General features: G+C 72.6%; 45 protein-coding genes and 1 pseudogene. 22 read left to right on the plus strand and 24 right to left on the minus strand.

The annotated features are described in order from the left end of the window. Positions 1 to 298: 298 nt before the first annotated feature. A complete protein-coding gene (locus ACIRPU_RS39935; protein WP_403876755.1) occupies positions 299 to 3,088 on the plus strand; it encodes a hypothetical protein in 2,790 nt (929 codons plus the stop codon). Positions 3,089 to 3,154: 66 nt separating this feature from the next. Here the strand turns inward: ACIRPU_RS39935 and ACIRPU_RS39940 are convergent, their stop codons facing one another. Beyond that, a complete protein-coding gene (locus ACIRPU_RS39940; protein ID WP_385569504.1) occupies positions 3,155 to 3,535 on the minus strand; it encodes a PPOX class F420-dependent oxidoreductase in 381 nt (126 codons plus the stop codon). A gap of 208 nt (positions 3,536 to 3,743) precedes the next feature. Beyond that, positions 3,744 to 4,922, minus strand: coding sequence for a MalY/PatB family protein (locus tag ACIRPU_RS39945; protein ID WP_403876759.1), 1,179 nt, complete (start codon positions 4,920 to 4,922; stop codon positions 3,744 to 3,746). Between ACIRPU_RS39945 and ACIRPU_RS39950 the strand changes: the two genes are divergently transcribed. The 3 genes from ACIRPU_RS39950 to ACIRPU_RS39960 all read left to right on the plus strand — a co-directional run bounded on the left by ACIRPU_RS39950 (position 4,921) and on the right by ACIRPU_RS39960 (position 8,377). After that, positions 4,921 to 5,982, plus strand: a complete 1,062-nt coding sequence (locus ACIRPU_RS39950; protein WP_403876762.1) for a hypothetical protein — start codon at positions 4,921 to 4,923, stop codon at positions 5,980 to 5,982. The genes ACIRPU_RS39945 and ACIRPU_RS39950 overlap by 2 nt on opposite strands. 50 nt (positions 5,983 to 6,032) lie before the next feature. Then, on the plus strand, positions 6,033 to 6,866 hold the full coding sequence (locus tag ACIRPU_RS39955; RefSeq protein WP_403876765.1) for an SAM-dependent methyltransferase: 834 nt from the start codon (positions 6,033 to 6,035) through the stop codon (positions 6,864 to 6,866). A gap of 119 nt (positions 6,867 to 6,985) precedes the next feature. Further along, on the plus strand, positions 6,986 to 8,377 hold the full coding sequence (locus tag ACIRPU_RS39960; protein WP_403876767.1) for a S1 family peptidase: 1,392 nt from the start codon (positions 6,986 to 6,988) through the stop codon (positions 8,375 to 8,377). A 61-nt stretch (positions 8,378 to 8,438) separates the two neighbouring features. Here ACIRPU_RS39960 and ACIRPU_RS39965 read toward each other — a convergent pair whose 3' ends face one another. Then, entirely contained in the window at positions 8,439 to 8,609 is a 171-nt protein-coding gene (locus ACIRPU_RS39965; protein ID WP_020129024.1) for a hypothetical protein, read from the minus strand. A gap of 111 nt (positions 8,610 to 8,720) precedes the next feature. Then, the gene (locus ACIRPU_RS39970; protein ID WP_403876770.1) at positions 8,721 to 9,881 is read right to left on the minus strand and encodes an ROK family protein; all 1,161 of its coding nucleotides are present in this window, start codon (positions 9,879 to 9,881) and stop codon (positions 8,721 to 8,723) included. 174 nt (positions 9,882 to 10,055) lie between these two features. Between ACIRPU_RS39970 and ACIRPU_RS39975 the strand changes: the two genes are divergently transcribed. From ACIRPU_RS39975 to ACIRPU_RS39990, 4 genes are read left to right on the plus strand one after another with little or no spacing between them, the layout of a single operon-like run. Continuing rightward, positions 10,056 to 11,036: a carbohydrate ABC transporter permease gene (locus tag ACIRPU_RS39975; protein ID WP_403876773.1), complete on the plus strand. Its 981-nt coding sequence runs from the start codon at positions 10,056 to 10,058 to the stop codon at positions 11,034 to 11,036. A 15-nt stretch (positions 11,037 to 11,051) separates the two neighbouring features. After that, a complete protein-coding gene (locus ACIRPU_RS39980) occupies positions 11,052 to 11,990 on the plus strand; it encodes a carbohydrate ABC transporter permease (RefSeq protein ID WP_403876776.1) in 939 nt (312 codons plus the stop codon). 28 nt (positions 11,991 to 12,018) lie between these two features. Further along, positions 12,019 to 13,365: an ABC transporter substrate-binding protein gene (locus tag ACIRPU_RS39985; RefSeq protein WP_403876780.1), complete on the plus strand. Its 1,347-nt coding sequence runs from the start codon at positions 12,019 to 12,021 to the stop codon at positions 13,363 to 13,365. A gap of 27 nt (positions 13,366 to 13,392) precedes the next feature. After that, positions 13,393 to 14,595 carry a Gfo/Idh/MocA family protein gene (locus ACIRPU_RS39990; RefSeq protein ID WP_403876782.1) on the plus strand — a complete coding sequence of 401 codons (1,203 nt, stop codon included), beginning with the start codon at positions 13,393 to 13,395 and terminating at the stop codon, positions 14,593 to 14,595. Between the two features lie 48 nt (positions 14,596 to 14,643). On the opposite strand, the gene ACIRPU_RS39995 is transcribed toward ACIRPU_RS39990, so the two are convergent. Then, positions 14,644 to 15,339 carry a L,D-transpeptidase family protein gene (locus ACIRPU_RS39995; RefSeq protein ID WP_403876785.1) on the minus strand — a complete coding sequence of 232 codons (696 nt, stop codon included), beginning with the start codon at positions 15,337 to 15,339 and terminating at the stop codon, positions 14,644 to 14,646. Positions 15,340 to 15,562: 223 nt separating this feature from the next. On the opposite strand from ACIRPU_RS39995, the gene ACIRPU_RS40000 reads away from it, so the two are divergent. Further along, positions 15,563 to 16,954 carry a pyridoxal phosphate-dependent decarboxylase family protein gene (locus ACIRPU_RS40000; RefSeq protein ID WP_403876788.1) on the plus strand — a complete coding sequence of 464 codons (1,392 nt, stop codon included), beginning with the start codon at positions 15,563 to 15,565 and terminating at the stop codon, positions 16,952 to 16,954. Here the strand turns inward: ACIRPU_RS40000 and ACIRPU_RS40005 are convergent. Beyond that, positions 16,932 to 18,212, minus strand: a complete 1,281-nt coding sequence (locus ACIRPU_RS40005; RefSeq protein ID WP_403876791.1) for an MFS transporter — start codon at positions 18,210 to 18,212, stop codon at positions 16,932 to 16,934. The two genes, ACIRPU_RS40000 and ACIRPU_RS40005, sit on opposite strands and share 23 nt — an antisense overlap. A 104-nt stretch (positions 18,213 to 18,316) precedes the next feature. On the opposite strand from ACIRPU_RS40005, the gene ACIRPU_RS40010 reads away from it, so the two are divergent. Next, positions 18,317 to 18,853 carry a hypothetical protein gene (locus ACIRPU_RS40010; protein ID WP_403876793.1) on the plus strand — a complete coding sequence of 179 codons (537 nt, stop codon included), beginning with the start codon at positions 18,317 to 18,319 and terminating at the stop codon, positions 18,851 to 18,853. Between the two features lie 4 nt (positions 18,854 to 18,857). Here the strand turns inward: ACIRPU_RS40010 and ACIRPU_RS40015 are convergent, their stop codons facing one another. The 3 genes from ACIRPU_RS40015 to ACIRPU_RS40025 all read right to left on the minus strand — a co-directional run bounded on the left by ACIRPU_RS40015 (position 18,858) and on the right by ACIRPU_RS40025 (position 21,665). Beyond that, complete coding sequence (locus ACIRPU_RS40015) at positions 18,858 to 19,772, minus strand: SDR family oxidoreductase (protein WP_403876795.1); 915 nt, start codon at positions 19,770 to 19,772, stop codon at positions 18,858 to 18,860. A gap of 178 nt (positions 19,773 to 19,950) precedes the next feature. Continuing rightward, positions 19,951 to 20,580, minus strand: coding sequence for an MBL fold metallo-hydrolase (locus ACIRPU_RS40020; protein WP_403876799.1), 630 nt, complete (start codon positions 20,578 to 20,580; stop codon positions 19,951 to 19,953). Continuing rightward, entirely contained in the window at positions 20,580 to 21,665 is a 1,086-nt protein-coding gene (locus ACIRPU_RS40025; RefSeq protein ID WP_355702819.1) for an S-(hydroxymethyl)mycothiol dehydrogenase, read from the minus strand. Before ACIRPU_RS40025 ends, ACIRPU_RS40020 begins: the two co-directional genes overlap by 1 nt. 173 nt (positions 21,666 to 21,838) lie before the next feature. On the opposite strand from ACIRPU_RS40025, the gene ACIRPU_RS40030 reads away from it, so the two are divergent. Then, positions 21,839 to 23,593, plus strand: a complete 1,755-nt coding sequence (locus ACIRPU_RS40030) for an ABC transporter ATP-binding protein (protein ID WP_403876803.1) — start codon at positions 21,839 to 21,841, stop codon at positions 23,591 to 23,593. A gap of 67 nt (positions 23,594 to 23,660) precedes the next feature. Here the strand turns inward: ACIRPU_RS40030 and ACIRPU_RS40035 are convergent, their stop codons facing one another. Beyond that, the gene (locus ACIRPU_RS40035) at positions 23,661 to 23,957 is read right to left on the minus strand and encodes a hypothetical protein (protein WP_385569466.1); all 297 of its coding nucleotides are present in this window, start codon (positions 23,955 to 23,957) and stop codon (positions 23,661 to 23,663) included. Between the two features lie 171 nt (positions 23,958 to 24,128). Here ACIRPU_RS40035 and ACIRPU_RS40040 point away from each other — a divergent pair, with 171 nt between their 5' ends. After that, on the plus strand, positions 24,129 to 24,494 hold the full coding sequence (locus ACIRPU_RS40040; protein WP_355702816.1) for a nuclear transport factor 2 family protein: 366 nt from the start codon (positions 24,129 to 24,131) through the stop codon (positions 24,492 to 24,494). A gap of 365 nt (positions 24,495 to 24,859) precedes the next feature. On the opposite strand, the gene ACIRPU_RS40045 is transcribed toward ACIRPU_RS40040, so the two are convergent. Then, entirely contained in the window at positions 24,860 to 25,633 is a 774-nt protein-coding gene (locus ACIRPU_RS40045; protein ID WP_403876807.1) for a hypothetical protein, read from the minus strand. 144 nt (positions 25,634 to 25,777) lie between these two features. Next, a complete protein-coding gene (locus ACIRPU_RS40050; RefSeq protein ID WP_403876810.1) occupies positions 25,778 to 27,736 on the minus strand; it encodes a ricin-type beta-trefoil lectin domain protein in 1,959 nt (652 codons plus the stop codon). A gap of 207 nt (positions 27,737 to 27,943) precedes the next feature. On the opposite strand from ACIRPU_RS40050, the gene ACIRPU_RS40055 reads away from it, so the two are divergent. Continuing rightward, positions 27,944 to 29,209, plus strand: a complete 1,266-nt coding sequence (locus ACIRPU_RS40055; RefSeq protein ID WP_403876877.1) for a glycosyltransferase — start codon at positions 27,944 to 27,946, stop codon at positions 29,207 to 29,209. On the opposite strand, the gene ACIRPU_RS40060 is transcribed toward ACIRPU_RS40055, so the two are convergent. Continuing rightward, positions 29,206 to 29,868 (minus strand): TetR/AcrR family transcriptional regulator, encoded by a 663-nt coding sequence (locus ACIRPU_RS40060; RefSeq protein WP_403876813.1) that lies wholly within the window; start codon positions 29,866 to 29,868, stop codon positions 29,206 to 29,208. The two genes, ACIRPU_RS40055 and ACIRPU_RS40060, sit on opposite strands and share 4 nt — an antisense overlap. Before the next feature lie 180 nt (positions 29,869 to 30,048). Between ACIRPU_RS40060 and ACIRPU_RS40065 the strand changes: the two genes are divergently transcribed. Further along, positions 30,049 to 31,305: a YncE family protein gene (locus ACIRPU_RS40065; protein WP_403876816.1), complete on the plus strand. Its 1,257-nt coding sequence runs from the start codon at positions 30,049 to 30,051 to the stop codon at positions 31,303 to 31,305. Positions 31,306 to 31,388: 83 nt separating this feature from the next. Here the strand turns inward: ACIRPU_RS40065 and ACIRPU_RS40070 are convergent, their stop codons facing one another. Then, positions 31,389 to 33,251, minus strand: a complete 1,863-nt coding sequence (locus tag ACIRPU_RS40070; RefSeq protein ID WP_403876819.1) for a cellulase family glycosylhydrolase — start codon at positions 33,249 to 33,251, stop codon at positions 31,389 to 31,391. A gap of 203 nt (positions 33,252 to 33,454) precedes the next feature. On the opposite strand from ACIRPU_RS40070, the gene ACIRPU_RS40075 reads away from it, so the two are divergent. After that, positions 33,455 to 34,555 (plus strand): XdhC family protein, encoded by a 1,101-nt coding sequence (locus ACIRPU_RS40075; protein ID WP_403876823.1) that lies wholly within the window; start codon positions 33,455 to 33,457, stop codon positions 34,553 to 34,555. A 276-nt stretch (positions 34,556 to 34,831) separates the two neighbouring features. On the opposite strand, the gene ACIRPU_RS40080 is transcribed toward ACIRPU_RS40075, so the two are convergent. Then, the gene (locus ACIRPU_RS40080) at positions 34,832 to 35,335 is read right to left on the minus strand and encodes a metallophosphoesterase family protein (protein ID WP_403876825.1); all 504 of its coding nucleotides are present in this window, start codon (positions 35,333 to 35,335) and stop codon (positions 34,832 to 34,834) included. A 134-nt stretch (positions 35,336 to 35,469) separates the two neighbouring features. Between ACIRPU_RS40080 and ACIRPU_RS40085 the strand changes: the two genes are divergently transcribed. Then, a complete protein-coding gene (locus ACIRPU_RS40085; RefSeq protein WP_403876827.1) occupies positions 35,470 to 37,401 on the plus strand; it encodes a glycosyltransferase family 2 protein in 1,932 nt (643 codons plus the stop codon). Positions 37,402 to 37,405: 4 nt separating this feature from the next. Next, on the plus strand, positions 37,406 to 38,005 hold the full coding sequence (gene rfbC / locus ACIRPU_RS40090; protein WP_403876830.1) for a dTDP-4-dehydrorhamnose 3,5-epimerase: 600 nt from the start codon (positions 37,406 to 37,408) through the stop codon (positions 38,003 to 38,005). Here the strand turns inward: rfbC and ACIRPU_RS40095 are convergent. The 7 genes from ACIRPU_RS40095 to ACIRPU_RS40125 form a co-directional block, all read right to left on the minus strand. After that, positions 37,995 to 38,798 carry a class I SAM-dependent methyltransferase gene (locus ACIRPU_RS40095; protein WP_403876832.1) on the minus strand — a complete coding sequence of 268 codons (804 nt, stop codon included), beginning with the start codon at positions 38,796 to 38,798 and terminating at the stop codon, positions 37,995 to 37,997. The genes rfbC and ACIRPU_RS40095 overlap by 11 nt on opposite strands. Beyond that, positions 38,785 to 39,693, minus strand: coding sequence for a dTDP-4-dehydrorhamnose reductase (gene rfbD, locus ACIRPU_RS40100; protein ID WP_403876835.1), 909 nt, complete (start codon positions 39,691 to 39,693; stop codon positions 38,785 to 38,787). The genes ACIRPU_RS40095 and rfbD overlap by 14 nt, the downstream gene beginning before the upstream one ends. Further along, positions 39,690 to 40,658 (minus strand): dTDP-glucose 4,6-dehydratase, encoded by a 969-nt coding sequence (gene rfbB, locus ACIRPU_RS40105; RefSeq protein ID WP_403876838.1) that lies wholly within the window; start codon positions 40,656 to 40,658, stop codon positions 39,690 to 39,692. The genes rfbD and rfbB overlap by 4 nt, the downstream gene beginning before the upstream one ends. Then, positions 40,655 to 41,722 (minus strand): glucose-1-phosphate thymidylyltransferase, encoded by a 1,068-nt coding sequence (locus ACIRPU_RS40110; protein ID WP_403876841.1) that lies wholly within the window; start codon positions 41,720 to 41,722, stop codon positions 40,655 to 40,657. The genes rfbB and ACIRPU_RS40110 overlap by 4 nt, the downstream gene beginning before the upstream one ends. 68 nt (positions 41,723 to 41,790) lie before the next feature. Continuing rightward, positions 41,791 to 41,973 carry a hypothetical protein gene (locus tag ACIRPU_RS40115; protein WP_403876844.1) on the minus strand — a complete coding sequence of 61 codons (183 nt, stop codon included), beginning with the start codon at positions 41,971 to 41,973 and terminating at the stop codon, positions 41,791 to 41,793. Positions 41,974 to 42,054: 81 nt separating this feature from the next. Then, on the minus strand, positions 42,055 to 42,429 hold the full coding sequence (locus ACIRPU_RS40120; RefSeq protein ID WP_384120917.1) for a DUF6479 family protein: 375 nt from the start codon (positions 42,427 to 42,429) through the stop codon (positions 42,055 to 42,057). 74 nt (positions 42,430 to 42,503) lie between these two features. Then, the gene (locus ACIRPU_RS40125; protein ID WP_403876848.1) at positions 42,504 to 44,957 is read right to left on the minus strand and encodes a SpoIIE family protein phosphatase; all 2,454 of its coding nucleotides are present in this window, start codon (positions 44,955 to 44,957) and stop codon (positions 42,504 to 42,506) included. A 211-nt stretch (positions 44,958 to 45,168) separates the two neighbouring features. On the opposite strand from ACIRPU_RS40125, the gene lanKC reads away from it, so the two are divergent. From lanKC to ACIRPU_RS40145, 4 genes are all read left to right on the plus strand, one after another. Then, positions 45,169 to 47,835 (plus strand): class III lanthionine synthetase LanKC, encoded by a 2,667-nt coding sequence (gene lanKC, locus ACIRPU_RS40130; protein WP_403876851.1) that lies wholly within the window; start codon positions 45,169 to 45,171, stop codon positions 47,833 to 47,835. Positions 47,836 to 47,924: 89 nt separating this feature from the next. Beyond that, on the plus strand, positions 47,925 to 48,041 hold the full coding sequence (locus tag ACIRPU_RS40135; protein WP_020128989.1) for a SapB/AmfS family lanthipeptide: 117 nt from the start codon (positions 47,925 to 47,927) through the stop codon (positions 48,039 to 48,041). Positions 48,042 to 48,152: 111 nt separating this feature from the next. Then, positions 48,153 to 49,931 (plus strand): ABC transporter ATP-binding protein, encoded by a 1,779-nt coding sequence (locus ACIRPU_RS40140; RefSeq protein WP_403876854.1) that lies wholly within the window; start codon positions 48,153 to 48,155, stop codon positions 49,929 to 49,931. Then, positions 49,928 to 52,078 carry an ATP-binding cassette domain-containing protein gene (locus ACIRPU_RS40145; RefSeq protein WP_403876858.1) on the plus strand — a complete coding sequence of 717 codons (2,151 nt, stop codon included), beginning with the start codon at positions 49,928 to 49,930 and terminating at the stop codon, positions 52,076 to 52,078. The genes ACIRPU_RS40140 and ACIRPU_RS40145 overlap by 4 nt, the downstream gene beginning before the upstream one ends. Here ACIRPU_RS40145 and ACIRPU_RS40150 read toward each other — a convergent pair. Next, positions 52,001 to 52,594 (minus strand): annotated as a pseudogene (locus ACIRPU_RS40150) (LuxR C-terminal-related transcriptional regulator); the annotation flags it as partial. The gene ACIRPU_RS40145 and the pseudogene ACIRPU_RS40150 sit on opposite strands and share 78 nt — an antisense overlap. Positions 52,595 to 52,814: 220 nt before the next feature. Between ACIRPU_RS40150 and ACIRPU_RS40155 the strand changes: the two are divergent. Beyond that, on the plus strand, positions 52,815 to 54,971 hold the full coding sequence (locus ACIRPU_RS40155; protein WP_403876861.1) for a SpoIIE family protein phosphatase: 2,157 nt from the start codon (positions 52,815 to 52,817) through the stop codon (positions 54,969 to 54,971). A gap of 72 nt (positions 54,972 to 55,043) precedes the next feature. On the opposite strand, the gene ACIRPU_RS40160 is transcribed toward ACIRPU_RS40155, so the two are convergent. After that, positions 55,044 to 56,558, minus strand: coding sequence for an alpha-lytic protease prodomain-containing protein (locus tag ACIRPU_RS40160; protein WP_403876864.1), 1,515 nt, complete (start codon positions 56,556 to 56,558; stop codon positions 55,044 to 55,046). Positions 56,559 to 56,882 lie beyond the last annotated feature (324 nt).

Below are 56,882 nucleotides of genomic sequence, written 5' to 3' on the forward strand. Positions count from 1 at the left end.
TCCTGCACACCTACAACCACCACCGCTGCCACACCGCTCTCGGCGGCCAGCCACCCATCAGCCGCGTCAACAACGCTGCGGGTCAATACAACTAGAGCCTTCGCACCACCGGGGCAGCAGAGCCTTCGCACCATCGACACCGAGCCGGACAGCGGGGATCCGCTGTCCGGTTCTTTGCGTTCCGCCATCCCGATTCCCGGACTCAGGCAACCCACAGAGGTGCTTTCGCTTCCTTCGGGGCGCGAGGGGCTCCCGATACGGACGGGGCCCCCGCGCTCCGAGTGTTGAGGAGTGGACCTTGATCCGTGCCCGGCGAATAGGTGTCACCGCCGTGGCCGCTCTCGCGGCCCTGGCGGGAACACCGGGACTGGCACAAGCCCGACAACCTTCCGAGACAAGACCGTTGACCACGACCGCCGACAGCGGGCTGCCCCAGGGCTGGCAGGTCGGCGGCGAGGGCACCGCACGTGAGCTGGTGTGGCGGTCGCCCACGCCCGTGCCCTTCGGCGACGCCCGCGTGGAGTTCCACTCGGGCGACCGACTGCTCGGCGTACCGAAGGCGGCGAAGGACGGCCGCACCTTCCGGCTCTCCCTCGACGACGTCGGCGCCGCCCCCTTGAAGGACCTGCGCGTACTGGCCGGCGGACGCCGTCTGGACGCGGCCGCCGACAACTCCGCCCCGGGCGGGCGACGTTCCCTGACCGCCGAGCAGCCCCCGGCCCAGGCCCCTGCCCCTGCCCCGGCCAACGCCGTCGACCCCGGCAAGCCGGGCGCGTACCGCACGGTCAGCGGCGAGTACGACCTCGCCCCGGTGACGTTGCCGGGGTTCGCCCGGCCGGTGGAGATGAAAGCCGTCGTGGTGGCGCCGAAGGGGGCCACCGGCAAACGGCCGCTCGCGCTGTTCCTGCACGGCCGGCACACCACCTGCTACCAGCCGGGCAGCGACGACTTCGACATCTCCTGGCCCTGCCCGGCCGGTCTGAAGTCGATCCCGAGCTACCGGGGTTACCTCCAGGACCAGAAGCTCCTCGCCTCGCAGGGCTACGTCACCGTGTCGATCTCCGCGAACGGCATCAACGGCCAGGACGGGGAGGCCGAGGACGGCGGTGCGCAGGCGCGCTCCTCGCTGGTGCGCCTGCACCTGGCCAGGTGGGCCGACTGGGCCGCCCACCCGGGCCACGCCCCGGCGGCGGTCCCCGACGCGACGAAGGCCGACCTCTCCCGTGTCCTGCTCGTCGGGCACTCGCGCGGCGGCGAGGGCGTCAACCGCGCCGCCCTGGACAGCCTGTACCCGCCGCCCGCCGCGCAGGACGGCTACCGGGGCCCGGTCCGCTGGAAGATCCGCGGAACCGTTCTCGTCGGACCGACGATCTTCGGCCAGAATCCGGTCGCCGACGTCCCGTCCGCGACCATCCTGCCCGGCTGTGACGGCGACGTCTCCGACCTCGAGGGCGAGACGTACCTCGACGGGACGCGCGGCATCAGCAACGGCACGGCCCTGCACAGCGCGGTCTACATGGTCGGCGCCAACCACAACTTCTTCAACACCGAGTGGACGCCGGGCAAGGCCGTGGCGCCCTCCTTCGACGACTTCTGGGAGGACCCGGACGAACAGCGGCCCGACCCGGTCTGCTCCACCGGCGCCCCCACCCGGCTGACCGCCGACCAGCAGCACCGGGCCGGCGCGACCTACATCGCCGCCGCGGCCCGGCTGTTCGTCGCCGGCGACGACCGGGCGCGCCCGCTGCTCGACGGCACCGGAAAGCGCGCGCCCTCCGCCGACCCGGCCCGCGTCCTGACCCACGCGGTCGGCGCGCGCCGCACCGGCGGCTTCGTGCCCGACGGCGGCGTCGAGGTGACCGGCGGCCGGGTGTGCTGGGCGGACCCCGACCCGGTCAGGGCCTGTCTGGACGCCGACGCCACGGGAAGGTCCCCGCACTTCGGCTGGTGGGATCTGGAGAAGGACTCCGGCAGGAGCGCGGTCGCGCTGAAGTGGTCCGCGCCGGGCACGCCGACGACGATCAGCTCCCTCGCTCCCGTCTCCCTCTCGGGCGCCAAGAGCCTGGCGCTGCGCGTCTTCGTGCCGCCGAACACCACCGGCACCGAGCTGGACGTGTCCGTCACCGACACGGCCGGCCGCCGCGCCGCGCTCGGCCGGGTCACGGTCGACGGCCTGCCGGGCTCCGACCGCACCGCCTCGTACTGGGCCCGCGAGCTGCGTGTCCCGCTGACCGCCGCCACTCGCGCCGGTCTCGACCTCAGGCACGTCAAGTCCCTTGCGTTGACTCCGCGTTCGGGGTCGGGGCAGGCCTGGTTCATGGACGCCTGGGGCTGGGCCCCCGGCACGCCGGCGGTGCGGGCGGCGGCACTGCCGCGCGTCGACATCGGCCGGATCACGGTCAAGGAGGGCGACTCCGGCACCCGCACCTATCACGTCCCGGTCCAGGTGTCCGGGCACGGCAGCGGCCGGGTCCGCTTCTACGTCGTCGACCCGGAGACCCTGGAGTCCACGGAGAAGGTGGTCGCGGTCCGGCCCGGCAGCACCCCGATCGACGTGCCGATCGAGGTGAAGGGCGACACCCGCTTCGCCTACGACGTGACACAGGACCTCCTCGTGAAGGCCGTGCGCGGCGCGGTCGTCGGCTCCTACCGGGGTGGGGTCACGGTGCAGAACGACGACCCGGCGCCGGAGGTGACCCTGACTCCGGTCGCCGACCGGGTGACCGAGGGCGGGTCGCTGAGCTGGCGGATCACCCTCTCCGAGACCGCCGACGTGGACTTCTGGCAGCCGGTCCGGGTGCTGCCGGTCACCGAGGGCGCCGAGCTGTCCACGAAGGACGTGGACCCGCAGTGGCTGCTGGACTACGCCGGTGACGTGCCCGACCCGGAGCGCCCGCTGTCGGACGCCAACCTGTGGGTCTGGCTGAACATCCCGTCCGGGACCACGGTCGTCGACTTCACCGTGCCCACGGTGAGGGACCAGGTGGCCGAGCCGGCCGAGTCGATGCGCCTCGCGCTGACCGACGACAGCGCCGAGCCGCTGCCGGACCGGCCGGTGCTGACCGGGACGGTCGTGGACGCGCCGTAGTAGGCGCGCGCCGGCCGGAGGGGGCCCGGACCATGCGGTCCGGGCCCCCCTTCTCCGTTCGCGGGCTCACAGCGTGACGCGGATCCCGACGGTGCCGTCCGGACCGCGGCGCAGTCGGCTGCCGAGCAGGACGAGGCGGCCGACGACGCCGTACTTGCGCGCGAGCAGGGTGCGGTAGCGGGCGGTGGTCTGCGCGTCACAGATCTCGGCGGTGGCCGGGATCTGCTCACCGGTGGGGTTGCCGCGGGCGTCGCAGGGACCCACCAGGACGTCGCCGCGGGCCCGGATCCGCTTCACCTTCCAGGCGTCCGCGGCGGACCAGGCCCCGAGCGCGTCCCCGTCCCGCACCACCCACACCGGAGTGGCGACCCCGGTTCCGTTCTTGCGATAGCTGGTGATCAGCAGGTACTTGCCGGCTGCCAGCCGGTCGAGCGCGTTGTCGGCCATGCCCGCAGTCTAGGCATCCGTACACCTCACCACCTCGGCAGCCTCAGCTCGTAGTCCGGCTGGATCCGCCGCATGTACCCGGTGTCGTCGCACCGCCGCACACCCGAGTAATTGACCGCTCAAGCGCGGCTCCCCCGGCACGCCGCCGCCCCGCCGGGCAAGCTCCGGTGGGGCGGCGGTCCGGCGGTCCGGCGGGAGGACCTGCGGCTCAGCGAAGGGCGGCCGCCATCCGCCGTACACCCTCGGTGAGGATCTCCGGCGAGGTGGCGATGTTCAGCCGGACGTGCCCGGCCCCGCCCGTGCCGAAGTCGAGCCCGCGACTCAGGGCGACCCGCCCCCGCTCCAGGAAGACCGCGGCCGGATCGTCGCCGAGGCCCAGCGCCCGGCAGTCGAGCCAGGCGAGATAGGTGGCGTCCCCCGGCCGGTACCCGACACCGGGCAGCCTCTCGGCCAGCAGGGCGGTGAGCAGGCGCCGGTTGTCGTCGAGGCCCGCCAGCAGGGCGTCCAGCCACCCCGTGCCCTCGAGCAGGGCGGCGGTGTGCGCCAGCACGCCCACATGACTCGGTCCGTGGGACACCTCCTCGGGCAGCAGGGCCAGGTCGGCCGCCGCCTCGGGGCCCGCGACGGCCAGCGCCGCCTTGAGCCCGGCCAGGTTCCACCCCTTGGAGGCCGACATCAGCGACAGACCGTTCTCCGCGCCGGGGACGGCGAGCCAGGGCACGAAGTCGGCCCCCGGGGCGGTGAGCGGCGCGTGGATCTCGTCGACGACCACCCGGACGCCGTACCGCCGGGCGAGCGCGGCCACGGCGGTCAGTTCCCGCGCGGTGTGCACGGTGCCGGTCGGGTTGTGCGGGCTGCACAGCAGGTGCGCGGCGCGGCCACCGCCGGCGACGGCCCGCCGGTACGCGTCCTCCAGCACGGCGAGGTCGAGCCGGCCGTCCGCGCCGAGGGGCGCCTCGGCGATCCGCCGGTCCAGGTGCGCGACGAACGGGAAGAACGGCGGGTACACGGGCGGATTGACGACCACCGGATCGCCGGGCCCTGTCACCAGCTTCAACATTTCGACTACGCCCAGCATCACATCGGGCACGATCGCCGTGCGCTCGACCGCGAGCCCGTCCCAGGCCCACCGCTTCGCGGCGAAAAGGGCCAGCGCCTCGGCGTAGGCCGTGCCCGCCGGATAGCCGGTGTCACCGAGCTCCAGGGCCCGCGTCACCGCGCCGACGACCGGTTCGGCGAGGGGCACGTCCATCTCCGCGACCCACAGCGGAAGGACGTCGGCCGGATAGGTGCGCCACTTCATGCTCGTACGACATCGGAGCCGGTCGAGCGTGAGGGCCTGTAAAGGGTTCGGTTCACGGGGCGTCTCGTGCGGGATGCTGGTCATGGGGCACAAGATAGGGGGCTGTGGTGTGACCTGGGATCACGTGAACGGGACAGCTGTGGCGGACGCCGGCGGCATTCCGGAGATCGCCTGCGACGAGTCGGGTTCGGACGGCGAGAACCTCACCGGCGGGAACACGGACGTGTTCGCCCACGCGAGTGTGCTGCTGTCGGCCGATTCCGCCGCCGGACATGTACAGGAGATCCGGAACCGGATCCGTTCACCCGCCGAGGAGTACAAGGCGAACCATCTGCTCCGGGAGAAACACCGGGCGGTTCTGGAATGGCTGCTCTCGGCATCGGGCCCGCTGTACGGGCACGCCCATGTGCACCTCGTCGAGAAGTCCTTCTTCGTCGTGGACCGGGCCGCCGACCTGCTGCTCGGCGACCCCGGGGCGGCCGTCCCGCTGTTCCGGCACGGGCGGCGGACTTTCACCGAAGCGGAATGGAGGCGATTCCTGGAGGCGGCCAACCAATTGCTGTGGGTGCGCCACGAAGGTGAACCGGACGCTCCCGTCGAGCATTTCTTCCGCACGCTCGAAGAACTGCGGCAGAGACATCCGGGGACGGCGGTGGCGCAGACGCTCTCGCGGCTCGCGCGGGAAAGGCCCCGCGCGCTCTCCTACCGGGCCGGAATCCAGGACGGGCCGTTCGTGCTGACCCCGGTCCTCAATCCTCTTCTGCCCTCGATCCTGCACACGGCCGCCCATTGGAGCGCCGGCGGGCGTCCGGTCCGGCTCGCGCACGACCGGCAGAACATGCTCACCCCGGAGCGGATCGCCTGGATCGAGGGGGCGGCCCGGGCGCGGGGCATCCGGCTGGCCGGGTTCCGGCTCGTCGTCTCGCGGCTCGACGCGCGGGTGCAGCTGGCCGACTTCCTGGCCGGCATCGCCCGCAGGATCGCCTCCGACGAACTCAACGGCCGCGGCGACCCGGTGCTGACCGCACTGCTGCGCCCCTACACCGGCGCGGCCGCCGTGTGGGGCGACGAGCGGAGCTGGGCCCGGCTCGGACCCGCGACGGAATCCGGGGGACGGTCCACACCGCTCAACTCCCCCGTCTAGATTGCTGGTTGGTGATTCCCGTCACCCTTCCTCCGGACAGGAGCCGACCCGTGACCCAGAACGCGCCGACCACCGACGCGGCCACCCAGTCGCCGCACCTGCGCATCGACACCACCCGGCCGCACACCGCCCGCATCTGGAACTACTGGCTCGGCGGCAGGGACAACTACGAGGTCGACCGGGCCACCGGCGACCGCATCCGGGAGTTACATCCGGGCATCGGCGCATACGCCCGCGCCGACCGGCTCTTCCTGGGCCGGGCCGTGAAGCACCTGGTGACCGAGGCCGGCATCCGGCAGTTCCTCGACATCGGGACCGGGCTGCCCACCGCGGACAACACGCACGAGGTCGCGCAGCGGCTCGCCCCGGACTGCCGGACCGTCTACGTCGACAACGACCCGCTGGTCCTGGCGCACGCCCGCGCCCTGCTCGCCGGCGCGCCGGAGGGCCGCACCGACTATCTCGACGAGGACCTGCGCAACGTCGACGCGCTCCTCGAACACGCTGCGAGGACGCTGGACTTCGGCGCTCCCGTCGCGCTGATGCTGCTCGGCGTGGTCATCTTCATCGGCGACGACGAGGACCCGTACGGCCTGGTGCGGCGCCTGGTCGACCGGCTGCCCGCGGGCAGTCATCTGGTGCTGTCGCACACCGTCACCAGCCCGGCGATGCCCGACGTGGACGAGGCCGTCATGTTCTGGAACGAGCACGGCACGCCGAAGCTGACCCAGCGCACGCCGAAGGACGTGGCCCGCTTCTTCGACGGCCTGGAGCTGCTGGAACCGGGCGTGGTGTCCTGCTCGCGCTGGCGCCCGGAGGGCTTCGGGGACGGGGCCGAACCGGAGGAGGTGGCGATGTTCGGCGGGGTGGCACGCAAACCCTGAGTCGGTCGGCTGCGCGCTGAACGCTGTGGGCCGCTCGCACGTATGGAGGTGAGGGCACTCAACGACCGGAGCGCCCCGCGGTGTTGAGGCCGTGCGTTCGGGGTTTCGGGAGCCATGACATGAGGCATGTACGACGACGGACCGTCCGGCGAGTGACACGGCTGGCGGCCGTCGGCGGACTCCTCCTGGGAGGGGCCATGGTCACGCAGGCGGCCATGGCGAGCGAGCCGGGCGGCACCGCCGCGGGTCCGCGCAGCGCGGCGGAGGCCGTCGTGACGAATCCGGGAACGGCTCTCGTCAAGAAGCTCGGCACCTCGCGCACGGCGGGCACCTGGCTGGGTTCCGACGGGCGCCCGGTCGTCGCCGTCACCGACGAGGAGACGGCCGACACGGTCCGGGCGGCGGGCGCCGAGGCCAAGGTCGTCCCGCACAGCATGAACGAACTCGAGTCGGCCACCGCCACGCTGCGTTCGGCGCCCAAGGTGCCCGGCACCGCCTGGATGATGGACTACCGGACGAACCAGGTCGTCGTGCAGGCCGACAGCACCGTGTCGGCCACCGACTGGTCACAGCTGACGGAGACGGCCACCGGCATCGGCAGCTTCGTCCGCATGGAGCGCACCACCGGCGAGTTCACCACCCGGATCAACGGCGCCCTGCCGATCCTGTCGACCGGCGGACGCTGTTCGGCCGGCTTCAACGTGACCAACGGAACGAACGACTTCATCCTCACCGCCGGGCACTGCGGGCCCACCGGGTCCACCTGGTTCGCGGACAACCAGGCCAAGCAGCAGGTGGGCCAGACCGTCAACTCCAACTTCCCCGGCAGCGACTTCTCCCTCGTGCAGTACGCGAGCGGCAAGGCCGGCGCGGGCGCCGACGTGGTGGCCATCGGCAACGGGGACGGGGTACGGATCACGGGCACCGGTGACGCGGCCGTCGGCCAGCGGGTGTTCCGCAGCGGCAGTACCAGCGGGCTGCGCGATGGCGAGGTCACCGGCCTCGACGCGACGGTGAACTATCCGGAGGGCTCGGTCAGCGGGCTCATCGAGACGAGCGTGTGCGCCGAACCGGGCGACAGCGGCGGCCCGATGTTCTCCGACGGCATCGCCCTCGGGATCACCTCGGGCGGCAGCGGCGACTGCACCACCGGGGGGACGACGTTCTTCCAGCCGGTGACCAGGGCGCTGGCGCAGCTCGGCGTCCAGCTGATCGTGGCCGCCCCCTCCGACAACGCCGGCGCGTCCACGTCGTCCGCCGATCCCGCGCCGTCCGCCTCCTCCACCCAGGCGGGGCTCTCCCCGGGCTCGGCCTCGCCGGGCACGACCACTCCCGTGACGAATACCGGAGTCAGCGAGACCCTCGCCTCCAAGCTCACCGATCCCAGGAACATCGGCCCCGGTCTGCTGGTCATCGCGGGCAGTATGGTCGCCCTCGTGGCGACCCGGTACATCCGCGCCGAGCAGGACCGCAAGGCCTACCAGCGGTACTACTCGGCGACATGGGGGTGATGGCCGGGGGGGTTCCCGGTGCGGGGCGCCGCTGTAGGGCGGCCCCGCGGCCGGGTGGTCGTCAGGCCGCTTCGACGGAGGACGGAGCGGCGGCCCACTCCAGGACGAGCCGCTGGTATTCCGCACGCTGCTCGACGCTCAGTGTCCCGCCCGACCGGAGCCACAGGGCCCGGATCTCCTCGTTGACCTCTGCGGCCGATCGCTCGGAGAGGGATTCAACAGTGGTGGACATGGCGTGAAGCTTACGGCTTCGGAAGTGAAGACCGCGTGAGTCATCACGAACGAACCGGACATACCGGACGTGTCACTGATCACGTCCATCTGTCAACCCCCAGAGCACCGTTCATCCCTGCGCCGCCCCCAGGACCAGCACCTGAATGGCCAGCACGGCGGCGCCGCGCGCCCAGTCGTGGAAGTCCGAGACCTTGGTCTCCAGGGCCACCGGGACGGCCAGCGGATGCCGGTGGGCCCGGATGGTCGCCTCCACCGTCGCCCCGCCGACGTCCATCAGACCGACCCCCTCGCCGGCGAGCAGGATCTTCTGCGGCATGACGAAGTTGGCGATCTGCGCGATCAGGGTGCCCAGCGCGCGGGCCGCTTCGTCGATGACGCGGGCGGGCATCGACTCCCCGGCCGCGGCGAGCGCGAGGATCTCCTCGTACGTCCACTCCCGGCCGGTGGCGGCCTGCACCTGGTAGCGGATGCTGGGGATGGTCAGCAGCGAGACGGCGCTGCCGCGTTCCCCGTCCGGGGTGAGCGGACCGTTCGGGTCGATGATCCAGTGCCGGCCGAAGCCGCCGTCCTCCTCGACACAGGGCACCCGGCGGCCGGAGAGGACCAGGCCGTAGCCGATGCCCGCACCGATGGTGAGGACGACGAACCGGTCGAGGCCGCGTCCCGCGCCGAACCAGGTCTCGGCCTCCACCAGGGCGGCGACGTCGTTCTCGAGGACGACGGGCAGCCCGGTGCGCTCCTCGACCAGCGCGGCCAGCGGGATGTCCCGCCACCCCAGGAAGGGCGACTCGCCGACCCTCGCGCGGTCCTCGACCCGCCCGCCCACCCCGATGCCGATCCCGGCGAGGCCGGGATGGGCGCGGGCCAGCTCGTCGGTCATCTCGCCCAACAGGGCGACGACCTCTTCGGGGTCGTGGGTGCCGAGCAGGCGGTCGTGACGGGCGACGATGTCGCTGCGCAGGGTGGTGACGACGCCGTACACCATGTCGCCGGTGATCTTGAAGCCGATGAAGGACCGGGACTGGGCGACCACGTCGAGCGGCTGCGAGGGGCGCCCCTGCCGCGTCTCCACCGCGATGCCCCCGTCGGGCACCTCGACCAGCAGTCCCGACTCGATCAGCGGTTTGGTCAGCCGGGTGAGACTGCCGGCGGAGAGATTGAGCCGCCGTGCGAGCTCGGTGCGCGAGAGCGGGCCGTGGACGAGCACCTCGATCGCGACCGAGCGCTCCCCCGGGCTCAGCGGCAGCCAGCTGGCGGTACCTGTGGTCATGAAGGTCAGACTCCCACACGAGGACCGGTTTCTTTTCGCATTGGAAGTATCCAGGTCACGATACGGGCCATACGGCCTACACAAAAGATGCTTCCCGACCACTTGACGGCTGGATTCTTTCGCCACAAAAGTAAGTGTGCGAGGACGAGCCGCCGCGGACAAGGGAGTCTCACGATGACCATCGCCTCCAGCAGCCCACCGTCGCGTCTGCCTCCGGGCGGCGCGGAGGGGTCCGCGACCAAGCCGGGAACGGAACGTGCGCGGGCGGACCGACCGGGGGCGGGCGAGAGCCGGGGCGACGGGCGGCTCGCCGCGGTGTTCATCGCGCCTGCCCTGCTGGGATTCGTGGTCTTCCTGCTCTGGCCGACGCTGCGCGGGATCTATCTGAGCTTCACCCGCTTCAACCTGCTCACTCCGGCGGAATGGGCGGGCTTCGACAACTACGTACGGATGGTGCACGACCCGATCTTCTGGAGCTCCCTCAGGGTCACGGTCGCGTACGTGGTCATCAACATCGGGGTGCAGACCGTCTCGGCGCTGGCGATCGCCGTCCTGCTCCAGCGGCTGACGCAGTCGGCGGTGCTGCGCGGACTCGTGCTCACGCCCTACCTGATGTCGAACGTCGTCGCCGGCATCGTCTGGCTCTGGATCCTGGACACCCAGCTCGGCATCGGCAACGAGATCCTCTCGGGGCTCGGTCTCGACCGGGTCCCGTTCCTGGCGGACGAGACCTGGGCGATCCCCACGATCGCCCTGATCAACGTGTGGCGGCACGTCGGCTACACCGCACTGCTGCTGTTCGCCGGTCTGCAGGCCATCCCGAACGACATGCACGAGGCGGCGAAGGTGGACGGCGCGAGCGAGTGGCGGATGTTCTGGCGGATCACGATGCCGCTGTTGCGCCCGGTCCTGGCGGTCGTGCTGATCATGACGGTGATCGGTTCGTTCCAGGTGTTCGACACCGTCGCCGTGACCACCAGGGGCGGCCCGGCGGACGCCACCAACGTGCTCCAGTACTACATCTACGGCGCGGCCTTCGGCCGCTTCCAGTTCGGCTACGCCTCCGCGATGTCGGTGGCCCTGCTCGTCGTGCTCAGCGCGATCACCTTCGTCCAGTACCGGCTCACCCGAGCCGGTCAAACCGACCTCGGCTGAGCGGAAGGAGTCGACATGTCCGCTGTGACCGTTACGACGGCGCCCGCACCGCAGGCGGCACCCGCCCGGCCCCTGAGGCGCCGGCCGGCCTTCGGGCGGATCGTGGCCTGGGCGGTGCTGGTCGTGATCGTGCTCGTCACCCTGGTGCCGTTCTACTGGATCCTGCGCACCGCGCTGTCCACCAACTCCGGACTCGCCGCGAGCCCCGGCGATCCGCTGCCGGTCGATCCGACCGCGGGCGGCTTCGAACGGGCGCTCGGCCTCCAGTCCACCGAGGAGGCGATCGCCCAGGGCGGCGCGGGCGGCGGGCTGAGGTTCTGGCGCTATCTGCTCAACTCGGTGGTCGTCTCGACCCTCGTCACCGGCTGCCAGATCTTCTTCTCCGCCATGGCCGCATACGCCTTCGCCCGCCTGCGCTGGCGCGGCCGGGACAAGGTGTTCGCCCTGTTCCTCGCCGGACTGATGGTGCCGGCCATCTTCACCCTGCTGCCGAACTTCGTGCTCATCAAGGAACTCGGCCTGGTGGACTCCCTGTTGGGGATCGCCCTGCCGACGATGTTCATGACGCCGTTCGCGGTGTTCTTCCTGCGCCAGTTCTTCATGAACGTGCCGCGGGAGGTCGAGGAAGCGGCGCTGCTCGACGGCGCGGGCAAGGTGCGGATCTTCTTCCGGGTGCTGCTGCCGATGGCGTCCACGCCGGTACTGACCCTGGCCGTGCTCACGTACATCACCTCCTGGAACGACTACTTCTGGCCGTTGATGGTGTCCTACAGCGACGGCTCACGGGTGCTCACCGTGGCGCTGGCCGTCTTCCGGGCGCAGACCCCGCAGACCGGCACCGACTGGTCGGGGCTGATGGCGGCGACGCTCATCGCGGCCCTGCCCATGCTCGTGCTCTTCGGGTGCTTCGCCCGCCGCATCGTCAGCACGATCAGCTTCACCGGGATCAAGTGATGGGCGGGATCGAGTGAGGGGGACGGACATGCGGACACGGATGCGTACGGTCACCGCGCTGGCCGGGGTACTCGGGCTGTCCCTGGTGAGCGGCTGCGCCCAGGGGGGCGCCGGGTCGTCGGCGCACACGGTGACGTACTGGCTGTGGGACGCCAACCAGCAGCCCGCCTACGAGGCGTGCGCGAAGGACTTCGAGCAGCGCAACCCCGGACTCACCGTGAAGATCACCCAGTTGGGCTGGGACGACTACTGGACCAAGCTCACCGCGAGCTTCATCGCGGGCACCGAGCCGGACGTGTTCACCGACCACATCCAGAAGTTCGGCCAGTTCGCCGACCTGAAGGTGCTGGAGCCGCTCGACGACCTGGGCATCGACGACGCCGACTACCAGCCGGGTCTCGGCGCCAACTGGAGGGGCCAGGACGGCCGGCGCTACGGCGCCCCGAAGGACTGGGACACCGTCGCCCTGTTCTACGACCGCGGGCTGGCGAAGGACGCGGGCCTGACCGCCGAGCAGCTGAACGGCCTGTCCTGGAACCCGAAGGACGGCGGCACGTTCGAGAAGGCCGTCGCACATCTCACCGTCGACAACAAGGGGAGGCGGGGCGACGAGCCCGGCTTCGACAAGAACGACGTCAAGGTGTACGGCCTCGCCACCAACGGCGGCGGGGACGGCGACGGCCAGACCCAGTGGAGCACCTTCACCGCCTCCGCCGGCTGGAGCTACACGGACCAGCAGCGGTGGGGCACGAAGTACCAGTACGACAGCAAGACCTTCCAGTCGGTCGTCGAGTGGTACTTCGGCCTGGCGAAGAAGGGGTACATGGTGCCCTTCTCCGACTACAACTCCCAGTCCAACCAGGCCAACACCCAGGTGGCCGCAGGCAAGGCGGCCGCCGCCTTCGACGGCGCGTGGATGATCTCGTCGTACGCCGGTTTCAAGGGCCTGGACATCGGCACCGCCGTCACGCCCGCCGGGCCGTCGGGCAAACGCGCCACGATGATGAACGGCCTCGCCGACTCGATCACCAGGAACGCCCGCAACAAGGCGGGCGCGAAGAAGTGGGTCGCGTACCTGGCGTCGGACGAGTGCCAGCGGACGGTGGGGAGTTACGGGATCGTCTTCCCGGCGACGCCCGACGGCACGAAGGCCGCGGTGGCGGCGTACGAGAAGAAGGGCGTCGACGTCAGCGCGTTCACCGAACCGGTCGCCGACAAGAAGGACTTCGCCACCTTCTCCTATCCGATCACCGACTACGCGGCCGACGTGTACGCGCTCATGCACCCCGCCATGCAGGACATCTTCGGCAACGGCAGGCCCGTGAGCGGTCTCGACCGGACCAACAGCCAGATCAACCTCATTCTCGACCAGTGATCTCGACCAGTGAAGGGCACGCCCCACATGACGTTCTCCCTCGGCATCGTCGGTGCCGGACAGTTCTCGGGCCAGTTCGCCAAGCTGTTCCTGGCCCACCCCGGCGTCGGCGACGTGTACGTCACCGATCTGCTGCCCGAACGCGCCGAGCGGCTCGCCGCCGACGTGGGCCTGACCGGGACCTTCCCCTCGTACGAGGCGATGCTGGCGTCCGAGGCGGTCGACGCGGTCGCCGTCTTCACCCAGCGCTGGACTCACGGACCGCTGGTCCTGCAAGGCCTCGAGGCCGGCAAGCACGTCTACTCCGCCGTCCCCATGGCGATCACCATGGAGGAGATCGCGGCGATCATCGACGCCGTGCGGGCGACCGGGCTGACGTACATGATGGGCGAGACCAGCCAGTACAACCCGGCGACCGTGCACGCCCGCAACCAGATCGCGGAGGGCGCCTTCGGACGGATCTTCTACGCCGAGGGCGACTACGTCCACGACATGGACCTCGGCTTCTACGACGCCTACCAGTACAGCGGCGGCGAGAACTGGAAGGCGACCGCCAGCTATCCCCCGCTGCTGTACCCCACGCACTCGGTGGGCGGCGTCCTCGGCGCCTGGGGGACGCACGCGGTGAGCGTGTCGGCGATCGGTGTCGTCGACGAGCGGGGGGACGGCGTCTTCGACAAGGAGGTCAGCCAGTTCGGCAACGACTTCTCCAACGCCACCGCGCTGTTCGAGGTGGCGGGCGGCGGTTCGTTCCGCACGAACGAGTTCCGGCGGGTGGGATACCCGTCCCACATCCGCGAGTCCCGTTTCCGCTTCTTCGGCACCGAGGCGAGCATGGAGCAGCTCGCGACGGTGGCGCTGTGGCAGGACAAGAACGGGGTGAAGGACATCAGTGAGCTGCTCGAACCCAAGCCCACGCTGTCCCCCGACGACCCGTCGCTCCAGCACATCGCGCCCGAGCTGCGGGCCGCCTTCACCTCGGGTTCGGCACCCGTCCACGACCGTGCGCGGCTGCCGCGGGAGTTCGACGAGCTGCACAACGGGCACGAGGGCAGCCACCACTTCCTGGTGGACGACTTCGTGACCGCGGTCGGCACCCGTACGCTGCCGTCCGTGAACGCCTGGGTCGCGGCCCGCTACACCCTGCCGGGCATCGTCGCGCACGAGTCCGCGCGGCAGGGCGGGGCCAGGCTGGAGATCCCGGACTTCGGGGACGCGCCCGGGGCGTGACGCCCGGGACGGCCGGGCGCCCGCGCCACCTCGGTGACCTGGGTGGACTCAGGTGCCCGGCTTGCGGCCGTACACGAAGACGTCGTCGCCGTTCTTCAGCAGCGACCAGTACTTCTTGGCCGTCGTCGTGGTCATGTTGACGCAGCCGTGCGAGCCCGGCGGGTTCCACATGCTGAGGCCGACCGAGTGGAAGGCCTGGCCGCCGTCGAAGAACTGGCTGTAGGGCATCGGCACGTTGTAGATGCTCGACACATGGTCGATGTGCCGCCAGTAGATCTTCTTCAGACCGGTGCGGGTCTCGTACCCGTCGCGGCCGGTGCGGACCGGGACGGGCCCGTAGACGAGCTTGCTGCCGTCCTGGATCCAGCTGATCTGGAGGGTGAGGTTGACACAGGCGATGCGGCCCTTGTTGGTCGGGCACTTGCCGGCCTTGTTGGGCTTGTTGCCGACCGCCTTCTGCTTGTTCATGAGGTCCATCACGCCCCAGGTGACGGGCCCGGCGTAGCCGATGTTCGGGGTGATGCCGTGCTTGTTCTGGAAGGCCCGGATGGCCTTGCAGTCGGTGGTCGACTGCTTGCCGTCGACGGGCCGGCCGAGGAATTTCTCGACCTGCTTCTGGTACGGCCCGGCCTGCGTCGTACAGCTCGCGGCCTGCGCCGGCGCGGCGCCCAGCACCAGCGTCAGCGGCGCGACCAGGCCGGTGAGCCCGAGCACGACGGCCCCTCGTCTGCGTATGTCCCCCATGGCTGCCCTCTCCCTGGCACATCAGTGGCGATCTCTCCTTCGTAGACCACTGGGTACGGGTGTCGGTTGTAGGGCGGCCCGACCTGTGACAGAACAGTGAACTTCCTGTCCGCCCGATTGACCCGAACTGCCTTGTTTCTCCTGGTTCATCCGGTGGGACAGCGGTCCACTTTCCCCGAAGTGGACCCGGCGCCGCCCGCCGAACCCGTCCTAGGCTCGCCCTATGCACCGCACTCTCGCCGACGATCTCTCCCGGCTGCCCGAACTCCTCCAGTCCGCCCGAGACTTCGCCGCCCGTGAGGTGTCCGGCCTCGACGAGCGGCCGGTGGTCCGCCTCGCCGGGGCGCCCGACCGGGCGGTGCTGCCCGCCGAGGGGGCCGGGGCCGAGGGCGCTCTCGCGCGGTTCGCCGAGCACTGGGCGCCCGGGTTCTCCGGCTCGGCCGGGCCGCGCTACCTCGGCTTCGTCACGGGCGGGGCGACGCCCGCGTCGGTCGCCGGCGACTGGCTGACCAGTGCCTACGACCAGAACGTCTCCGGGGCGGGCGGCTCGTGGGCGGCGGCGCTGGAGCGGGAGACGGTGGCCTGGCTGCGTGAGCTGTTCGGGCTGGGCGAGGCGCACAGCGGGGCGTTCGTGACCGGCGCGACCGTCTCCACCACCGTCGGTCTCGCCGTCGCCCGGGAGTGGCTGGGCGAGCGGCTGGGGGTCGACGTGTCGCGGGCGGGCGCGGCCGCGCTGGGGCCGGTGGAGGTGCTCTCCGGCAGCCCGCACTCCAGTGTCGCCAAGGCCCTGTCGGTGCTGGGCATCGGCCGGGACCGGCTGCGGCAGGTGCCTGTGCTGCCGGGCGACCGGGAGGCCGTCGACGTCGCCGCGCTCGAGGCGGCGCTGGCCGCGCTGGACGGGCGGCCGGCGGTCGTCGTGGCCAACGCGGGCACCGTCAACACCGTCGACTTCGACGATCTGCGGGCGATCGCGGCCCTGAAGGAGCGGTACGACTTCTGGCTGCACGTGGACGCGGCGTTCGGCGGTTTCGCGGCCCTCTCCCCCGCGTACGCGCATCTCGTCGACGGGCTCGACGCGGCCGACTCGGTCTGCGTGGACCTGCACAAGTGGCTCAACGTGCCCTATGACGCGGCCGTGCAGTTCACCCGCCGCCGCGACCTCCAGGTACAGGTCTTCCACAACGCCTCGCCGTATCTGGGGCTGCCCACCGGCGAGCCCGACTTCGTCCATCTCACGCCGGAGAACTCCCGGCGGCTGCGCGCGCTCCCGGCCTGGTTCTCGCTGGTGGCCTACGGGCGCGACGGGCACCGCGAGATCGTCGAGCGGAACGTGGACCTCGCGGTCCGGCTCGGCGAGGGGGTCGCCGCGCTGGATGGTCTGCGGCTGCTGGCCCCGGTGCGGCTGAACGTCGTCTGCTTCACCCTCGCGGACGACCCGACGCCGGCGCGGGTCGGCGCGCTGGCGGAGGCCGTGGCCGCGTCCGGGGAGGCGTTCCTGACGCCGACGGTGTTCGGCGGGGTGCCGGCGCTGCGGGCGGCGTTCAGCAACTGGCGCACCTCGCGGGCGGACGGGGAGCGGGTGCTGGAGGCGCTCACCGCGGCACTTTCGGGCTGAGCGGCGCCGTGACCCGCTGCCGCGGGAGTTCCCGGCGGGTGCGGACCGGGGAGAGGAAGACGGGCAGGAAGTTCACCGCCAGCAGCGCGCCGCCCACCCAGAGGGCGACCCGCACTCCGGCCAGTTCGCCGATGAGGCCGGAGACGGCGGCGCCCACGGCCAGCGCCCCGGTCAGGATGAAACGGAAGGTGGCGTTCATCCGGCCCAGGAGGGCGTCCGGGGTCATCCGCTGGCGCAGGCTCACCCCCAGGACGTTGTCCACGCCGGTCTTGAGCAGGGTCAGCACCCAGGCCGCCCCCGCGATCCACAGCCAGGGCCCCCGGCCGATCAGGGGCACGAGCAGGGCCGCGGGCGCCAGGACCAGTCCGGTGAGGCCGAGCGCCCGGCCGTGTCCCAGACGTGCGGCCAGCGGCCGGGCGCACCACGCGCCGAGCAGCAGCCCGAGCCCGCCCGCCCCCCAGAACAGGCCCAACGCGCCTGCCGAGAGGCCGAGTTCACGGACGAACAGGATCGGCAGCATGGTGGTGACGATCTGCGAGCCGAAGTTGCTGAGGGCGGCGGTGAGCGCGAGCGCGCGCAGCTCACGGTCGCCGAGGACGTGCCGTACGCCCTCCGCGATCTGGGCGCCCAGTCGGCTCGCGGGCGCCGGACGGGGCGGGTCGTCGCCCGGCCGCAGCGCGCAGAGCTGGAGCGCGGAGACGAGGTAGGCGCCGGCCGCGCAGAGCACGGCCACGGGTGCGGTGAGCAGTTGGACGAGTCCGCCGCCCGCGCCACGTCCCGCGATGTTGCCCACGGCCTGGAGGCTCACGACGGCCGTATTGGCCCGCACCAGGGCGGCGCGGCCGACCAGTCGGGGCAGCACGCTCTGCGAGCCGACGTCGAAGAACACGGTCGCGCACCCGTTGAGCAGGACCACCGCGTACAGATGGGCGAGGGTGAGCGCGTCGGACCACCACGCGACGGGCACGGAGGAGAACAGCACGGCCCGGCCCAGATCCGCGCCGATCAGGATGCGGCCGTGCCGCATCCGGTCCACCCAGACCCCGGCCGGCAGCCCGATGAGGAGGAAGGCGACCGTGCTCAGCGCGGCGAGGGCGCCGACCTGTCCGGGACTCGCGTCGAGCGCGGTCACCGCGACGAGGGGTACGGCGACATAGCTCACGTTCGTGCCGAGTTGGCTCAGCGCGGAGGCCGAGAACAGGACGCGGAAGTCGCGGACGCGCCAGGGTGAGGCGGCCGGTTCGGTGGAGGTCTGCACGGTTGCACGCTGCCCGACGCCCGGCGGGCAGGACAAGTGAAATGATCTGCACGGGCCGTTAAGCGCCTCTACCACGTCACCGACAGGACGGAGCTCGTGCGGAGATGACCGCGTTCCTCCAGCAACTCCCGGCTCTCATAGGCGTCGTGGTCGGCGCCCTCGGCTCGTATCTGGCGATCGTGCGCAGTGACGGGGCCAGGTTCCGGCGCGAGTCGGCGGCCCGGTGGGAGGAGCGGCGGCTGAGCGTGTACGGCGACTACGCGCGGGCCCTGAAGAGGTCGGTGAACCTGACCTACCGCGTCGCCTCCCACCTCGGCAACGACCCGCACCCGCACCCCTTGTCCCCCGCGCAGGCCGAGCCGCTGCTCGCGGAGGCGACCGACGGACGCGACCCGGCGGGAGAGGCGCTGATCATGCTGGGCAGCCGGGAGGTGGTGGACCGGGCGCGGGAGTGGGTGACCACGGTGATGGACATGGAGCGGTTCATGCGCGAGGGGACGCACGATCCGAAGGCCTGGCAGGCACTGCTCGAGCGGCAGCGGGCCGGCCGCGAGGGGTACTACGCCGCCGTACGCGAGGATCTCGCTCTGCCGCCGGGGCACCCGGCGCGCTGGCCGACCGTTCCGCTCTCTGGCTCCTGAGCGCTCAGCGGTAGCCCGTGGTGTCCGCCGCCTTCCCGGGGTCCTGCACCTCGACCATGTAGCGCCAGGCGTCCGGACGGCTGCCGTCGAGGTCGGTGAAGCCGTACACCGGGGCGAGGCCCCCGCTGGACAGGGATCCGCCGTTGAAGCGGGCCACGTCGGGGTCGGCGGCCAGGGCGGCGACCGCCCGGCCGACGTAGCGGGGCGTCTCCGAGATGGCGAAGTGGGGGACGCGTTCGAGGGCGTCGCGCCAGTTGTCCTCGCGGACGCCGAACTGTTCGAGCATCAGCTCCGACCGCAGCCAGCCGGGGGTGAGCGCGACGGCGGTGGCGCCGCGCGGCCCGAGTTCGTGGCCGAGGGCGAAGGCCATGCGCAGGACGGACGTCTTGGCGAGGTCGTAGAAGAAGTTCACGCGATAGGTGTCACGGTTGTACTCGGTGGTTCCGTCGGTCATCTCGACGACCAGTCCGCCGGGCCGGCGCAGCAGCAGCGGCAGCGCGTGGTGGCTGGTGATCGCGTGGGTCTCGACGGCGAGCCGGAGCAGCCGGAGCCCGTGGTCGAGGTCGTGCTCCCAGACCGGGGTGTCCCAGGCGAAGAGGTGCTCGGCGCCCCAGATGTCGTTGACGAGGACGTCGAGGCGGCCCCGCTCGTCGGCGACGCGGTCGACGAGGGCGCGGACCTGGGCCGGGTCGAGGTGGTCGGTGGGCACGGCGATGCCGTGGCCGCCCGCCTCGGTGACCAGGTCGGCGGTGTCCTCGATCGTCTCGGGGCGGTCGGACTCGGAGCGCCGGGCGCGGGTGGTGCGTCCCGTCACGTAGACGGTGGCGCCGGCCGCCCCCAGTTCCACGGCGATGCCGCGTCCCGCACCCCGTGTCGCCCCGGCGACCAGGGCGACCTTGCCTTCCAGCGGACCGGACATGTCCGACCTCCTGCGCGTGTTTTCCGTCGGTGTCGTCATCGAGGATCGATGGCGTGCACGAGGATCGCGCGGAAGCCGGACATCTCCTGTCGCCTTTCCCCGGCCGGGTCACCCGGTCGGGTCACGCGGTCGGGTCACGCGGTCGGGTCACGCGGTCGGGCGCGGGCCGCGGGCGTCGTCAGTGCCCCCGGGCGATCCACTCCTCCAGGTGCGGCGCCTCCGCGCCGATGGTCGTCGCGTCGCCGTGTCCGGTCAGCACCTTCGTCTCGGGCGGCAGGGCGAGCAGCCGGTCCCTGATGGAGGTGATGATCGTCGGGAAGTGGGAGTAGGAGCGACCGGTGGCGCCCGGTCCGCCCTGGAACAGGGTGTCGCCGGTGAAGAGCACCCCGAGGCCGGGGTCGTGGAGACAGACCGCGCCGGGCGCGTGCCCGGGAGTGTGCAGGACGGTGAGGTCGGCGCCGGCGGCCTCGATGACCTGGCCGTCGGCCAGGTGGGCGTCGGGATCGCGGTCCGGGTGGGTGAGCTTCCACAGCGGCAGGTCGTCGGGGTGCAGCCAGATCGTGGCGCCGGTGGCGTCGGCGAGGGCGGGCGCGGCGGAGACGTGGTCGTTGTGGGCGTGGGTGCACACGATGGCCGTCAGCCGGCGGTCGCCCACGGCGGCCAGGATGGCGTCGGCGTCGTGCGCGGCGTCGATGACGATCGCCTCGTGGTCGTCGCCGACGATCCACACGTTGTTGTCGACGTCCCAGGTGCCGCCGTCGAGGCTGAACTGGCCTGAGGTGACGAGGCGGTCGATGCGCGCGGCCATCACAGCACCACCACCGAGCGCAGGACGTCTCCGTGGTGCATGCGCTCGAACGCCTGCTCCACCTCGTCGAGTCGGATGGTCTCGGTCACGAACGCCCCCAGATCCAGGCGGCCCTGCAGATGCAGATCGATCAGCATCGGGAAGTCACGCGAGGGCAGGCAGTCGCCGTACCAGGACGACTTCAGCGTGCCACCGCGCCCGAAGACGTCGAGCAGAGGCAGTTCGAGCTTCATCTCCGGCGTCGGTACGCCGACCAGGACGACCGTGCCGGCGAGATCACGGGCGTAGAAGGCCTGCTTGTAGGTCTCCGGACGGCCGACGGCCTCGATCACCACGTCCGCGCCGAAGCCGCCGGTCAGCTCGCGGATCGCCTCGACGGGGTCGGCCTCCTTGGAGTTGACCGTGTGCGTGGCGCCCATCTTCCGGGCGGTCTCGAGCTTGCGGTCGTCGATGTCGACGGCGATGATCTTCGCGGCGCCGGCCAGGTTCGACCCGGCGATCGCCGCGTCGCCGACACCGCCGCAGCCGATCACCGCGACCGTGTCGCCGCGGCCGACGTTGCCGGTGTTGATGGCCGCGCCGATGCCCGCCATCACCCCGCAGCCCAGCAGCCCCGCCACCGCGGCCGACACCGACGCGTCGACCTTCGTGCACTGCCCGGCCGCCACCAGGGTCTTCTCGGCGAACGCCCCGATGCCCAGCGCCGGAGACAGTTCGGTGCCGTCGGTCAGCGTCATCCGCTGCTTCGCGTTGTGGGTGTCGAAGCAGTACCAGGGGCGGCCGCGCAGACACGCCCGACAGTGCCCGCACACCGCACGCCAGTTCAGGATCACGAAATCGCCGGGCGCGACGTCGGTGACGCCCTCGCCGACCGACTCCACCACACCCGCCGCCTCATGGCCGAGCAGGAAGGGGAACTCGTCGTTGATCCCGCCCTGCTTGTAGTGCAGGTCGGTATGGCAGACCCCACAGGCCTGCACCTGCACCACGGCCTCGCCGGGACCGGGGTCGGGGATCACGATCGTCTCCACCCGTACCGGCTCGTTCTTCCCCGGCGCGATCACTGCGCGCACTTCCTGCGGCATGGTGCTGCCCCTTTCGTCGGCGGTCGTCCGTCCCGCTGCCGACCCTACGCGTGACTGATCGGTAAGGGCACGGGCGGCAGGGCCGACGCCCGCTCCGAACACGCCCTTCCCGGCCACGGCACCCGGCGGCCGACGTAGCCTGAGGCCTGCCACCCGACCCCCCGAGGAGCCCCGTGACCATCGCAGAGACCGCCGGCGGCCGACCCCCGTGGCGGCTGTTGCTCGACTACGTACGGCCACACCGCTGGTCCCTGCTGGCCGGCGCGGCGCTGTCGCTCGTCACCGGCGCCACCGGACTGCTCCTGCCCCTGGTGGCGCGGAAGTTGATCGACGACCTGGGCCATGACCGCGCGATAACCGGGGCGTTGCTCGCACTGACGGCACTGGTCGTCGCCAACTCGGCCGTGGGTGCGCTGGGTTCGTTCGTACTGCGGCGCACCGCGGAGTCGGTGGTGCTCGGCGCGCGGCGGGCGCTGTCCTCGTATCTGCTGCGGCTGCGGATCACGGCCGTCGACCGGAGCGAGCCCGGCGACCTCATGGCCCGCATCACCTCCGACACGACACTGCTGCGCGAGGTGACCACCGACTCGTTGGTGGGCCTCGGCACGGGCGGGCTCACGCTGGCCGCCACGGTCGTGATGATGGGCCTGGTGGACCCGGTGCTGCTGGGGGTCACCCTGGCCGTGATCCTCTGTGCGGGGACGGTCCTGGGCGTGATCGTGCCGCGCATCAACCGGGCCAGCCGCCGGGCGCAGGACGCGGTCGGAGTGATGGGCGCCTCGCTGGAGCGGGTGCTCGGCTCGCTGCGCACGGTGAAGGCGTCGGGCGCGGAGCACCGTGAGGAGGCGACGCTGCACGCGGCGGCCGAGGAGTCCTGGCGGCAGAGCGTCCGCGCCGCCAAGTGGCAGGCGGCGGCGGGCAACACGGCCGGCCTGGCGATGCAGACGGCCTTCATCACCGTCCTCGCGGTGGGCGGGGCGCGGGTCGCGACGGGTGCGATCGAGATCGGCACACTGGTGGCGTTCCTGCTGTACGTCTTCTATCTGATGTCGCCGATCCAGCAGCTCGTCGGCGCGATCACCCAGTACCAGACGGGTTCGGCGGCCCTCAGCCGCATCGAGGAGGCCCTGCGACTGCCCGCCGAGCCGGCGTCCCGGCCCGAGCCGCTGCCCTCCTCCACCGCCGAACCGGCCTCGCTGGACTTCGCCGACGTCCGGTTCCGGTACGCCGACGACCTGCCGTACGTCCACCACGGGGTGACGTTCACCGTGCCGGCCCGGGGCATGACGGCGTTCGTCGGCCCTTCGGGCGCGGGCAAGACCACGGTGTTCTCGCTCATCGAGCGGTTCTACGACCCGGAGTCCGGCACGATCGCCCTCGACGGGCGCGACCTCGCCGAGTGGGAGCTGTCCCGGCTGCGCTCCGCCATCGGCTACGTCGAGCAGGACGCCCCCGTGCTGTCCGGCTCGCTGCGCGACAACCTGCTGCTGGGGAACGCGTCGGCGGACGACGACACCGTGCGGGGCGTGCTGAAGACGACCCGCCTGGAGGACCTGGTCGAACGGCTGCCGCACGGGCTGGACACGCTGGTCGGGCATCGCGGGACGAAGCTGTCCGGCGGCGAGCGGCAGCGGGTGGCCATCGCCCGCGCGCTGCTGCGCCGCCCGCGGCTCCTCCTCCTGGACGAGGCGACGTCCCAGTTGGACGCGGTGAACGAGGCGGCGCTGCGCGACACCGTGGCCGACGTCGCCCGGACGACCACCGTCCTCGTCGTCGCGCACCGGTTGTCGACGGTCACGACGGCCGACCGGATCGTCGTCATGGACGCGGGCCGGGTCCGCGCGGTGGGAACGCACCGTGAACTCGTCGCCGGCGACCCGCTCTACGCGGAGCTGGCGGCCACACAGTTCCTGGCGACGGTCGAGTGACCGGCTCCGCACACGCGTGGGGGCCGCCCGGTCGTCCGGACGGCCCCCACGGGGTGCGGTGAGACGCTCAGCCGATCGCGGGCAGCAGCCCGGTCACGGGCGCGACGAGGTCGGTGATCTGGTGCAGCTCGTTCAGCTTCTCGAGCTCGCTGACCTTGTTGAGCTCGCCCAGCTGCCGGGAGACGGGCGGCAGGTCGGCACGGTGTTCCGCGGGAATCTGGCTCGTGGCGAGCGAGTCCAGCACGGTCATCGGGTTCAGTTGGCCGGTGGCCGGAGCGTCGGCCGCGCTCGCCATGGGCGCCGCGAGGCCCGTGACCCCGGCGGCGAGTGCGGCGAGAGCGGCGATGCGTCGAGTGGAGATCATGTCTACAGCAACGCCCCCGGCGCCCTCACGGACACGGGTGGGCGGCGTCGCTCACCCGACAGGCGGACGGGACCGGCTGCGCTTGCCGAGCCGGGCCTGCCGGAGGAGCCTCGAAGGTGAGGGTCGGGCGGTCCGACCTCCCCTCGGCCGCGGCCCTCGCAGGAGGTCACCATGGGCACCGCGGCAGGATCCGCCTTCGACACCGAGACACTGCGCAGAGGCATAGAAGGACAGACCCCGACGACACTGCTGTCGCTCTACGCCGACGACGCGGAACTGCACGTCATCGACCACAACTCCCAGCCGAGCCGGCCCACGGTGCTGCACGGCCGGGACGAGATCGGCCGGATGCTCGACGACGTCTACAGCCGGGACATGACCCACAAGCTGGAGGAGTGCATCGTCCAGGGCGACCGCGCCGCCTTCAGCGAGTCCTGCCGGTACACGGACGGCGTGCGCGTCCTCGCCGAGTCGATGATCACGTTGCGGGACGGCAAGATCGTCGAGCAGACCATGATCCAGGCATGGGACGAGTAGGGAGGAAGACCGCCGGGGTCCAGGTCACTTCACGGCTGACCTGGACCTTCTCGGTGCGGGCGGCACGGGGGCGGTCGCGGCCGGCCCGTTCTTCGCTGCCGGCACCGGTTGCCGCGGCGGGTGGGATGGTGTCCGTCGCTCTGCTGCGGAACATGCTGCGAGCAGTGCGCCCGCGTCCGCTTCCTCCGTCGCCGCGTGCCTCCCGAACCCGGCACGGCCGGCGTCGGTGAGCCGTACCGGCACGCGCCGAACCACCCTCGCCCTTCCCCCGTGAGCCGGTCGGCACCGTCCCCTGCGGCCCCGGCGCCGACGTCGCCCACGGCTCGCGCGGACCGGATCCGACGCCCCGCACCGGGCAGTTGACGTCAGGCCCGCGCCGGCGCGCCCCCCGCGTCGGCTGGGGTGTTCTCGGCGGCGATACGCACCAGGCGCCGGATCACCGCGCTCAGCCTCGCCAGCGCCACCGCCGTACCGGCGCAGACGGGAATCGCGGGCCAGTACGCGAGGACGTGCCCGAAGGCCGCGTGGACGAGGAGGGCGAGCAGCGCCGCCAGGCCGACGGCCGCCCCGAGTGCGCAAGGTCCGAAGCGGTCGTCGCGGCTCACCCGGGGCCGGCCCGTCAGGGCCGCCAGGAGGGCTGCGACGGACACCGCGAGGGAGATCAGCCAGGTCGTCGTCAACGGCGTCAGCACGATCAGCGTCACGTCCAGCGTCCCGAAGTGCCAGCCCCGCCACACGTCCTGGCCGTCGATCTCCACGACCCGGCCGTGCCACAGGCCGACCACGACCCGCTTGCCCTTCCAGAGGTGCTGCCCGACCTGGTCCGCGACCTTGTCGACCCTCTTCCGCCCTTCGTCCAGGGCGAGTCGGACGGTGTACTCGGTGTGGGTGAAGTACGCGCCGTTGCCGCCCGCCTGTCCGCCGCCCGCGTGTCCGGACACCGTGTGCGAGGTCAGCTCCGTCACGCTCGCGCCCGCCGTGCGCAGGGATCCGTCCGACCGGGCGAGCGCCACGGCCGTCTCCTCGTAGGTGCGTCCGGCGAGCAGCAGGATCAGGACGGCCATGACGAGGCGGAACAGCACCCGCCGCACGCGTCCTCCCCCGCTCCTGACCGGCTCGGCCTCGCTGGTGTCCGACATGGTCCCCCTGGTCCCGTGCGTCGACTGGTCCGGCACGTCGACAGACACGGGAAATGCCCGGCCGGTTCCCGCCACCGGTCCTCGGGCGTCGCTGCGCGAGGGCGGCGGGTGCCCGGCCCGTGGGTCGGGCGCCCGCCGGGAGGGTCAGGTCAGCGTCCACTTCTGGTTGTCGGCGGTGCCGCAGGTCCAGAGCACCATCGGGGTGCGGTTGGCCGTGCCCGCCCCGTTGGCGTCGAGGCACAGCCCCGCGTTGACGTTGGTGATCGTGCCGTCGCTGTTGACGTTCCACTTCTGGTTGTTCTGGCCGTTGCAGTCCCAGATGACGACCTTGGTGCCGTTGGTGGTGCCGAGGTTGTAGGCGTCCAGGCACTTGTTCCCGTACACCACGAGTTCCTTGCGGGAGGTGTACGTCCAGGCCTGGTTGGAGCCGCCGTTGCAGTCCCACAGTTCGGCCTGGGTGCCGTTGGTGATGGTGCTGTCGTACAGGTCCAGGCAGCGGCCGGACTGCTTGCCGACGACCAGGGCGCCGTTCGCGCCGGCCAGGGGCTTGACCGTGATGTCGGCGAGGGTCGGGGCGCCCGTGAAGGCGAGCGTGTTGGACGAGCCCTTCGACAGGGCCACCTGGAGGGTGATCGTGCCCTGCGCGGAGCCCGTCGGCGGGAAGGAGACCGTCGTCGCCGTCTGGCCGTTGACCTTCAGCGTCGCGGTACGGGCGGTGGCGGCGGTGTTGGTGTAGGCGACGTCGACGACCTTCAGGCCGGTGTTCCCGGCGACGACGCCGGAGAAGCTCGACGTGCCGGTGTACGTGCTGCCCGACGCCTCGGTGCCGCCGGTGACGGTGAGCATGACCGAACCGCCCGCCGGGACGCTCGCCGTGTAGCTCGTGGCGTACGAGCCGACGTCGGCGCGGGCCCACAGGTCACGGACGGTGGCGGAGGCGTTGGTCAGACCCAGGTCGGACCAGCGGACGGTGATGTTCTGGGCGGAGGAGGTGCGGTTGAGCAGGACGACGGCACGCCTGCCGCTGCCCGACAGGACCTTGCCGAACACCTGCGCGCCACTGGCGTCCTCGGCGACCTTGACGCCCTGGAGGCCGCGCGCGTCCTGGTCCACGGCGACGACCTCGGGGTTCTTGAGGATGTTCGCCGTCTCCGTCGTCATCGTGGTCAGGTCGTTGCCGGCGAGGAGCGGGGCGCCGGAGACCGCCCACAGGTTCATGTGGGTGCGGTTCTGGGCGGCGGTGAAGCCGTCCATGCCGACCATCAGCATGTCCGGGTCGTTGTAGTAGCCGGTGTGCTGGGCGGTGGGGTGCAGGCCCTGGTCGAAGTTGGACAGCAGGTTCGTCATCGACGGCTTGTTGCCGTAGTAGACGATGTCGGTGCTGGTGCGGAACATCGGGGCGAGGCCGGGGGCCCAGTTCCAGGTGTTCTGGTAGCCCCAGTTGCACAGGGAGAGGGTGAGCGGGCGGCCGGTGGCGGCCGTCGCCTTCGTGACGGCGCCGCTGATCGCGGTGTACGTCGTCGCCGCGTTCAGGCCCTCGGCGTCACCGCCGCACCAGTCGACCTTCACGAAGTCGAAGCCCCACTGCGAGAACTGGAGCATGTCCTGGTCGTAGTGGCCCTCGCTGCCGCTGCCCGGGGCGGCGGGCCGGCCGGTCGGGTAGTAGTAGCCGCAGCCGTCCTTGCCCGCGTCCGTGTAGATCCCGGCCTTGAGGCCCTTGCCGTGGATGTAGTCGGCGATGGCGCTCATGCCGCCGGGCCACTCGGACTCGTCGACGGTGATGTTGCCCCCGCTGTCGCGGGTGCCCTGCCACCAGCCCTCGTCGATGTCGATGTACTTGTACCCGGCCGCCGGCAGACCCGCGGCGACGAACGCGTCGACCTGCTGCTTGATGACGCTGTAGTCGATCTTCGCGGCGAAGCTGTTCCAGGAGGCCCAGCCCATCGGGGCGGTGGGCACGGCGATCTGCCGCGAGGTCGCGGCCTGGGCCGCGCCGGGCTGGGCGAACAGCAGGGCGGCGGTCACCGTCAGCAGCAGGGCGAGCATCCGTGCGGCGGCGGATCTCCAGCGCCGGGCCGGGTGCGCGGGGGGTGGGGGAAACATACGGCGGCTCCAGGCTTCGAAATATCGAACAAGGGTCGGCGAACCGAACGCGTTGCGCGCCGAAAGTAGAGCCGCCGGAGAGTGAAGTCAACGGCTGCGACAGAAGTGATGTGACCGTTCTCAAAAGCGGAAGTGGCCGCATTCGTACGGTCGTTCACCCTCGGCCGACGGTCCGCCCCCATACTGTCCGTCGTGCGAGTGGCGATCATGACAGCGGGATCCAGGGGGGACGTGGCCCCCTTCACGGGGCTGGGCCATGGGCTCGTGCGGGCGGGGCACGAGGTCACCCTGGTCACCCACGCGCGGTTCGCGCCGCTGGTGGCGGGCTCGGGGGTGGGCTTCCACGCGCTGCCGGTGGATCCACGGGCGGAGCTGGAGTCCGAGCGGGGCCGGGGGCTGCACCGCAGCACCACCGGCCCGGGCAAGCTGCTGCGGATGGCCCGGATGGCGCGGTCGCTGGTGGGGCGGATGACCGACGACCTCCTGGCCGCCGCCCACGCGAGCGACGTCCTGCTGCTGTCCGCCCCGGTGGCGCCGCTGGGGCACGTCATCGCCGATGGTCTGTCCCTGCCGAGCCTCGGTCTCTACCTCCAACCCGTCGCCCCCACCCGGGAGTTCGCGCCGCCGGTGCTGGGCGGCGGCTCCTGGGGCGCGGTCGGCAACCGGCTCGCCGGGCACGGCGTCGGGGTGGCCGTCGAGCAGGTCTACGCGCCGGTCGTGCCGGCCGTACGGGCCCGGCTGGGACTGCCCGCCGTACGCCGTCCCGGCACCGGCCTGCGGGGCCGGGACCGGCGCGGCCGGCCGGTCCTGCACGGGTTCAGCCCACTGGTGGTGCCCCGGCCCCGCGACTGGCGGGCGGAACTGGACGTCACCGGGTACTGGTGGCCGTACGAACGGGAGACCCGACTTCCGGCCGCTCTACGGGAGTTCCTCGACGCGGGGCCGCCGCCGGTCTTCGTCGGGCTGGGCAGCGCGACCGTGCCCGACCCGCGGCGGCTGACCGCCGAGATCGTCCGGGCGCTGCGCGGGGCGGGGCTGCGCGGGGTGATCCAGCGCGGCTGGGCGGGCCTCGCGGCCGACGGCGACGACATGCTGACCGTCGACGAGGTCCCGCACTCGCTGCTGTTCCCGGAGACGGCCGCGGTGGTCCACCACTGCGGGGCGGGGACGACGGCGGCGGGCATACGGGCCGGGGTCCCCGCCGTGCCGGTACCGATCCAGTTCGACGAGACCTTCTGGGCCGACCGCCTGGTCGACCTCGGCGTGGCGCCGGTGTCGGTGCCGCTGCGCCGGCTGACCGCGAAGACCCTGACCGCCGCGCTCCTTCGGGCCACCAGGGAGCCCGGCCTCCGCGAGCGGGCCCGGGAGCTGGGCGCCCGGGTGCGCGGGGAGGACGGGGTGGCGCGGGCGGTGGAGGCCGTGGGGCGACTGTCGCCCGACCGGCCCGGCGGGAGCGGCCGGGACGCGCCCTAACCGGCCTCGGGCGCCCACCCCGGCGGCCGCAGGATGCCCAGCAGTTGCCGCACGAGTTCGTCGACCACCTCGTCCAGGGTCGCGTCCACCCACCCGGCGCTCCAGTCGTGGAGGAGGCCGTTGACGCTGCCGATGAAGGCCGTCGCCGCGAGGCGGTAGTCGCGGGGGGCCGCCTCGCCGCGGGCGGCGGCCGCCGTCGCCTCCGCGCAGATGAGATCGACCCAGCGGGCCCGGCGGGCCAGGCGCTGTTCCTCCAGCCGGGGGCTGACCCCGACGATCTCCACGAAGGTGATCCGGATGCGGCGCGGGTCGGAGGTCACGTCGGCCGCGTAGGCCCGGAAGATCGCGGTGACCCGCTCGACGAGCGGCCTGTCCTGGGCGGCGGCGAAGGCGGCCAGGACCGCCTCCTCGGCCCAGTCGTTGACCTGGAGGTGCAGTGCCGCCAGGACGTCTTCGAGGGTGCGGAACTCCTCGTAGAACTGGCGGGTCGACAGGCCGGCCGCCTCGCTCAGCGACGCGACCGTGGTGCCGCGGTAGCCGGGCACGTCCCCGAACAACCGCAGCGCCGCCTTCAGAAATCTGCCGCGTCGCTCCACCTGCCGCTGCTCGGCGGACTTGCCGCCGTATCGGCCGGTGGGCGCCCTGAGCCTGCCCGCCACTGACCCTCCCTCGTCGTTCTGTGCTCCCCCACCGCCAATTTTGTCGTGTACGAAGTCTTGTGGCGAAGGGCCCCCCTTCCTTACTTTCCAGTAAGTAAAGTTTGAATGCACCCGTGTTCAGATGTGGGCGGACCTCTTCCGCCCTGCCCCCACACCTTTCACCCAGAGGAGAGAGCAGCCATGCCTGCCTTCAGATCCAGGCACCTTTGCTCCGTAGCCGCCGCCCTCGTCCTGACCGTCACCGCTCCCGCCACCGCCGCCACCGCCGTCTCCGAGGCCTCGAACGCCGCCGCACTGCGCGAGGTGCTCTTCGTCGGCAACAACTGGGAGGGCACTGCGGACGTCATCAAGTCCAGCGGTGACTTCGCCAAGGTCGGCCGGATCAACGTGATCCCCGACAAGAGCGCCCGGATGGCGGAGATCAACGCCGACCCGATCAAGTGGATCTACTTCCAGGCCATCCGCAACGGTGTCGGCGAGGGCCACGACCAGTTCGTCGACGACATGTACACCACGCCGGACGGCGGCTCGGTGGTCGTCTCCCGGCCCAGCTTCGCCGATGTCGTCTCCATCAACCTGGCCTCCGGGAACATCAACTGGCGCTTCCCGGTGTCCGGTTACCGCTCCGACCACATGGCCGTCTCGCCCGACGGCACCCGGGTCGCGGTCTCCGCGTCGATCTCGAACACCGTGCACGTCCTGAACATCGCCACCGGCAAGCAGCTGGGCTCGTTCAAGACCGGCGACAAGCCGCACGAGAACATCTTCACCAAGGACGGCAAGTACATCTACAACATGTCGATCGGCGACGTGAACACCTCGCAGGACGCCCCGTGGCAGGACTTCACGAAGGGCGACCGGCGCATCACCGTCGTCGACGCGACCACCTACCAGCAGGTCAAGGTCATCGACATGCGGCAGCGGCTGGACGCGATCGGCCTCACGGACTACTCGGACGCGGTGCGTCCGGCGGTCTTCTCACCGGACGAGTCCAAGCTGTACTTCCAGGTCTCGTTCTTCAACGGCTTCTTCGAGTACGACCTCGCCACGGACCGCATCACCCGGACGAAGACCCTGCCGAAGAACCCGGCGACCAGCGACGACCGCACCACCTTCGTCAACGACTCGCGCCACCACGGCATCTCGATGAGCCCCGACGGCAGCAAGCTGTGCGTGGCGGGCACGATGGACGACTACGCGACGGTCGTCGACCGCGCCACCCTCCAGGAGGGCCCGCTGGTCACCGCGTCCAAGCCCTACTGGGCCACGGTCAGCGGCGACGGCAGGAGCTGCGTCATCTCCGAGAGCGGCGCCGACCAGGTCACGGCGATCGACTTCGCCACCGGGCAGAAGGTCGTGTCGGTGCCGGTGGGCGACCATCCGCAGCGGGTCCGGATCGGCCATGTCGCGGCGAACTGGACCGGAACCGGCAGCTGACGGCTCCTCAAAACGCCGGGGTGGGTGGCGATGACCGCCACCCACCCCGGCTTCCGTACGTCGTGCTGTCGTGCCCGGCGGGGTTACCCCACCTTCTGGGCCGCCCAGGCCGACAGCTCCGTGCGGGCGGCGGCCAGCAGGGTCGCGGACGGTGCGGTCGACCCGTTGGTGACCAGCGAGTAGTGCACGGTGCCCGAGTCCGGCGCGCTGAGCAGCAGGCGCCTGCTGCCCGTGCCGCCCGGTTCGGCGGCCGCGGCGATCTTCGTGGTGGCCGTGTACGCGGGCGGGGCGTACACCGTGCCGAGGTCGGAGACGACCGTCGTCGTGGCGGTCGGGAAGGAGGCCGGCAGATGCAGTTCGGTGGGCGCCGTGCCGCCGTTCGAACGCCACACCAGCACCCCGTACTGGCCGGAGCCGACGAGCTGTTTCGTGTTGGGCAGCGAGCTGGGGACCGGATTCCAGGTGAGCGTGGTGGAGCCGTCGCGGGAGCGGTCCTCGTAGGTGAAGGCGACGGTCGTGCCGGAGGTGGCGCTCGGGTAGATCCGGTCGAGCAGCCGGGCGTCCTGACGCAGGGTCGCCGTGCCGCTGTCGTCCAGGCGCACGGCGGACAGGTCCTCGTCGTTCCAGGCGTCGCCGGTGGTGAGCACCTTGTCGGCGTTGCCGTTCATCAGCTCGTGGTGGCGGCCGTTGTAGATGTCCCACTGCCACTGCGAGCCGGAGAGGACCGGCCCCGAGGTCGCCGGGGTGGTCCACCAACCGGCGCCCTTCACGCGGGAGTCGAGCGCCTGGTACATCGCCTTCAGGACGGTCGGCGCCTTGCCGGCGGTGCTGCCGTTCAGGGGGTGGCCGAACTCGCTGACGATCGCCGTCGTCCCGGCCGCCGACGCGCGGTCGCGGACCGTTCCGAAGTCGGTGACGTACTGGCCGTCCTGCGCGTTGCCCCACATCAGGACGCCGGAGATGGCCTTCTGGTCGTAGAAGTGGGTGTTGAAGACGTAGCGGGAGCCGAGCGTGCCCGCGTCGAGGAGGCCGCCCTCCTCCTTGCTGACGTTGCCGTTCCAGAAGAGGTTCGGCTCGACGAAGGCGGGCTTGTCGGTCCAGCCGGCCGCGTCCATCCGGGCCCGGAACTTCACGTAGAAGGGCCACAGCACGTCGCGTTCCCAGGTGCGGCTGGCCTGGCCGGAGTCGTAGGTGCCGGCGTAGGGCTCGTTGTAGGGGTCGAAGCCCAGGACGCCGGCGAACTCCTCGGTGGTGAGGTTCGCCTTGATGTACGCCATGGTCTTCTGGGCGGTGGCCAGGAAGTAGTCCTGGAGGCCGTAGGCGTTGTGCCAGAAGTCGTACTGGGCGGCCTTCACCGCGCCGTTCTGGGTGATGTTCTGCCCCCAGAGGAAGCAGATGCCGCAGGACTCGGCGGGGTAGCCGCCGAGTGCCACCGCCCACGCGGGGGCGCCGTCGCCCGTGTACCAGCTGCCCGAGTTGAACAGGTGGCGGGAGTAGAGGTCCTGGTGGAAGTCGGGGTAGACCCGGATGCCCGCGTCCAGGAAGGCGCGCATCTGTGCGGTGGCGGCGGCCAGGTAGGTGGAGTCGACCTGGCCCTTCACCGGTTCGGCGTAGGCCCAGGAGAGCAGGAAGCGGACGGAGTTGCCGCCGCCGAGGGCGCGCAGGGCCGTCGCGGATTTCGTGGCGTCGGCGACGGAGGCGAAGGGCAGGCCCTTGTTCTCCGCGAGCTTGGTCTCGCCGGAGACGTTGTAGCCGCGCAGGACGACCTCGCGGCCGTTCGCGTCGAGGAAGCGGCCGCCCGACACGGTGAGCGCCGTGCCGTCGAAGGAGAGGGAGTCGGGGAGCGTGGCCGCGCCGGCGGTCGGGGAGCCCGCCACCGTCAGGAAGCCACAGAGTCCGCAGAGGACCACCAGAACAGCGAGCAGACGTGCCCGTATATTCGGCATGTCCACTACAGTCCGGTGATTTCCGGACACCGTCAATACCTTCTGACCCGCGAGTAAGTTCATTCCCTGTCAACCCAGTTGGCAACCCGACTCCGTCGGTGCACAGGCGTCCCGCGCGGTGCGGACCGGCGGACGCCACGGCTGCGGACTACCGTTCAGGGGAAGCGGCCGATGCGGCCGCCGCGGCCGGAAGGGAACCGATCGTGCGCGAGATTCTCCCGGTGCTGAACGAGTGGTACGCGGCCGGTGTGCCGTTCGGGCTCGCCACCGTGGTCGCCGTCAGCCGAAGCACGCCGCGTGATCCGGGCGCGGCGATGGCGGTGGGGCCGGACGACGAGGTCGTGGGCAGCGTGTCCGGGGGCTGCGTCGAGGGCGCGGTGTTCGAGCTGGCCCGGGAGGTCGTGGCCGACGGGGCGGCCCGGCTGGAGACCTTCGGCTACAGCGACGAGGACGCCTTCGCCGTGGGGCTGACCTGCGGCGGCGAGATCACGCTGCTGGTCCGTGCCGTCACACCCGGACGCGACCCGTCGTTCGGCGCCGTCGCGGAGTCGGTCGCCGCGGGCGAGCCGGTGACGGTGGCCACGGTGACCGACGGCCCCGCGCCACGCGGGGCCACCCTCGCCGTCTGGCCGGACCGGACCTCCGGCACGCTGGGCACGGAGGGTCTGGACGCGGCCGTCACGGCCGACGCGCGCGGGGAACTCGCCCTCGGCGTCACCGGCGTACGGCACTACGGGCCGCGCGGCCAGCGGCGCGAGGACGCCGTCCCGGTGTTCCTGCACTCCTTCGCGCCGCCGCCGCGCATGCTGGTGTTCGGCGCGATCGACTACGCGGCCGCCGTGGCCCGGGTCGGCGACTTCCTGGGCTACCGGGTCACGGTCTGCGACGCCCGGCCGGTCTTCGCCACCCCGAAGCGTTTCCCGCCGGGCGTCGAGGTGGTCGTGGAGTGGCCGCACCGGTATCTGCGCGACACGGACACCGACGACCGGACGGCGATCTGTGTGCTGACCCACGACCCGAAGTTCGACGTGCCGCTGCTCGAGGCGGCGCTGCGCCGGCCGGCCGCGTACATCGGGGCGATGGGCAGCCGCCGTACCCACGACGAACGCCGGGCGCGACTCGTCGAGGCCGGGCTCACGGACGGTGAGCTGGCCCGGCTGCGCTCACCGGTCGGGCTGGACCTGGGGGCCCGAACACCCGAGGAGGTGGCCGTGTCGGTGGCCGCCGAGATCGTCGCGCTGCGCTGGGGCGGCAGCGGCGCCCCGCTGACCGGGACGGCCGGGGCGATCCATGGCGCGAGGTGAGGCCGGCCGGCCCGCGCCTCCGCCCCGTTAGCCGCCCCGCTTCCACCCCGACTTCCGCCCCCGTCGTCGCTCCCGTCGTCCTTGAGATGTGTGAAGCGCGCACGGACGGGGTAGGCGCACATAACGGACAGAAAGCACGTCCCTCTGTCCTTCGTCTGACGAAGGAAGGAGGTCCGTTGAAGCAACGCACACTCGCAAGTTCCGGGCCGCCCCCGACCATCCCGGCCGGGCGCGGCCCGGTTCTCTGTCGCGGCTCCGCCGCCATCGGCTTCGGCGTCACCGTCGCGGTGGCAACCGGTGCAGGACGAGGTCCGTGAGCCGGCCCTCGGCCGCGGTGGCGGTCAGATAGGTGCAGTGCGGCTGACGGCGGCGGTCGGTCGGGGACCCCGGGTTGAGCAGGCGGGGTCCGCCGGGGGCCGTGGTGTCCCAGGGGATGTGGCTGTGGCCGAAGACCAGGACGTCCAGGTCGGGGAAGCGTGCGGCGCAGCGGGCCTCCCGGCCCTGGGCGGGGCCCGTCTCGTGGACGACCCCGAACCGCAGCCCGCCCAGTTCCGCGAAGGCGACCTCGGGCAGCCGGGCGCGCAGGCCGGGCCCGTCGTTGTTGCCGTACACGCCGACGAGCCGGCGGCTGCGGCTCTCCAGCAGGTCGAGGGTGTCCGTGTCGACCCAGTCCCCGGCGTGGATCACCACGTCCGCGTGCGGGAGCTCGTCGAGCAGCGGGGCGGGCAGCGCCTTGGCGCGCTTGGGGAGGTGGGTGTCGGACATCATCAGCAGGCGCACGCCGCCAGACTACAAAATGCTCGACTCGGGTCGATCCGGACAGGTGGGGCGTCGGCGGCGGGGTTAGCATCGGGCCACGCGCACCCTCCGTCCCGCGCACGGCAGAGCGATCCAGCAAGGGGGCCAGGAGCCCGATGCCGGTCAAGGTCAGCGTCATCGTCCCCGTCTACAACCCCGGTCCCTACATCGAGGACTGTCTCGCCTCGCTGCTGAGGCAGTCGCTCCCGCCGGACGAGTACGAAGTGATCTTCGTCGACGACGGCTCCACCGACGCCACTCCCGCCCTCCTCGACGCGGCCGCCGCCGAGGACCCCCGGATCCGGGTCGTCCACCAGGAGAACTCCGGCTGGGCGGGCAAGCCGCGCAACGTCGGCATCGACGCCTCCCGGGGCGAGTACGTCATGTTCGTCGACAACGACGACCACCTCGGCGACGAGGCCCTGGAGCGGATGTACGACTACGGGGTCGCGCACGACGCCGACGTCGTCGTGGGCAAGATGGCCGGCAAGGGGCGCTCGGTGCCGGTGGAGCTGTTCCGCACCAACCGCCCGCACGCCACCGTCGAGAACGCGCCGCTGATCGACAGCCTCACCCCGCACAAGATGGTCCGCCGGGCGTTCCTGGACCGCACCGGCCTGCGTTTCCCCGAGGGGCGGCGGCGGCTGGAGGACCATGTCTTCGTCACCGAGGCCTATCTGCGCGCGGACAACGTCTCGGTGCTCAGCGACTACGTCTGCTACTACCACGTCCGGCGCGACGACGCCGCGAACGCCGGCTTCCAGCGGTTCGAGCCGGTGGGGTACTTCAAGAACCTGCGGGAGGCCCTCGACGTCGTCGAGCGGTACACCGAGCCGGGCGCGCTGCGCGACAGGCTGTTCCGGCGGTGGCTGCGTGTGGAGATGGTCGAGCGGCTGCGCGGCAAACGCTTCCTGAGCCTGCCCGAGGACTACCGCAAGGAGCTGTTCGAGGAGATCCACGGGGTCGTCGTCGAGCGGTTCGGGCCGGGGGTGGCGGCGCCGCTCCAGCCCACCCAGCGGGTCGTCGCCGCGCTGGCCGCCGACGGACGGTACGACGACGTCGTCGCGTTCGCGGAGTGGGAGGCGGGCGTCGCGCTCGCCGTCGACCCGGAGGACGTCACCTGGCAGGGCGGCGTGCTGCGGATCGCCTTCGCCGCCGAGCTGACGCACGACGGCGGGCCGATGACCTTCCCGTCCGCCGGGGGTTCCCCGCAGTGGCCGCCGCGGGACGTCGCCGAGGCGGTCCGGTGGCTGGGCACGGACACCGTGGGCCGGTTCGACCGAGCCGTGCCCGACCTGCTGCTGCGGGAGCGGGCCAGCGCGGCGCAGTACTTCCAGCCGGTGGACGTGGTCCGCGAGACGGTCCCGGCCGGCGACGGCAGCCAGGTGCGGCTCCTCCTGCGGGCGACCGCCACCATCGATCCCGCCACCGCGCTGAGCGGCGGGCCGGCGGGCGAGGGACTGTGGGACGTGTACGTGCGCGTCGGTCTGGGCGGCTGGACGAAGGAGCTGCGGCTGGGCCCGGCGCCCCGCCACGGCCGTCCCGTCCCGCCCGCCGGGGTGGTCGCGGGGCGCGTGGTGCTGCCGTACTGGACCGACCGGTACGCGAGCCTCGCCCTGGACGTCGGTCACGCGGGCAAGCGGCTGGGCCTGGGCCGCGTGGCGGCCGGGGACGTCGCCGTCGCGGAGGACCGGCTCCACGTCACCCTGCCGCTGCACGTGCCCGAGGCCGTCGAGGTGCTGCTGCGGCTGACGGGAGCGAAGTCCGGCGGTTCGCACGAGGTCTTCGGGACGCTCTCGCCGGGCGGCCGGCTGGCGGCCGTCCTGCCGGTCGGTGATCTGCTGGGCGGGACCTGGCTGACGACGGTGTGCCTGACGCCGGACGCGGACCCGGCGCGCTTCCACCCGCTGCCGTTCGCCCTGCACGTCGCGTCCGACGGCGTCGTCGTGGTGCCGGCGCCCCAGCCCGCCGGTGCGCGACGACTGGCCCGCCGGGTGCGACGGGCGCTGTACCGGGCACTGCAGACCATCACGCCCCGCAGGAGGTGACGGCATGCGGCCACTGGACATCGAGGGGGCCTGGGTGCTGGAGCCCAGGGTGTTCCCGGACGGGCGGGGCAGCTTCCACGAGTGGTACCGGACGCCGGAGTTCCGGGCGGCCACCGGCTACGACCTGGGGCTCGCCCAGGCCAACTGCTCCGTATCCCGCCGGGGCGTGCTGCGCGGGATCCACTTCTCCGACGTGCCGCCCGGCCAGGCCAAGTACGTCACCTGTGTCCGCGGCGCGGTGCTCGACGTGGTCGTCGACCTGCGTGTGGGCTCACCCCTGTTCGGGCGGTGGGAGGCGGTCCGGCTGGACGACGACACCCGGCACGCGGTGTTCCTCGCCGAGGGCCTCGGCCACGCCTTCCTGGCCCTCACCGACGAGGCCACCGTGGTCTACCTCTGCTCGACCGGGTACGCGCCCGAGCATGAGCACGGGGTGCACCCGCTCGACCCGGCGCTGGGCATCGACTGGCCGCGGGGCGTGGAGCCGGTGCTGTCGCCGAAGGACGCGCGGGCGCCGTCGCTGGCCCGGGCCAGGGCGTCGGGGCTGCTGCCGTCGTACGCCTCCTGCCGGGACCGCTACCAGGAGCTGAGGGTCAGCGGCTGACGGCCGCCCGCTCCAGCGCTCCGCGCAGCGGCTCCCAGCCCCGGGAGCGGTCGAGGCGCCGGTTGCGGGCCCGCACGAGGGGCTTCCAGAAGCCCGCCCGCAGCAGGGTCTCGGGCCGTACCGCGCGCACCCGTTCCAGGATCGCCTCGGGGACCTTCTGCGGGTCGGGGACGTCGAACTCGGCGATGATCTCGTGGTACTTCTCGCGCAGCACGGGGTTGCGGGGGTCCGCGCCGAAGACGACGAGCTGTCCGGTCGGCTGGGTGTCGACGGGGACGGCCACCAGGTCGGGGCGGTAGCGGGACAGGATCTCGACGAGCTTGTAGACGTCGCCGGTCCAGGCGGTGGTGTGCCGGTCACGGGCGGCCTCGTCGACGCCGCGGGGCAGCATGTCGTCGAAGACGATCACGCTCGACCAGTCGGAGTGCTTCTCGACGTTGATGAAGTCGCGCAGCGCGTACTCGAACAGGTGCATGCCGTCGATGAAGGACAGGTCGAGGGTGGTGCGACGCCAGTGGCCGAGGGGGTGGCGGCCCCGGGCGAGGTTGCGCACCGGGTGCCGGCCGCCCTTGAGGTGGGCGAGGGGGTTGCGGCGGGCGAAGAAGTCGTCGCTGGTGGCCTTCACCAGGTGGACGTCGCAGCGGATCTCCGAGGTCACCTTGAACGCGGGGTCGACCGCGATGCTGGGCACCCGGGACAGCCGCAGGCTGCGGCCGTCGTTGACGCCGATCTCCAGGTAGTTGCGGTTGGCGCTGGCCTTGTGCAGTTCCCGCAGGAACTCATGGCGTTTCACGAAGGGACTCCTTGAGGGACACCGTGTCGAAGGACGCCTTGCGGATCAGGGGAAGTGCCTGCCCCAGGGCGGCGCGCCAGTCCCGCGGCGGTGACAGGCCCGCCTCCCGCCAGCGGTCGTGCGCGAGGACGCTGTAGGCCGGCCGGGGCGCGGGCCTGGGAAAGGCGTCGCCGGTGGTGGGGCGCACCCGGTCCGGGTCGGCGTCCACGGAGCGGAACACCTCGCGGGCCAGGTCGTACCAGGTGGCCTCGCCGGCCGCGGTGGCGTGGAAGACGCCCGTCGCGCCGCGGCCGACCTTCGGTCCCAGGTCGGCGATGCGGGCGGCGACGTCCGCGCTCCAGGTGGGCTGCCCGCGCTGGTCGTCGACGACGTCGAGGGTGTCGCGGCGGGTCTCCAGCTCCAGCATCGTGCGGACGAAGCTGCGGCCGTGGACGCCGTAGAGCCAGGCGGTGCGCACGATCACGCCGGCGTCGGGGAGCACGGCCCGCACGGCCCGTTCGCCGGCCAGCTTGGTGCGGCCGTAGGCGGTGCGGGGGGACGGCGGATGGTCCTCGCGGTAGGGGGCGCGGGCCGCGCCGTCGAAGACGTAGTCCGTGGAGACGTGGACCAGGCGGGCGCCGTGCGCGGCGCAGGCGGCGGCGAGCAGCCGGGGCCCCTCGCCGTTGACCAGGAGCGCGCGGGCCTCGTCGGTCTCGGCGTCGTCGACGGCCGTGTAGGCGGCGCAGTTGACCACCAGGTCGGGCCGCTGGGCGGCGAACGCCCGGGTCACGGATGCGGGCCGGGTGATGTCCAGGCCGGTGCGGTCGAGGCCGGCCACGTCCTCGCCGCGCCGGGCCAGTTCCTCCACCGTGTCCCGGCCGAGCATCCCGCCCGCGCCGGTGACCAGCCATCTCATGGCAGCCGCGCTGTGCGTTTCAGGGGTTCCCACCAGTCGCGGTGGTCCCGGTACCAGGCGACCGTCTCGGCGAGACCGGTCGTGAAGTCGTGGCGGGGCCGGTAGCCGAGCTCGGTGCGGGCCTTCGTCCAGTCGACGCAATAGCGCAGGTCGTGGCCCTTGCGGTCCTCGACGTGACTGACCCGGTCCCAGTCGGCCCCGCAGGCGTCGAGGAGCAGCCCGGTCAGCTCGCGGTTGCTCAGCTGGGTGCCGCCGCCGATGTTGTGGACCTCGCCGGGGCGGCCCTTCGTACGGACCAGGTCGACGGCCTCGCAGTGGTCCTCGACGTGCAGCCAGTCACGGACGTTGCGTCCGTCGCCGTAGAGGGGGACCTGCTCGCCGTCCAGGAGGTTGGTGACGAAGAGCGGGATCAGCTTCTCGGGGAACTGGCGCGGGCCGTAGTTGTTGGAGCAGCGGGTGACGCGGACGTCCAGGCCGTGGGTGCGGTGGTAGGAGAGGGCGATCAGGTCGGAGGAGGCCTTCGAGGCGGCGTACGGGGAGTTGGGCCGCAGCGGGTGGTCCTCGGTCCAGGCGCCGGTCTCGATGGAGCCGTAGACCTCGTCGGTGGAGACGTGCACGAACGGGCCGACGCCGTGCCGCAGGGCCGCGTCGAGCAGCGTCTGGGTGCCGAGGACGTTGGTGCGGACGAAGGCGCCCGCGCCGTCGATGGAGCGGTCGACGTGGGACTCGGCGGCGAAGTGGACGACCTGGTCGGCGGCGGCCGTCAGCTTGTCGACGAGTGCGGCGTCGCAGATGTCGCCGTGCTCGAACGTCAGCCGGGGGTGGCCGGCCGGCAGGTTGGTGAGGCTGCCCGCGTAGGTGAGCTTGTCCAGGACGGTGACGCGCACGGCGGGGTCGCGGGCCAGCAGGCCGCGCACATAGGTGGAGCCGATGAATCCGGCGGCCCCGGTGACGAGGAGGTTCATGTGTGGATCTGTACCTTGCTGTGGTCGCCGAGGACCAGCCGGTGGGCGCTGGACACGCCGGTCGCGGGGGTGACCTCGACATGCCGGCCGATCAGGGAGTTCTCGATGCGGCCCACTCCCTCGATGGAGGAGTCGCGCAGCACGATGGAGAACTCCAGCTCGCTGTCGGTGATCCGGCAGTTCTCTCCGACGGAGGTGAAGGGGCCGACGTAGGAGTCGCGGACCTCGCTGCCCGCGCCGAGGACGACGGGCCCGACCAGGCGTGAGTTCACCACCCGGGCGCCGGCCTCCACGACGACCCGGCCGACCGTCTCGGATGCCTCGTCGACCTCGCCGTCGATCCGGCGCTCGACGCCCTCCAGCACGGTCCGGTTGACCTCCAGCATGTCGACGACGTTCCCGGTGTCCTTCCAGTAGCCCTTGATGATCGTGGAGCGCACCCGGGCGCCGGTGTCGATGAGTCGCTGGACGGCGTCGGTGATCTCCAGCTCGCCGCGCCCGGAGGGCTCGATGGCGCGCACGGCGTCGTGGATCGCGGACGTGAAGAGGTAGACGCCGACCAGGGCCAGGTCGCTCTTGGGGTGCGCGGGCTTCTCCTCGAGGCCGAGGACCTGTCCCGCGGGGTCGAGTTCGGCGACGCCGAAGGCGCGGGGGTCGGGGACCCGGGTGAGCAGGATCTGGGCGTCCGGGCGGGTCCTGCGGAACTCGTCGACGAGGTCGGTGATGCCGCCGACGATGAAGTTGTCGCCGAGGTACATGACGAAGTCGTCGTCGCCAAGGAAGTCACGGGCGACGATCACCGCGTGGGCGAGGCCGAGGGGCCTGTCCTGCGGGATGTAGGTGATGTCGAGACCGAACCGGGAGCCGTCGCCGACGGCCTCCCGGATCTCCTCGGCGGTGTCGCCGACGATCACACCGACCTCGGAGACGCCGGCGTCGGCGATGGACTCCAGGCCGTAGAAGAGCACGGCCTTGTTGGCGACCGGTACGAGCTGTTTGGCCGAGGTGTGGGTGATCGGCCGCAGTCGTGTCCCGGCGCCGCCGGACAGCACCAGAGCCTTCATCAGCCTCACTCCAGCCCCCGGTCGCCCGGCCACGACCGATTCATTCGCCCAAGTCGACCGTGTGCCGGTCAGTCCTCACCCCTGACAATGTTGCATTCGGGGCCGGACTGCATCCCGGAGACCGCCCCGGGGGCGGCGACGGCCGCCAGGCAGGTGCGCGGCGCGGCCGTTCCGCGGCGCAGCCGGCGGGCCCTGGCCCAGCCGGTCTCGGCCCGGCGGGTCGCCGGTTTCTCGTGGACGGACGCGGTCACGACGGTTCATCACCCTTCTCGGTCACACGGCTGTCGCGCGGAACCCTTCCGGTCCCCACGGCTGTCTTCGGGGCATCGGGATCAGGGAGCGCCCTGGCCGCCGCTGCCGAACGAGCCGCCGGAGCCCTCGTCCCAGCGGGGGCGGCTCTGGTCGGCGCTGTCCCGGCTGCCGGTGGGGCGCAGCTCGTGCGGGGTGAGGCGTTCGCTCTCGTCCGTGGCCAGCGGCATCTCGTTGGGCTCGCGGGCCCGGCGGGTCTCGTGGGCCGGGCCGGAGCCGGGCCTGCGGGGCTGTTCGTGCGGCTTCGGCGGCGCGGGCTCGCGTTCGCGGACCTTGATGCCGAGCCGGAAGGCCCAGATCAGACCGCCGACGAGAACGATCCCGACGACGATGAAGGCGACGGTGGCCAGCACGGACTTTCCGGATGCCGCGAGATAGGCGGAGGCGAAGGTGTCCATGGGCGGCGGGTACCCCGTTCGCGCCCCTGGACACGTGGCGGCCCGGTGGCCCCGGACAGGTGGCGGCCGGCCGCTCAGTGCTCCAGCGCCAGCTCGCTCCACACCTGTTTGCCGCCGCTGACCGGTACCGTCCCCCAGGCCTCGGACATGGCCTCGACGAGGAGGATGCCCCGGCCGCCGGTGGCCTCCCAGCTCAGGCTGGTCGGCTTGACGGGGGTGCGGGGCGAGGCGTCGGTGACGGCCACGCGCAGCCGGCGGCCGATCAGCACGAGGTCGAGGCGGACCCGGCCGTCGGTGTGCACCAGGGCGTTGGTCACCAGTTCGGAGACGACCAGCAGGGCGGTGTCCATGGCCTCGGCGGGCACACCCCAGTCGCGCAGGGTGCGCCGGGTGAAGCGGCGGGCCTGCCGTGCCGCCTCGGGCACCCGCCACACCGTCCAGCCCTCGCGCAGGGGTTTGACGGCCATGCCGTCGTAGCGCATGAGGAGCAGGGCGACGTCGTCGCCGCGGTGGGCGTTGCCGAGCAGGGCGTCGGCGACGAGACCGAGGTGGGCGGGGTCCGACACGGTCAGTTCGTGGGCGAGGCGGTCCAGGCCGGTGTCGATGTCCATCTCGGCGGACTCCACGAGTCCGTCCGTGGTCAGCGCGATGACGGTGCCGGGCAGCAGGCGCAGCGGGGTCATCGGGAACTCGGCCCGGGTCACGACCCCGAGGGGCGGGCCGCCGTCCGTCTCGGCGATCTCGGTCGATCCGTCCGGGTGGCGCAGGACGGGCGGCGGGTGCCCGGCCCGGACGCACCAGGCGGTGCCCTCCTCCATGTCGACGTCGACGTAGCAGCAGGTGACGAAGAGGTCGGTCTCCAGCTCCATCAGGAGCCGGTTGGAATGGGAGACCACGACGTCCGGCGGGTGGCCCTCGGCCGCGTAGGCGCGCAGCGCCGTGCGCATCTGGCCCATGAGGGTGGCGGCGCCCGTGCTGTGTCCCTGGACGTCGCCGATGACGAGGGCGACGTGGTGGTCGGACAGCGGGATCACGTCGTACCAGTCGCCGCCCACCTCGAGGCCGGCGGTGGCCGGCAGGTAGCGGGCGACGGCGACGGCGCCCGGGAGTTCCGGCAGGCGGCGCGGGAGCAGCTGGCGCTGGAGCATGCCGACGAGCTCGTGCTCGGCGTCGAAGGCGCGGGCGCGCGTCAGGGCCTGGCCGGCGAGGCCGGCGGAGGCGGTGAGCAGGGCGCGTTCGTCGGGGCCGAAGTCGTGCGGCTCGTCCCAGCCGATGAGGCAGACGCCGGCCATCCGGCCCCCGGCGGCCAGCGGCAGGACGGCGAGGCCGCCGGGGCCGACCCCGGCGAGGGCCGGTTCCAGGGCGGTGCCGGCCGGCCAGATCCGGGCGCGGCCCTCGCGCAGGGCGGCGGCGAGGGTGGGCATGGCCCGCACGGGCGCGTCCGGCCACTCGGCGCGCCACTCCAGCCGCCACAGCTCGGGCCAGGACTCGGGCTCGGGCGGGTCGAGGACGGTGACCACGAGCCGGTCGTTCTCCAGCTCGGCGAGCGCGATCCGGTCGGCCCGCAGCGGCTTGCGCAGCGCGGCGACGACGGCCCGGCCGACGTCGCTGACGGTGCCCGCGGTGGCTAGCGCCGCGGCCAGCCGCTGGACGCGGGCGACGTCGGTGACCTCGCCGCGCAGGGTGGAGGCGTCGGTGACGGTGCCGACGAGCCGGGCCGGCCGGCCGTCGCCGGGCAGCAGCCGGCCGCGCAGCCTGAGCCACCTCGGCGGCCCGGCGGGCTGGAGGACGCGGAACTCCAGCTCGCGCTCGCCGATCGACATGTGGCCGGCCTCGACGACGGACATCAGCGAGGGCAGGTCCTCGGGGACGGTGAGCCCGAGGAGCGTCTCCACCCGGCCGTCGAACCGGTCCCGGCTCACTCCGAACAGCTCCAGGAGCGCGTCGCCGACCTCGACCCGGCCGGTGTCCATGGCCAGGCTGAAGGCGTTGGGGCGCAGTTCCTCGTCCTCGGCGGGGACGGCCGGGGCGGGCACGGCGACGGCCTCGGCGACGAGCTCTAGGCAGACCCGCTCGTCGGCGCCGAAGCCGCCGGGGCGCTCGCTCACTGCCAGCAGACAGCCGCCCGTGCCGCCGTGCAGGGGCAGGACGGCCAGGTGGACGTCCTGCCCGGCGGGCATCCGCCGCGCCTCCGCGCAGTCGGCGAGCTCCGCCGGGCCCAGCCACACCGGCCGTCCGGCGCGGTGGGCGTCGGCGGCCGGCGAGTGCCCGTCGAGCGGGTAGCTCTCGCGCAGTCCGTACAGGGTCCTCGGGACTCCGGCCGAATCGACCAGGCGGAGCAGGTCGCCCTCCCCGCCGGGCGTGTAGACGGCGGCGAGGGCCGCGCCCGCGAAGACGAGCGCCTGTTCGAGCGTGCGCCTCACCCGTTCGGGCGAGACGGGATCGGCTGTGATCGTTTTGAGCGCGATTTCGGCACGCAGGGGCCCCGTTCTGCGCTCCGCGGCACCCTCACTGACCACGTTCGCCATTACAGCGCCAAAGGTGCCTCCGCGCAGCCCCTGGAGCGGTTTCGTGGAGGTGATCGGGGGTACCGGCCGCCGGCCCTGCTCGAAACAGACCGAACATGTCTTTACGCGTGCGTTCCGCACAGGGTTCTCGTGACAGGCGTGACTGTCCGCGGCCCCTGTCCGCTTGCGAGTCTCTTGGCCGGGCCACGGAAAGGGCCACGGAAGGGGACCCATGGACAAGCGGTACGAGGTGTACGCGCTGGCGGACGCGCACTTCTACGAGACACCCGACCGGCTGACCGGCGACGGGCCCGCACCGCTGTTCGACACGGCGCGCCGCCCGGTCCCCGAGGGCTGGACCTCGGCCCGGATCGGCGACTGGCTGACCCTGACGCCGCTCGACGCCGACGGCTCCCCGGCGCCCGGCCCCGCCCAGGGCTGGAAGATCCACGCCTCGGCCACCCGGGCGAACGCGGAGCGGATCGCGGCGATCGTGTGGGACTACTGCGTCCCGCGCCGCATCCCGTTCAAGTTCGTGCCGGGCCCGCACCTGCTGCATCTGCGCAACACCAAGTACGCGGGCCGCGACACCAGCGGCAAGTTCGTCACGGTCTACCCGTCGGACGAGGAGCGGCTGCACACGGTGCTGCGCGAGCTGGGCGCCCTGCTGGAGGGCTTCGAGGGCCCGTACATCCTGACCGACCTGCGCTGGTCCGACGGCCCGCTCTACGTCCGCTACGGGGCCTTCGCGCGCAGTTACGTCGTCGACGACCGGGGCTCGCTCGTGCCGGCGGTGCGCGACGGCGCGGGAACCCTGGTCCCCGACCGGCGGGCGCCCTCCTTCCAGGTGCCCGAGTGGGTGACGCTGCCCCCGTTCCTGGAGCCGCACCTGGCCGCCCGCAACACGACGACGGTGGGCGAACTGCCCTACCGCATCGAGAAGGCGCTGCACTTCTCCAACGGCGGCGGGGTCTACACGGGCACCGACACCCGGGACGGGCGCAAGGTGGTCCTCAAGGAGGGCCGGCCGCACGCGGGGCTGGCCTCGGACGGGGCCGACGCGATCACCCGGCTGGAGCGGGAGAAGCGGGCGCTGGAGACGGTGGCGGGAACCGGGGTGGTGCCCGAGGTACGGGACTGGTTCACCCTCGGCGACCACCGCTTCCTGGTCATGGACCTCGTCGAGGGGCGTCCGCTCAACTCCTTCTTCGCGGAGCGGCACCCGCTGCTCTCCCCCGACCCCGATCCGCGGGCCGTCGCCGCGTACACGGCATGGGCGGTACGGATCCACGGGGCGGTGGAACGGGCGGTGCGCACGGTGCACGCGCGCGGGATCGTCTTCAACGACCTGCACGTCTTCAACATCATGGTCGCGCCGGACGAGGAGTCGGTGTACCTGATCGACTTCGAGGCGGCGGCCCCCGTCGGGGAGAACGGCCGCCAGGTCGTGGCGCACCCCGGCTTCTTCGCACCGCCCGACCGCCGGGGCGTCGACGTCGACCGCTACGCGCTGGCCTGCTTACGGCTGGCCCTGTTCCTGCCCGTCACCACCCTGTTCGTGGTGGACCGGGGCAAGGCGGCCCATCTGGCCGAGGTGATCGCCGAGCAGTTCCCGGACGTGCCGGCGGAGTTCCTGGACGAGGCGGTCGCGGAGATCACCCGCGACATCCGCGCGGACGGCACCGTCCCGGACGACACCACCCCGGACAGCGGCGGGTCCGGCGCGCCGGCGCGGGTCGCCGCCCGGGTGCCGTCGGCGCCCGCCTTCCGGGTGGAGCCCGGTGACTGGCCGCACAGTCGCGACTCGATGGTCAAGGCGATCCTCGCGTCGGCGACCCCGGAGCGCGACGACCGGCTCTTCCCCGGGGACGTCGCCCAGTTCTCCGACGGCGGCGGTCTCGGGCTGGCGCACGGCGCGGCCGGCGTGCTGTACGCGCTGGCGGTGACCGGCGCCGAACGCCACGAGGACGGCGAGCGCTGGCTCCTCGACCACACCGCCCCGGCCCCGACGGGCACCCCGCTCGGCCTGTACGACGGCCTCGCGGGCGTCGCCCACGTACTGGACCTGCTGGGTCACCGGCAGCGGGCGCTGGACCTGGTCGACGGCATCCTGCGCGAGCGGTGGCAGAACCTGTCCTCGGACCTGAACGGCGGACTGGCCGGGCTGGGGCTCGTCCTCGGTGACCTGGCACGCCGGACGGGTGAGCCGGAGTTGCGCGAGCGGGCCGCCGAGGCCGCCGACATCGTCGTACGACGACTCGCCGAACCGGTGCCGGACACGCCCCGACGGCGCCGGGCCGGGCTGCTGCGGGGCGCGAGCGGACCCGCGCTGTTCCTGCTCAGGCAGTACGAGGCGACCGGTGAACGCCGGTTGCTGGAGGCGGCCGGCGTCGCCCTGCGCCGGGACCTGGCGTCCTGCGCGGAGCGCGAGGGCGGTGCCCTGGAGGTCGACGAGGGGTGGCGGACCCTGCCGTATCTCGGCGACGGGAGCGTGGGGGTGGGGGCGGTGCTCGACGACCACGCGGCCCATGCCGATGACAGCGCGGGGGAGTTCGGGCGGGCCCGCGCCGGCATCCTCACCGCGGCCACCTCACGCTTCTACGCGCAGCCCGGCCTCTTCCAGGGCCGCGCCGGGATGATCCTGCACCTCGCCCGCACCACCACGCCCGGCGCGACCCGGACCCGGCTCGCCGAGCAGATCGCCGCGCTGGGCTGGTTCGCGATGCCCTACCAGGGCCAGCTCGCCTTCCCCGGGCACCAGATGATGCGGCTCTCCATGGACCTCGGCACCGGCACGGCGGGCTGCCTGCTCGCCCTCGCCGCCGCCCTCGACCCGGACGGCACGGGCGCCACCGCGCACCTGCCGTTCCTCCCGCCGCCGCACCGGCGGCCCTCATGACGCGGCTCCGCGACAACCGACGGAGTCGTGACGCAACCCGTCCCCACGGGACGTGACATCCAACCGACGCACCGACGAAAGGACACCCCATGGCCCTGCTCGACCTTCAGACGATGGAATCCGACGAGCACACCAGCGGCGGCGGCAACAGCACCGTGAGCCTGCTCTCCTGCATCAGCGCGGCCAGCGTTCTGCTCTGTCTCTGACCCGCACGACAGGCACGACACGCTGAACGCTCCGGGCGGTCCGCTCCTCAGGGAGAGGGCCGCCCGGGGCCAGGCCTCCCCCGATGACCTCCGAGGAAGTGCGGGAGCAGGATGCCGATGGACCGGACGACCGGTGAGCTGCTCGGCGCGGCCACCCGGCACAGCGGGTCCCGCTGCCTGGCCCTGGGCCTGGTGAGCGTGGCGGCGACCGGCGCCCAACTGCTGCTGCCCGCGGCCCTCGGCCGGGCCCTGGACCTGCTGCTCGCCCACTCCCCCGCGACCCGCTGGGTGCTGTGCTGCGCGGCCCTGGCCCTGCTGCTGACCCTGCTCGACGCGTGCGAGACCGTCCTCGGCGGCACACTCGACGCCCGGACCACCGCCTTCCTGCGCCGCCGGGTGACCGGCCACGTCCTGGCCGTGGGGCCGCGCGCCACGGCCCGTTTCGGCGCCGGGGACCTCGTCGCGCGGATCGTCGGCAGCGCCGCCCAGGCCGGTACCGCGCCCGGTGCCCGCGCCGCGCTGCTGGCCGCGCTCGCCGGACCCGTCGGCGCCGTGGTGGCACTGGCCCTCATCGACCCGTGGCTCGCGGCCGTCTTCCTGACCGGTGCGCCGGTCCTGGCGCTCCTGCTGCGGTCCCTCGCCCGGGACACCTCGGCCTGCGTGGCGGACTACCAGCGGGCGCAGGGGCGGATCGCGGCCGCGCTCACGGAGGCGGTCGGCGGGGCCCGCACGATCCGCGCGGCGGGCACGGCGGCCCGGGACACGAAACGGATCCTGCGGCCGCTGCCCGAACTGTCCCGGGCCGGCCGGCGCATGTGGCGGGTCCAGGGCCGGGCCGCCGCACAGGCGACCGCGGTGGCGCCCCTGCTGCACCTCGGGGTCGTCGCCGTCGCGGGCCTGCTGCTCACCCGGCACCGGCTGTCGCCCGGCGACGTCCTCGCCGCGTCGCGCTACGCGGTGCTCGCCACCGGCGTCGGCGTGCTGGTCGGCCGGCTGTCCGGCCTGGTCCGGTCCCGGACGGCGGCCGCCCGCCTCGGAGAGGTCCTCACGGAACCGGCTCCTTCCTACGGCGACCGCCGCCTGCCCGGGAACGGCCCCGGGCGGCTCGAACTGCGCGGTGTGACCGCCGTGCGCGGTGACCGTACGGTGCTGGACGGCGTCGACCTGGTGGTGCCGGGCGGCTCGACCCTGGCCCTGGTGGGCCGCTCGGGCGCCGGCAAGTCGCTCCTGGCCGCGCTGGCGGGCAGGCTCACCGACCCGGACGCCGGCGAGGTCCTGCTGGACGGCGTCCCGCTGCCCGCCCTCCCCCTGACCGAGCTACGGGCCGCGATCGCCCAGGCGTTCGACCGCCCGGCCCTGCTGGGTACGACGATCGAGGACACCATCTCCCTCGGCCCGGCCTCCCCCGCCCGGGTCCGGGAGGCCGCCCACACGGCCTGCGCCGACGACTTCGTCCGCCGCCTGCCCGAGGGTTACGCCACGCCCTGCGCGCACGCCCCGCACTCCGGCGGCGAGGCCCAGCGGCTCGGCCTGGCCCGCGCGTTCGCCCACGGCGGCCGGCTCCTCATCCTCGACGACGCCCTCTCCAGCCTCGACACGATCACCGAACGCCAGGTCACCCGGTCCGTGTTCGGCCGCACCACGACCGCCACCCGTCTCGTCGTCGCCCACCGCGCCGCCACGGCCGCCCGCGCCGACACGGTGGCCTGGCTGGACGGGGGCCGGGTGCGGGCGGTGGGAACGCATCAGCAGCTGTGGCGCAGGGCCGAGTACCGGGCGGTGTTCGGGACAGGTCTCGGAACGGACGAGGAAGCGGAAGCCGGTGACCGGTCGAGTGCGGGGGCGAGTGCGCGGACGGAGGCCGGGCCCGGCCCGGAGGCACGGCGGTGAGCCGGGTGGCCGACGCGGAGGGGCTCGGGGCCAGGGGGCTCCGCTTTCTGCTGGGCCGTCGGCGGGCCCTGTGGCGACTCGTGGGCTGGTCGGTGCTGGAGACCGGCCAGACCTTCCTGCTCGGATACGCCCTGGCACGGGCCCTGGACGACGGGTTCCTGGCCGGACGGGCCGAGGTGGGGCTGTGGTGGCTCGCGGTGGCCGGGCTCGGCGTGCTCGCGGGCGCGTACGGGACCGGACGCGTGTACGGGGCGGTCGCCGCGCTGGTGGAACCGCTGCGGGACCGGCTGGTCACCCGGGTGGTGCGGCGGGGGGTGCGGGAGGCGGACGGCGGGGCGCTGTCCGGGCTCACCCAGCAGGTGGAGATCGCGCGGGACAGCTTCGCGGGCCTGGTGATGGTCTCGCGCTCGTTCGTGTTCACGTCCGCCGGCGCTCTCGTCGGCCTGTGCGCGCTCGCGCCGCGACTGCTCCTGGTGGTCGTGCCGCCGCTCGCCGCCGGAGTGGGCCTGTTCGCGGTGACCCTGCGTCCGCTGGCCCGACGGCAGGAGGCGTTCCTCGCCGCCGACGAGGCGCTGGCGGGGAACCTGGGCGTCGTCTGCCCGGGACTCCGCGACGTCACGGCGGCCGGCGCGGAGGACCGGATCGCCCGGGACACCGGCGCGCTCGTCGACGCCGAGCTGCGAGCGGCCCGCGCCCTGGCCCGCTGGGGTGTGGCCCGCGTGGCGTGTCTGGCGCTCGGCGGCCAGCTGCCGCTGGTCCTGCTGCTGGCCGGCGCCCCCTGGCTGCTGGACCACGGCGTGACGCCCGGCGCCCTCGTCGGCGCCCTCGCCTATGTCACCCAGTCCCTGCTCCCGGCCCTCACCGCCCTGGTCCACGGCCTGGGCACGAGCGGCTCCCGCCTGACGGTCGTCCTGCGGCGACTGGCACCGCGCGGCGAGGCAGCGGAACTCCCGGCCGAAGACGAGGGCCGGACGGCGACCCGGCAGCACCGGTCGCCCGAGGCACGGCGACCACCCGCCACCCGGCGACCACCCGACACCCGGCGACCGGCAGAGACCGCACCCACCGTTGCCCTGCCCCAGCCCCTGCCCCGGCCGCGCGAAGCGCCCTGGCATCCGCCCCTCGACCACTCCCGGCCGAGCGGAACACCGCAGGCCCCTCCCCCGCGGTCCACCCCTTCGGCGGCCCCTCCGAGCCCCGCGCCACCCGCGCTCGCCCTGACCTCCCTCACCTTCGCCTACGGTCCCGCTTCCGCGCCCGTCGTCGACGGCCTCACGCTCACCCTGCCCACCGGGGCGCATCTGGCCGTCGTGGGCCCGAGCGGGGTCGGGAAGTCCACGCTGACCGCGCTGGTCGCCGGGCTGCTGGAGCCGGAGCGCGGGGAGATACGGATCTGCGGTCGGCCGGTGCCGAGCGGCGAGGCGGCCGCTCGGCGCGTGCTCATCCCGCAGGAGGCGTACGTGTTCAGCGACACCCTCGGCGAGAACCTCACGCACCTGCGGCCGGACCCCGTGCCCGAGGAGGAGCTGCGCGCGGCGGCCGAGGCGGTCGGCCTGACCCCGCTGCTCGACGCGCTGGGCGGCCCGGCGGCGCGCGTGGATCCGGCGGCGCTGTCGGCCGGCGAACGCCAGTTGATCGCCCTCACCCGCGCGTACCTGTCGTACGCCCCGCTCGCCCTCCTCGACGAGGCGACCAGTCACCTGGACCAGGAGGCGGAGGCCCGCGCCGAGCGTGCCTTCGCCGCCCGGCCGGGCGGCACCCTGGTCGTCGTCGCCCACCGCATCAGCTCGGCCAGGCGCGCCGGCCGGGTGCTGGTCATGGATGGGCCGCGGACCACGTGCGGGACACACGACGAGGTGGTGCGAGGCTCCTCCCTGTACCGCGACCTGGTCGGCGGCTGGGAGGAGACGGGGAGGGAAGCGTCGAGGGAAGCGGGGAGAGAAGCGAGGGAAGAGGCGGGGGAAGCCGCGGGAGCGGGGGACGGGTCACAGCCAGCCCTGCCCCTGGGAAATGCGGATGGCGTCGACGCGGTTGCGGGCGCCGGTCTTGCGGGTGATCGCCGCCATGTAGTTGCGCACCGTCCCGTGGGACAGATGCAGGTTCCCGGCGATCTCCGCGACGGAGGCGCCCTCGGCGGCGAGGGTTAACACGCTCAGCTCCCGTCGGGTCAGCGGCATCTCGGCGGCCTTGAGGAAGCCGAAGCCCAGCGAGTCATTGACGAAACGTTCCCCCTGGGCGACCTTCCGGATGCCGCGCAGCAACTGCTCCGGGGTGCCCGCCTTGTCGACATAGCCGAGCGCCCCCGCCTCCAGGGCCCGTTTCAGCAGGCCCGGCCGGTTCGCGCTGGCGAGCACCAGCAGACGCGGCGGCACCAGGCCGCCACCCCGCGGGCACAAGTCGCCCAGCGGCGGAAGGCCGTACGCGTCGGAGCAGTCGAGATCCGCCGCGCACACGTCCGGGCGCACCGCCCCGACGCGGACGGCCGCGCTGCGCCACGGGACGTCGTCCACCCGAAGGTCGGGTTCCCGGGAGAGCCACTGTGCGAGGACCGATCTGACCAGACACGCGTCGTGCACCAGTAGTACCCGGATCACTGCCGCCCCTTCAGCTCTTGCCGTACACCGGTTCCGTGGTGATGTCCGTGGTGTTGAACGCGTGCCCATTCTTCGGCTCCGGGACCGTTTCTCAGCGCGAAGATCCGGCCATCGGGATGCGCGGGGGCGCACGCGGAGCGCCCGTAAGCCGTCGCGCGCTTCGACCGAGGGGGCGTGAGGGCGGCCCGACGGGGTAAGGGGCGGCCCGCGGCGGGCGCTCGCTCGCCGTGCGCACCCGGCCGCCAGGGGGCAGATTGGACCCGAAGCTCGCGCGGCGCCGGGCGAGGAGGTGGTCGCCGTGTCGGACGGGCAGACGTCGTCCGGGCAGGCACCTGCGGCCGTATGGGCGCCGGTCGGCCAGCCGGTGCTCTCCCTGGCGCTGACGTCGATGATGGACGCGGTCGGGGCGCACTCGGGCGCCGTCTATCTGCGTCCGGGCGACGAGCCGCTGCTGCAGATGGCGGTGATGGCGGGGCTGCCCCGGTCCTTCGCCGCGCCCTGGGAGCGGGTGGGGCTGAGCGCGCCGATCCCGGTCGCCGAGGCGGTGCGCGAGCGGCGGCTGGTGTGGGTGGGCGGGGTGGAGGACATGGCCCGCCGCTATCCGCGGATCGCCGTCGTGCTGCCCTATCCCTTCGCACTGGCCGCGCTGCCGGTGCTGACGGCGACCCGGGTGTACGGCGCGGTCTTCGTGACCTGGCCCGGCTCGCATCCGCCGGAGCTCTCCGACCGGGAGCGCCGGGAGCTGACGACGGCCTGCGAGCGGCTCGCGCTGCGGCTGGAGCGCGCCGCGTCGAAGAACCGCGCGGTGCGGGCCGAGACCGATCTGCTGGACGCGGGCCCGCTGGGCGGCGTCGCCGACACGCTCGGCACGATCGAGGCGGCCCGGATGGTCGCGCGGCTGCCGTACGGGATGTGCTCGCTCGACGTGAGCGGACGGGTCGGCTTCGCGAACGAGGCGGCCGCCGAACTGCTCGGCGCCCCGGTGGGCCGGCTGCTGGGTTCGCAGCTGTGGGCGACGGTTCCCTGGCTGAACGATCCCCTGTACGAGGAGCGCTACCGGGCCGCGCTGCTCAGCCAGGAGGCCACCTCGTTCGTGGCGCTGCGCCCGCCCTCGCAGTGGCTGTCGTTCCGGCTGTATCCGAGCACCACCGGGATCAGCGTGCGGATCAGCCGGGCCCGGGCGGTGTCGGAGATGAGCCCCACTGGCGCCCGCTCGGAGGACGCGCCGACCCGGCTGGTGTCGATGTCACAGGCGCTGAGCCTGGCCGGGGCGCTCACCGAGACGGTGAGCGTGCAGGACGTGGTGGGGCTGGTGGCGGACGAGATCGCGCCGGCGGTGGGCAGCCAGGCGCTGGCGCTGCTCGGCGCGCGGGCCGGCCGGCTGCACGTGCTCGGGCACCACGGGTACCCCGACCCGCATCTCGTGGAGCGGTTCGACGGGACGCCGCTGTCCTCCCCCACGCCGGGCGCGCACGCGGTCACCCACGGCGTGCCGGCGTTCTTCGACTCCCGGCAGCACCTGGAGCGCCTGTACCCGTCCCGGCGCTCCTCCCCCGACGGCTTCGCCGCCTGGGCCTTCCTGCCGTTGATCGCCTCCGGCCGCCCGGTGGGGGCCTGTGTGCTCGCCTACGGCGAACCGCACGCGTTCTCCACGCATGAGCGGGCGGTGCTGACCAGCCTCGCCGGGCTGATCGCGCAGGCCCTGGACCGCGCCCTGCTCTACGACGTCAAACACCAGCTGGCGCACGGGCTGCAGGCGGCGCTGCTGCCGCACTCGCTGCCGTCGCTGGCCGGGATCGAGGCGACCGCCCGCTATCTGCCCGCCACCCGGGGCATGGAGATCGGCGGGGACTTCTACGACCTGGTGCCCTCGCACCCGCACGCGGCGGCCGTGATCGGGGACGTGCAGGGGCACAACGTGACCGCGGCCGGGCTGATGGGGCAGATCCGCACCGCCGTCCGCGCGTACACGACGGTGGGGCAGGAGCCGGCGGAGGTCATGCGCAGCACCAACCGGCTGCTGATCGACCTCGGCTCCGACCTGTTCGCGAGCTGTCTCTACCTGCGGCTGGATCCGGCCCGGGGGCGGGCGGTGATGGCCCGGGCCGGGCATCCCCCGCCGCTGCTGCGCCGGGCGGACGGCCGGGTGCGCGTCCTCGATCTCGCGGGCGGTCCGCTGCTGGGCATCGACGCCTCGGCGACGTACCCAACGACGGAGGTCGAGCTGACCGACGGCTGTGTCCTCGCCCTCTACACCGACGGGCTCATCGAGACGCCGGGGGTGGACATCGAGGACGCGATCGCCGACCTGGGGCGGCGGCTCGGCGCGGCCGGGGACCGTCCGCTGGCGGAGCTGGCCGACGAGCTGGTGGGACCCTACGCGGCGGCGGACGAGCGGATGGACGATGTGGCGCTGCTGCTGCTGCGGGCGCGAGGTGACGTCTGAGGGCCGCCGCCGGGCGCGGACACGAACGGTCCGACCCCCGCCGGAGGGTCGGACCGTTCGGGTGATGCCGTGTCAGTGCGACTCGGTCACACCCGAGCCGTCCTGCGCGCCGTTGTCGTTCTGATCGTGGCCGTCGGCGTTCTTGTCCGCGCCGCCGTCGGCGTTCTCGTCCGCGCCGCCGACGATGGCCTCGCCGGTGTTGTCGTCGATGCCGTCACCGTTCTCGTCCACCGCACCGGCGCCGGCCTCTTCGCCGCCGCCGACGATGGCCTCGCCGGTGTTGTCGTCGATGCCGTCACCGTTCTCGTCCACCGCACCGGCGCCGGCTTCCTCGCCGCCGCCGACGATGGCCTCGCCGGTGTTGTCGTCGATGCCGTCACCGTTCTCGTCCACCGCGCCCGCACCGGCCTCGTCGCCGCCGACCGCGTCACCGGCGCCGATGCCGCCGTCGCCGAGCGTCGCGCCGACCGCTTCCAGGGCGGTGGTCACCGGCTGGAAGAAGGTCTCGCCGCCGACGGTGCAGTCGCCGCTGCCGCCCGAGGTCAGTCCGATCGCCTGGCCCTCCTGGGTGAAGAGCGAGCCGCCGCTGTCGCCGGGCTCGGCGCAGACGTCCGTCTGGATGAGGCCCGTGACGGTGCCCTCGGGGTAGTTCACCGTGGCGTCGAGGGCGAGGACCTGACCGTCGTTGAGACCGGTGGTGCTGCCCATCCGGAAGACCTGCGTGCCGACCGTCGCCTCGGCGGCCTCGGTGATCGCGAGGGTCTGGTCGCCGAGATTGACCTCGCTCGCGGCCACCGTGGCCGGGTCGTCGTACTTCACGAGCGCGAAGTCGCCGTCACCGGGGAAGGTCGCCTGGTCGACGGTGGCGATCGGTGCGCCGTCCTCGGAGTCGGACCACTGCTCGGCCGCGACCCCGCAGTGACCGGCCGTCAGGAAGGCCGGGGAGCCGTCGCCCGCCGTGACGTTGAAGCCGAGGGAGCAGCGTGCCCCGCCGCCGAATATCGCGTCGCCGCCGGCGACCTTCGTGGTGAAGGTGCCCGCCGACTTCTGGATCGTCGCCATGCCCGCGCCGAGGGTCTTGACGGTCGACTCGATCTGGTCCCACTTGGTGCCGCTGACCGTGGAGTCGGCGGTGACGAGGATCTTGTTCGTCTTGGGGTCGACGGCCCAGGCGGTGCCCGGGATCGTCGCTTCCTTCTTCAGCGTCTTGGCGGCCGCCTCGAGTTCGGCCGTGCTGTTGTCGACCTGGCGGACCTTGGCGCCCGCCTTCTTGGCCTGCACGATGACCTTGTTCTCGTCGCCGTCGATGTTGATGTCGTCGCCGTCGACGTTGACGACGTTGACGACGAGCTGCTTGCCCTCGCTGTCGTAGTACGAGCCGGCGAAGGCGTCACCGAGCAGCTTCTCGAGCTGTGCGGCGAGGTCCGAGGCGTCGCCCGCCTTGAGCGTCTTCACCGTGGCGGCGTTGTCGGAACCGCCGTCCTGGGAGGCGTTGGCCTGGGGAAGCAGGATGGCTGCCGCTCCGAGCGCAGCCACACCGCCTGCGGCGATGATGGCCTTACGCTTCGTAACTCGCTTGTGACTCAAAAAACTCGACCTCCTGGGGGACGGGGTCTGGCTGCCGGGGTCCGGCAGCTCCGTACAGCGACGCCTGGTTGGCCATGAGTACGCAGGGGTCGTGGGGTGCGTTCAATCGCGTTTGCCAACTTCCTTTGCTCAAACGTGAATCGGCCATGACTGAGACCCGACCTCGCGGCTCCGGGAACAACCGCCCATATGACGATGACGACCGCCGAAGCCGACCAGATCCTTTCGGTCGGCCCGGCGCCCCGGGCGCCGGCTCCGGGCTGGTTCGTCGAACTCGTCGACGCGCACCGCCGGTTCGGAGTTCGCCCTGGTCACGGAGGCCGG

It is taken from the genome of Streptomyces sp. NPDC102259, from assembly GCF_044766465.1.
Classification (GTDB): Bacteria; Actinomycetota; Actinomycetes; order Streptomycetales; family Streptomycetaceae; genus Streptomyces.

Bases quoted from the DNA above. Each gene is read 5' to 3' on its own strand.
- ACIRPU_RS39980 (WP_403876776.1), top strand. From the start codon at position 11,052: ATGTCCGCTGTGACCGTTACGACGGCGCCCGCACCGCAGGCGGCACCC.
- ACIRPU_RS40070 (WP_403876819.1), bottom strand. From the start codon at position 33,251: ATGCCGAATATACGGGCACGTCTGCTCGCTGTTCTGGTGGTCCTCTGC.
- ACIRPU_RS39945 (WP_403876759.1), bottom strand. From the start codon at position 4,922: ATGACCAGCATCCCGCACGAGACGCCCCGTGAACCGAACCCTTTACAG.
- ACIRPU_RS40025 (WP_355702819.1), bottom strand. From the start codon at position 21,665: ATGCCGCAGGAAGTGCGCGCAGTGATCGCGCCGGGGAAGAACGAGCCG.
- rfbC (WP_403876830.1), top strand. From the start codon at position 37,406: ATGCGGCCACTGGACATCGAGGGGGCCTGGGTGCTGGAGCCCAGGGTG.
- rfbB (WP_403876838.1), bottom strand. From the start codon at position 40,658: ATGAACCTCCTCGTCACCGGGGCCGCCGGATTCATCGGCTCCACCTAT.
- ACIRPU_RS40020 (WP_403876799.1), bottom strand. From the start codon at position 20,580: ATGGCCGCGCGCATCGACCGCCTCGTCACCTCAGGCCAGTTCAGCCTC.
- ACIRPU_RS40065 (WP_403876816.1), top strand. From the start codon at position 30,049: ATGCCTGCCTTCAGATCCAGGCACCTTTGCTCCGTAGCCGCCGCCCTC.
- ACIRPU_RS39965 (WP_020129024.1), bottom strand. From the start codon at position 8,609: ATGTCCACCACTGTTGAATCCCTCTCCGAGCGATCGGCCGCAGAGGTC.
- ACIRPU_RS39985 (WP_403876780.1), top strand. From the start codon at position 12,019: ATGCGGACACGGATGCGTACGGTCACCGCGCTGGCCGGGGTACTCGGG.
- ACIRPU_RS39950 (WP_403876762.1), top strand. From the start codon at position 4,921: ATGGGGCACAAGATAGGGGGCTGTGGTGTGACCTGGGATCACGTGAAC.
- ACIRPU_RS40050 (WP_403876810.1), bottom strand. From the start codon at position 27,736: ATGTTTCCCCCACCCCCCGCGCACCCGGCCCGGCGCTGGAGATCCGCC.
- ACIRPU_RS40055 (WP_403876877.1), top strand. From the start codon at position 27,944: ATGACAGCGGGATCCAGGGGGGACGTGGCCCCCTTCACGGGGCTGGGC.
- ACIRPU_RS40035 (WP_385569466.1), bottom strand. From the start codon at position 23,957: ATGATCTCCACTCGACGCATCGCCGCTCTCGCCGCACTCGCCGCCGGG.
- ACIRPU_RS40000 (WP_403876788.1), top strand. From the start codon at position 15,563: ATGCACCGCACTCTCGCCGACGATCTCTCCCGGCTGCCCGAACTCCTC.
- ACIRPU_RS39990 (WP_403876782.1), top strand. From the start codon at position 13,393: ATGACGTTCTCCCTCGGCATCGTCGGTGCCGGACAGTTCTCGGGCCAG.
- ACIRPU_RS40110 (WP_403876841.1), bottom strand. From the start codon at position 41,722: ATGAAGGCTCTGGTGCTGTCCGGCGGCGCCGGGACACGACTGCGGCCG.
- ACIRPU_RS40120 (WP_384120917.1), bottom strand. From the start codon at position 42,429: ATGGACACCTTCGCCTCCGCCTATCTCGCGGCATCCGGAAAGTCCGTG.
- ACIRPU_RS40040 (WP_355702816.1), top strand. From the start codon at position 24,129: ATGGGCACCGCGGCAGGATCCGCCTTCGACACCGAGACACTGCGCAGA.
- ACIRPU_RS39970 (WP_403876770.1), bottom strand. From the start codon at position 9,881: ATGACCACAGGTACCGCCAGCTGGCTGCCGCTGAGCCCGGGGGAGCGC.
- ACIRPU_RS40010 (WP_403876793.1), top strand. From the start codon at position 18,317: ATGACCGCGTTCCTCCAGCAACTCCCGGCTCTCATAGGCGTCGTGGTC.
- ACIRPU_RS40015 (WP_403876795.1), bottom strand. From the start codon at position 19,772: ATGTCCGGTCCGCTGGAAGGCAAGGTCGCCCTGGTCGCCGGGGCGACA.
- ACIRPU_RS39960 (WP_403876767.1), top strand. From the start codon at position 6,986: ATGAGGCATGTACGACGACGGACCGTCCGGCGAGTGACACGGCTGGCG.
- lanKC (WP_403876851.1), top strand. From the start codon at position 45,169: ATGGACAAGCGGTACGAGGTGTACGCGCTGGCGGACGCGCACTTCTAC.
- ACIRPU_RS40140 (WP_403876854.1), top strand. From the start codon at position 48,153: ATGCCGATGGACCGGACGACCGGTGAGCTGCTCGGCGCGGCCACCCGG.
- rfbD (WP_403876835.1), bottom strand. From the start codon at position 39,693: ATGAGATGGCTGGTCACCGGCGCGGGCGGGATGCTCGGCCGGGACACG.
- ACIRPU_RS39975 (WP_403876773.1), top strand. From the start codon at position 10,056: ATGACCATCGCCTCCAGCAGCCCACCGTCGCGTCTGCCTCCGGGCGGC.
- ACIRPU_RS39995 (WP_403876785.1), bottom strand. From the start codon at position 15,339: ATGGGGGACATACGCAGACGAGGGGCCGTCGTGCTCGGGCTCACCGGC.
- ACIRPU_RS40085 (WP_403876827.1), top strand. From the start codon at position 35,470: ATGCCGGTCAAGGTCAGCGTCATCGTCCCCGTCTACAACCCCGGTCCC.
- ACIRPU_RS40135 (WP_020128989.1), top strand. From the start codon at position 47,925: ATGGCCCTGCTCGACCTTCAGACGATGGAATCCGACGAGCACACCAGC.
- ACIRPU_RS39940 (WP_385569504.1), bottom strand. From the start codon at position 3,535: ATGGCCGACAACGCGCTCGACCGGCTGGCAGCCGGCAAGTACCTGCTG.
- ACIRPU_RS40045 (WP_403876807.1), bottom strand. From the start codon at position 25,633: ATGTCGGACACCAGCGAGGCCGAGCCGGTCAGGAGCGGGGGAGGACGC.
- ACIRPU_RS40125 (WP_403876848.1), bottom strand. From the start codon at position 44,957: ATGGCGAACGTGGTCAGTGAGGGTGCCGCGGAGCGCAGAACGGGGCCC.